The organism is Streptomyces sp. NPDC001970, assembly GCF_053594115.1.
In genome coordinates this window covers 212,338-268,490 of sequence record NZ_JBSFDW010000008.1, presented here as the reverse complement: position 1 = coordinate 268,490, position 56,153 = coordinate 212,338, and the positions used below count along the sequence as shown (strand labels likewise).

The following is a 56,153-nucleotide window of genomic DNA, read 5'->3' as shown; positions in this document are numbered from 1 at the left end:
CATCCTCGTCGCCGGGTGGCCCGCACTCGCCTTCCTCGGCGGCACCCTCCTCGTCCACTCACCCACCGGCCCCGAAGCCCACGATGCCGAGCCTGAGCCGCTGGCGGTTGTCGAGCCGGTGACTGTGCCGGCCGAACCGACGACTGAGCTCGAGCCTGAGCCGGACGCGGTCGAGCCTGCAGACCCCGTTCCGGCCCTGCCCGCTCCTCCGCCGGCGGATGTGCCTCCGGCGCTCGTCGACCACGCCCGCAAGCTCGCCGACGCCCACCGCACTGCGACCGGCACACCGATCGACGCCGCCATCCTGCGCGACCGCCTCGGCCTGCCCGGCCCGATGGCCGACCAACTCGCCGCCCACCTCGCCTGACAAGACCGGAGAACCCCATGCGCAACTCGACCCGCCACGCGCTTGAACGCGCCGCCGAACTCACACGAAAGGGCCGCCTCGTGGAGGCCGTGGCCACGGCGGAAGTCGTGATCAACGCCGCCGACGAGTTCGAGTCGGCCGAGATCCGCCAGTGGCTCACCGACCACGCCGACGACTTCAGCCGAGAGGACTGACCAGCGATGCCTGCCCGCGACTTCTTCCACTCCGTGATGCGGATCGGCCCGGTGCAGATCGGCACGCACCGCGACCGGAACGGACGCCCCAAGCACGCCGCCGTCTGCACCCGCGACGACTGCGGCTGGTCCGCCGACTTCTCCACCCAGACCGCCGCCCATCTCGCCGCCCGCACCCACCGCTGCCGCGCCAACTAACCGCCGAGGGAGCAACCGCCGTGAACGTCGAACTTCCCCTGATCGTCCTGGTCGCCATCTTCGGCTACTTCGGCATCAAGCTCATGCGCCCGCCGACCTGGCTCATCGTCGTGCTCCTTCTCGGCGGCTTCCTCCTCGCCGACACCTTCCTCGCCCCCGCCATCGAATCCGGCACCCGGACCGGCGTCGACGCCGTCAACGGCACCACCAAGTAACCCGCCCAGAAAGGAGAACCCATCATGCTCCGCCCGCGCATCCCGACCATGCCCACCCCAACCGGCATCGTCACCCCGCTCACCCACCCGGCCACGGGCACGGTCGTCGAGCATCAGCACGCCACCGCGTGCGCCTGCCAGCACACCACCCCGGCCCCCGCCCCGGCTCCGGTCCGCTCCTCGGTGCCCGCGATCCGGCTCACCCCGACCGGCCTTCTGGTCGCCGTCGGCGGCGGTGCCGCGGTCGTCCTCGTCGTCGGCGCGGTCCTGGTCTCGCTCGTGCTCGCCGTCGCCATCACCGCGGCCTCGGTCGCCGTCTGCGCCGTCGTCCTGCGCTCCCTGCTCAACGACTCGCGCCAACGCTGACCGGCCCTCCGGGCGGCCCTGAAACCGCCAAGTCTCCGCCGCCCGGACGGGTCCAGCCCCTACCCGACCTCAATCAACCGGAAGGACCCACCATCATGCCCCAGCACCGCCCTGCCCCGGCCCGCATCTGCCCGTCCTGCGACGGCTTCGCCTCCGCCGCCGTCACCCTCGGCGGCCGCGACCGCCACGGCCACCGCCGCACCATCACCGCCCACTGCCGCACCTGCCACGGCACCGGCACCACCCCGCCCCTGCGCCACCTCCTCGACGCCGCCGCCGACGCCGCATTCACCCGCTGATCTCCCGTCGGGGCACCGACCGCCTTCCGCCGGCCGGTGCCCCTTCTTCCTCTCCCCTCTGGAAGGAGGACTCCGCCTTGCCTGCGACCGCGCCGCCCCCGCTGCGTGACCTCGCCTTCCTCGTCTCGCTCGGCACCATGCCCGGACTCATGCGACAGCTCCGGGGCCTCGGCGGCTGCACCACCCCGATCCGCCTCGACGGCCACCGCACCGACATCCACGCCACGACCGGCGAGATCCTGCACCACCTCACCGCCAGCGACCTGCCCGCCGGGAACCTCCTGGTCCGCTGCAACAACCGCCGCACCACCCGCTGCCCGGCCTGCGCCGAGACCTACCGCCGCGACACCTACCAACTCATCACCGCCGGGCTCCGCGGCGGCAAAGGCACCCCCGAGCGCGTGGCCACCCACCCCCGGGTGTTCGCCACCTTCACCGCCCCCAGCTTCGGTCCCGTCCACAACCGCCCCGCCAAGGGCCGCTGCCGCTGCGGCACCCAGCACGCCGAAGACGCCCCGGAACTGGGCACCCCGCTCGACCCCGAGACGTACGACTACGAAGCCGCCGTGCTGTGGAACGCGCACGCCTCCAAGATCTGGGCCCGCTTCTCCATCTACCTGCGCCGCGAAGTCGCCAAGCGCGCCGGACTCACCCAACGCGCCTTCGCCGACCACGCCCGCGTCTCCTTCGCCAAGGTCGCCGAGTACCAGCGCCGCGGCGCCATCCACTTCCACGCCGTGATTCGCCTCGACGGCCCCGACGGCGGCGACACCCCGCCCCCGGCCTGGGCCACCCCGGAACTCCTCACCGACGCCATCCACGCCGCCGCCAAAGCCGTCAACGTGCCCGGCCCGGTCGTCGACGGACGCGCACACACCTTCGCCTTCGGCACCCAGCTCGACATTCGCCCGATCCGCTCCGCCGACTTCGACGGCGGCACCGAACTCACTGAACGCGCCGTCGCCGCCTACATCGCCAAGTACGCCACCAAGGGCGCCGAAACCGCGACCGGCACCCTCGACCGCCCCATCAAGTTCCTCGCCGAACTCGGCCGCAAGTCCATCCCCGAACACGCCCGCCGACTCATCCGCACCGCCTGGACCCTCGGCGCCCGCAAGGACCTGGAAGACCTCCGGCTCCGCGCATGGGCCCACATGCTCGGCTTCCGCGGCCACTTCTCCACCAAAACCCGCCGCTACTCCACCACCCTCGGCGCCCTACGCACCGCCCGCGCCGAATGGCGCCGCCTCCAAGCCGCCCTCGCCCACGGCGACCACGCGGTGCCGGCCGACCAACACGACGAGGACACCACCCTCGTCCTCGCGCACTGGGCCTTCGCCGGAACCGGACTCACCCGCGGCGAGGAATGGCTCGCCGCCTCCCTCGCACCCGACACCACCGAACCGGAAGGAGCCGCAGCATGACCACCGCAACCGCTGAGCTGCTGACCGTGCCCGAGGCCATGGCGCGGCTCAAGGTCGGACGCTCCAAGGTCTACGACCTGATCCGCTCGCGCCGCCTGACCTCGATCAAGATTGACGGCTGCCGTCGGATCCCGGCCGACGCGATCCGTGACTTCGTGCTCGGTCAGATCGAGGAGGCTGCCTGATGGCGACGCAGCGCAAGCGCAACCCCAACGGCGCGGGCACCATCACCAAGCGCAAGGACGGCCGCTATCAGGCCGCTGTCTACGTCCTCCAGCCGGACGGCACCCGCGCCCGCAAGTTCGCCTACGGCAAGACCTGGGCAGAGTGCGACACCAAGCGCCGCGAACTGCTCGACAAGGTGGACCAGGGCGTGCCCGTGCCCACCCGCTCGGCCCGGCTCTCGGAGTGGCTGCCGTACTGGCTGGACAACATCGTCAAGCCTCGGCGCAAGCTGAGCACGTACGACAAGTACGAAGCGCATGTCCGGCTGTACCTCGTGCCCATGCTGGGGTCGAAGCGACTGGAATCCCTCGGCGTCGCCGACGTCCGGCGCTTCATCGTCCAACTGGAGAACAAGACGACTGCGGCCACAGCCAAGGAGTCTCACCGCGTGCTGCGGACGGCTCTCAGCGCCGCCTGCCGCGAGGAACTGGTGACCCGGAACGTGGCTGCCCTCGTAGAGCCGCCGCGTGCCAAGTCCCGGGAGTTGAGCCCCTGGACCCTCGACGAGACCCTGGATTTCCTCGCTGCCGCCCGTAAGGACCCGTTGTACGCGGCCTTCGTGCTTGCCATCGCCATGGGCCTGCGCCGAGGCGAGATCGTCGGTCTCCGCTGGACCGATGTCGACCTGGACAACCGCGTGATCTACGTCCGGCAGCAGACCCAGCGTCGACGTGGCGTGCTCTACGACGACGAGACCAAGAACCGCCGCCGTCGCGCGCTGCCGCTCCCGGCGATGTGCATCCCGCCGCTGCGCTGGCATCGGATGCGCCAGGCGGCCGCGAAGCAGCGTGCGGGGGAGTCCTGGGATGAGAACGGGCACGTCTTCACTATCCGCACCGGTCGCCCGGTCGAGCCGCGCAACGTGTACCGCTCGTTCACCCGAGTTGCCGACTCCGCCGGCCTCCGCGTCGTCCGGCTGCACGATGCCCGGCACGGCTGCGCGACGCTGCTCACCGCGGCCGGTGTGGCGCCCCGCGTCGTGATGGAGATCCTCGGGCACAGCCAGATCAGCATCACCATGGACGTCTACACGCACGTCGTCCACGACACGCAGCGCGAGGCCATCAGCCACATGGACCGGCTGCTCAAGAGGCGCCCCGGCCGTGAGTGACCGCCCTCGTTGATGTCAAAAGCTGATGTCAAAGGCCCCGGACCATGATCGGTCCGGGGCCTTTTGGCTGGTGCCCCCGGCAGGATTCGAACCTGCGACACCCGCTTTAGGAGAGCGGTGCTCTATCCCCTGAGCTACGAAGGCGCGAAGGCGGGACAAGGCGGCGCGCCCCGTGAGCGTTGCGCCACCGCGCACAGTGTAGCGGGTGACGTTCCGGCGGTCGGTGGGTTGATCCAGTTGCGTGGCACCCTCCGAGGTACGTGGCACCCTCCGAGGAGATCTTGACGCGGTCCCGCGCCGCACATAGCGTCGCACGGAACTGAGCGGGCGCTTAGCCCCGCGCGCGACAGTGCGACAGCGCCGACAGCGTCACCGCACGACAGGAGGGCGACCGTGCCGCACCCCCGTTCTGCCTCGGCTGCCCTCGGCGCGCTCACCGCGCCCGGTGCCCCCTTTGCCACCGTCGACGGGGTGTACGCGTCCGGGCCGCGGACGCTGCGGGAGTTCGTCGAGGCCACCTGGGCGTTCGGGGAGCGGCCGTTCCTCGTGGGGGAGAGCGGGACGTACACGTACGGGGAGTTCTTCGCGGCCGCGTCCGCGCTGGCGCGGCGGTTCACCGAGGAGTACGGGCTGCGGCCCGGCGACCGGGCCGTGGTCGGGATGCGCAACCACCCCGAGTGGCAGATCGCCTTCTGGGCCACGCAGCTGGCCGGTCTGGTGGCCGTGCCGCTGAACGCCTGGTGGACCGCGGAGGAGTTCGCGTACGCGCTCGACGACTGCGAGCCCCGCGTCGTGCTCGTCGACGGGGAGCGGCTGGAGAGGGTCGGGGCGTGGGCGCGCGGGCGGGTGCCCGTGGTCGTCTTCCACCATGACGGGCCCGTGGGCGACGGCGTCGTACGGTACGAGGACCTGCCCGAGGCCCACCCGGATCCCGCCGCCGCGCCTCCCGACGTCGACGTACGCCCCGAGGACGACGCCACCATCATCTACACGTCCGGCACCACGGGCCGGCCCAAGGGCGCCGTCGCCACCCAGCTCGCCCAGGCAGGGGCCGCGATGAACCCCCGGTACACCGCCGCCGCCTCCGCACTCGCGCGGGGCGTGATCCCGGGGCAGGGGCCCGCCCCCGTCTGCCTGATGACCTTTCCGTTCTTCCATGTGGCGGCCTTCACGACGGTGTACTCGGTGATGGCCGTCGGCGGGACGCTCGTCCTCATGCGGAAGTGGGACGCGGACAAGGCGCTCGCGCTGATCGAGAAGCACGGAGTGACGCACTACTCCGGGGTGCCCACCACCGCGCTCCAGTTGCTCGGCGCCGCCGAACGGCAGGGGGCGGCCCTGGAGACCCTCACGCATCTCAACACCGGCGGGGCCGCCGCCCCGCCGGATCTCGTCGGGCGGCTCACGGCCCGGTACGGGCAGCGGATCGAGCCCCGCAACGGCTACGGGCTGACCGAGACGAGCGGAGGTGTGACGGCGAACTTCGGCGCCGAGTACCGGGAGTTCCCGGACAGTGTCGGGCGGCCGTCCCCGGCCACCGAGGTCCGGATCGCCGGGCCGACGGGCGAGGCGCTCCCGGAGGGCGAGGTCGGTGAGCTGTGGCTGCGCGGGCAGTCGCTGGTGCGCGGGTACTGGCGCGATCCCGAGGCCACGGCGGCCGCGTTCACGGAGCACGGCTGGTTCAGGACCGGCGACCTCGCGACCGTAGGGGACGGCGGCCGGATCTCGATCGTCGACCGCATCAAGGACGTCGTCATCCGCGGCGGGGAGAACGTGTACTGCGTCGAGGTGGAGGCCGTCCTGCACAGCCATCCGGACGTCGCCGACGCGGCCGTCCTCGGCGTACCGCACCCCGTCCTCGGCGAGGAGGTCGCGACGGTGGTCCAGCTGCGGCCCGGTGCCTCCGTCACCCCCGACGAGCTGCGGGCACATGTCGCGAGGAGCCTCGCGGCCTTCAAGGTGCCGGCCCATGTCGTCGTACGGGACGAGCCGCTGCCCCGCAATCCCACCGGGAAGATCCTCAAGCGGGAGCTCAGGGGCCCGCTGGAGGAGCAGGTCCGGTGCTAGCCGCGGCAGGCCGGGGCCGAGCCGGACCGGGGCTCGGAGGGCTCAGGAACGCGTGACACGCACGCGATAGGTCCCCTCCGGGCTTTCCGACAGCACCGTGATCTGGATCCCGTGGCGCCCGTCCGTGAACGACTCGCCCGGCCGGTACGGCGCGTCCGAGAGCTCGGCGTGCACATTGGGCCGCCGCGTGCAGCCGCCGCTGTCCTCGTCGCTGTCGGAGACGCGCACCGGCCCCTGCCCGGTGTCGATGTCCGTCTCGACGCGGTAGACGAGGACCCCCGGCTCGCAGACCGCCTCGTCGTTTCCCTCCCGGGTGCGGACCTCCACGGCGTAACCGGCGTCCGTGCCGGTCGGCACGACGACGAGCTTGCGGCCGCCCGTGGTGGCGAGCGGCGTGAGGTCGTACTCGGCCACCCCACTGGCGGAGACACAGCCGACCTGGTCGTTGTCGAGCCAGCCGAGCTTCCACTTGTGCCAGCCCAGCAGATCGTTGTTGGCGCCCCAGTCCTCGGACATGATGTCCCAGTGGCCGACGGCGCCGCCGCCCTCCGGCGTGTAGAGGTCGGGCAGGCCGAAGACATGGCCGTTCTCGTGCGGGAGCACCCGGAAGCCGGTCTCGTCGTACGTCCCGGACCCGTCGTCCTGGCGGCTGTAGACGAACGAGGTGTTGGCGAGCGGCACACCGTCCGCGTGCGGCGCCTCGTTGTTCCCGGAGAACGTCACGGACAGGACGGTGTCCAGCGCGGACGGGCCGGCGTTCGGCGTGACGAGGACGTTGACCAGGTCGTACGCGCTGAAGTCCACGTGCGGGTCGGCCATGGTCACCATGTCCTGCACCAGCTGCCGGTAGCCCGGCTCGTACGGCGCGCCTCGCTCTATCCCGTACGCCGCGAAGGGCAGCGGCATCCGCAGCCAGTCCGGCAGCGGGGCCTCGGGGCGGTAGAGGAGGCGCCCGTAGGAGCTGGTCGCGAACCACTGCTGGGTCTGCGGGAAGAACTCCTCGAAACGCTCGCGCGCCGTGCCCTCGCCCTCCGCATCCGGGAAGTCGATCATGATGTTGAGGGCGCGGATCTCGCCCGTGGAGCGCACGTAACCGCTCGGCGTGGGCATGCCCTCGGACATCTGTACGCCGGGGGTGGTCGCGATACGGCACGGGCCGAGCGCCGATTCCTCGGCCGTGGCCACCGGGCCGGCCGAAGCCCGCGAAGGGCCGGGGAGCATGGAGCTCGCCGAGGTCAGGGCGGCAAGGGCAAGAGCGGCGACCGCGCCCAGGAGGCCCTGTCTGCGTATCCGGTGGCGGGTCTCCTGCATGCGGTCGCCTTCGGGTCCGCGGCAGCCGGCCGGTCCTCAGCTGCGCTCCGTTTGATCAGCGTGATTCGGGCGCGGGGCGGGCGCTCGCCGGGTGAGCCGATCGTGGGACACGCCGGGGAAAGGGGAGCCGGCGGGAGGTGAACAGGGCCCCGAGGGCTGTGAGCCAGGTCACACGGAATTTCCGGGGTGAGGCGAAATAACCGGGGACGGACTCCCCGTTTGCAGAAAGGTCCCCCCGAAACGGGGAGTCCGTCCCCGGATCTCGTCCGGCAGGGTCGGAGACCGCAACGTAGACCCACGATCGACGCCATGAGAGGGAGTGGAGCCGTGAGCCCCGCCACCGCCACCGACACCGCAGGGCGGCGCGCCCACCGGCCGCGCGCGGACGCGCTGCGCAACCGGGAGCGGATCGTCTCGGCGGCCCGCGAGATGTTCGTCGAGTTCGGCCCCGACGTGCCGCTCGACGAGGTCGCCCGCCGCGCCGGCGTCGGCAATGCCACCCTCTACCGGAACTTCGCCGACCGGGCCGCCCTCGTCCACGAGGTCGTCCTGGCCGTCCTGAGCGGAACGACGGACCGGGCGGAGGAAGCGGCTGCCGAGGAGGCGGACCCCTTCGCCGCCCTGAGGCGTTTCACCCACGCGGCCGCCGACGAGCGGATCGGCGCGCTGTGCCCATTCCTCTCCGGCGGCTTCGACAAGGACCATCCCGAACTCTGCGCCGAGCGCGAGCGGCTCGAAGAAGCCGTCCAGGGTCTCGTCGACCGGGCCCAGGCAGTGGGGCGGCTCCGCTCCGACATCGCCGTCGGAGACCTGTTGGTCGCGCTGATCCAGCTCACCCGGCCGCTGCCCGGCATCGCATGCCCGGACATCGACCAGTACACCCATCGCCATCTGCAGCTGCTGCTGGACGGACTCGAGGCGCCCGCGCGCTCGGAGCTGCCCGGCACGGCCGCGACCCTGGAGGACCTGCGGCGCCATCCGTGACCAGCACGCCGTCATCCGCATCCCCGACCCGTCATCCGCAGTCCGTGATCCAAAACCCGTAGTCCGCACTTCGTGATCCGTGATCCGTAATCCGGAAGCACTTACGCCCGGTGCCCGACACCGACTCGTCCGCGCGCGCCGGTACTGACGACCGTTTTTCACGCTTACGCACCCCTAGGTGGCCACACCCATGTCAAAAACTGCCCAGACGCAGCTCCCGCTCTCCGCGGGTCCTGACCCGAGCCGCTGGAAAGCCCTGGTCTTCATAGCCCTGGCCCAGCTGATGGTCGTGCTCGACGCGACCATCGTGAACATCGCGCTGCCGTCCGCCCAGCAGGACCTGGGCATCTCGGACGGCAACCGGCAGTGGGTCATCACCGCGTACGCCCTCGCCTTCGGCGGACTGCTGCTCTTCGGTGGACGCATCGCCGACCTGTGGGGCCGCAAGCGCACCTTCGTCGTCGGTCTGCTCGGCTTCGCCGCCGCATCCGCCGTCGGCGGCGCGGCCACGGGTGAGGCCATGCTGCTCGGTTCGCGCGCGCTCCAGGGCGCCTTCGGCGCGCTGCTCGCTCCGGCCGCACTCTCGCTGCTCGCCGTGACGTTCACCGACGCCAAGGAGCGGGCGAAGGCCTTCGGCATCTACGGCGCGATCGCCGGTGGCGGTGGCGCCGTCGGTCTGATCCTCGGTGGTTTCCTCACCGAGTACCTCGACTGGCGCTGGACGTTCTACGTCAACATCCCCTTCGCCGTCGTCGCCGCCGCGGGCGCGTACTTCGTGATCCGCGAGCCGGCCGGCGGCCGCAACCGCTCGCCGCTCGACATCCCCGGCGTCATCCTCTCCACCCTCGGCCTGGTGGCGCTGGTGTACGGCTTCACGCGCGCCGAGGCGGACGGCTGGTCGGACTCCATGACCATCGGTCTCTTCGTCGCCTCGACGGTCCTGCTCGCGGCCTTCGTGTTCACCGAGTCCAAGGTCCGCTCGCCGCTGCTGCCGCTGCGCGTCCTGACCGAGCGCAACCGCGGCGGTGTCTACCTCTCGCTGGGGCTGGCCATTATCGCGATGTTCGGCCTCTTCCTCTTCCTCACGTACTACCTGCAGGTCGTGAAGGGGTACTCGCCGGTCAAGACGGGCTTCGCCTTCCTCCCGATGATCGCGGGCATGATCACGGGCTCCACGCAGATCGGCGCCCGGCTGATGACCCGCGTCCCGCCCCGGCGGCTCATGGGGCCCGGCTTCCTGGTCGCCGCGACGGGCATGCTGCTGCTGACGCAGCTCGAGATCGGCTCGTCGTACGCCGGGCTGATCCTGCCGGCGCAGCTGCTGCTCGGCCTCGGTATGGGTACCGCCTTCATGCCGGCCATGTCGCTGTCCACGCACGGCGTCGAGGCGCGGGACGCGGGCGTCGCCTCCGCGATGGTGAACACCTCGCAGCAGGTCGGCGGCGCGATCGGCACGGCCCTGCTGAACACGATCGCCGCCTCCGCGACCACCTCGTACATCGCCGCGCACGCGGCGGGCGCGACCGGCCCCCAGGCGCAGCAGACGCTGCAGATGCAGGGCCTGGTGCACGGCTACGCCAGCGCCATCTGGTGGGCCGTCGGCATCCTGGTGGCGGCTTCGGCCATCGCGTTCACCTTCATCAACAGCGGGCGGCCGGGAACCGGCGCGGCCGCGTCGTCCGCGGACGGCGCCGGTGAGGGTGCCGAGGACGAGGTGAGGATCCCCGTCGTCGCGCACTGAGCGCGCGACCCGCAGGCCGACGTCCAGGGCCTATGACCAGGGCCGACGTCCAGGTCGAAGGTCGGGCTGACGTCGGGCCGATGCCCGGGCCACTGTGCGGGGGAGCGGGGCTCCGTCCGGATCCGGATTCACCGGACCCCGGGCGGGGCCCCGCTCCATGCGCCGGGAGGGGCGGCGGCTCAGCGCAGCCAGGGAAGGTCCGCGCCCGCGCAGTCCGGCTCGAGGCCCTCGACCATGATGCGGGTGATCTCGCCGAGCTGGCCTACCTGTTCCGGCGTGAGCCGTTCGAAGATCGCCTGTCGTACGGCGGTGACATGGCCCGGTGCCGCCTTCTGCAGGACCTCGTACCCCTCGTCCGTCAGGTACGCGTTCTGGCCCCGCTTGTCGGAGGGGCAGTCCTCCCGGCACACCCAGCCGTTCTTCTCCAGGCGCGCGATCGCGTGTGAGAGCCGGGACCGGGTGATCTTGGCGTCCTTGGCCAGCTCGGTCATGCGCCTACGGCGCCGCGGTGCCTCGGCGAGCTGGACGAGCAGGCCGTAATAGATGTGCGGCATCCCCGCGTCCCGCTGGAGCTGGCGGTCGAGAGTGTCCTCGAGGAGGGTGGTCGCCTGGAGGTACGAACGCCACACGCGCTGCTCCTCCGCGCTGAGCCAGCGGGAGTCGCCCGCGTCGTATGCCGTAGTCATGCGTCTACTGTACGAGCCTGTCCTTGAAAGTTGAACAAGATGCGCCTAACCTGTCTCTCAGCGTGAACTTGAAGGTTCAAGAAGATTCGCTTGAGGCCCGGGAGGCTCCTGTGGGTGCGGATGTGTACGCGGAGCGGATGCCCGCCCTCTATCTCTCGCACGGAGCACCGCCGCTCGCCGACGACCCGGTCTGGACCGGCCAGCTCGCCGCGTGGTCCGCGGATCTGCCGAGGCCCACGGCCATCCTGATGATCTCCGCCCACTGGGAGGAGGCCCCGCTCGCGCTCGGCGCGACCGAGACCGTGCCGCTCGTGTACGACTTCTGGGGCTTCCCCGAGCACTACTACCGGGTGCGGTACGAGGCCCCGGGTGCGCCCGCGCTCGCCGAGTCCGTACGGAAGCTGCTGCGCGGAGCCGGTACGCCTGTCCAGGACATCCCGGACCGCGGTCTCGACCACGGCGCGTACGTCCCGCTCGTCGAGATGTTCCCCGGCGCCGACATCCCCGTGCTGCAGGTCTCCATGCCGACGCTCGACCCGCAGCGGCTGCTGGAGATCGGGCGCAGGCTCGCTCCGCTGCGCGACGAGGGCGTGCTGATCATCGGCAGCGGCTTCTTCACCCACAACCTGGCGGCGCTGCGGCACGCGGGCGCCGGCGTACCCGGCTGGTCCGCCGAGTTCGACGACTGGGGGCAGCGGGCGCTGGCCGCCGGCGACGTGGACGCGCTGCTGGACTTCGAGCACAAGGCGCCGGCGGGCAGGCTGGCCCATCCGCGGACCGAGCACTTCGCTCCGCTGTTCGTGACGCTGGGAGCGGCGGACGCCTCCGGGGAACTGGACCGGGGGCGGAGCGTCATCGACGGGTTCTGGATGGGGCTGGCCAAGCGGTCGGTCCAGTTCGGTTAGGTCCCTGTCCGGCGCTCGGGCGGCGCCGCGCCGGGTCGGCCCAGCTTCTTCTCGTACCAGGCGACGTCCCAGTAGCGGCCGAACTTGCGGCCGACCTCCGCGTACGTGCCGACGTGCCGGAAGCCGAAGCGCTCATGGAGCCCGATCGAGGCCTCGTTCGGAAGGGCGATGCCGGCATAGGCGCGGTGCAGGTCCTCGTCCGCGAGGGCGGCGAAGAGCGCGTCGTAGAGGAGGGTGCCGATGCCACGGCCCACGGCGTCGCCCGCGAGATAGACGCTGACCTCGACGGATGTGGCGTACGCGGGCTTCGGGCGGAACGCGCTGCTGGTCGCGTAACCCAGAATTCGGTCAGAACGGACATCCCGAGCAACCAGAAGACGGTGCGGGCCGTCTTCAGGGTGGGAGTGCAGCCACGGGCGGCGCTGCTCGGGCGTGAACGCGGCGGTGTCGAAGGTGACGGCCGTTTCGCGCACGTAGTGGTTGTAGAGCTCGGTGAGGGCCGGGAGATCGGCCTCCGAGCCAGCTCTGACCTGCACCTCTGTGTGCTTCGGCAGCATCCGTCCTCCCAAGTGGCGGCACAGGGTACTGCAAGATCACAAAAAACCCTGCACGCCTGGGAATTCTGTCCGGATTCCAGTCGTTGTTTCCCTCGGATGCAGGGCACCTGGAAGACCCTGAAGGGTGTCGCGACCTACTCAGCAAGGGAGCACGCATGGCAACCCGTGCCGTCGCCCGTCGTCAGTCTGCCGCCGATGGGGCAAGCAGTGTTCGCGCCGCGAGCGGGGAGATCGCCGACCGCGACCTGGTCGGTATGTATCTCGACGAGATCGCGCGCACGCCGCTGCTCGACGCCGCCAAGGAGGTCGAGCTCTCCCAGACCATCGAGGCCGGGGTCTACGCCAGGCAGATCCTCGAAGGCGAGGTGGAGAGCAAGGCGGGCGGTGCCACGCGCGAGGAGCTGGAGGCGCTGGTCCGCGAGGGCGAGCGCGCCAAGGACATCTTCATCAAGTCGAATCTGCGCCTGGTGGTGGCCGTCGCGCGCCGCTATCCGCGCAGCGGGCTGCCGTTGCTGGACCTGATCCAGGAGGGCAACGCCGGTCTGGTGCGCGCGGTGGAGAAGTTCGACTACGCGAAGGGCTTCAAGTTCTCGACGTACGCCACCTGGTGGATCCGGCAGGCCATCACCCGCTCCATAGCCGATCAGTCGCGCACGATCCGGCTGCCTGTCCACCTGGTGGAGGAGCTGGGCCGGATCCGTCGTGTCCAGCGCGAGTTCAACCGCGAGCACGGGCGCGAGCCCGAGCCGGCCGAGGTGGCCGAGGAGCTGGGCTCGACGCCGGAGCGGATCATCGATGTGCTCGACTGGGCCCGCGACCCGGTCTCGCTGAACATGGCGGTGGACGACGGCGGCGAGACCCAGTTCGGTGATCTGCTGGAGGACACCTCCGCGGTGTCGCCGGAGCAGTCCGTGATGACACTCCTGCGCAGCGAGGAGCTCGACGACCTGATCGACAAGCTCGACCACCGGACCGCCTCCATCATCCGTATGCGGTACGGCATCGAGGACGGCCGCGAGCGCACGCTGACGGAGGTCGGCAAGGAGCACGGTCTGACGCGTGAGCGCATCCGGCAGATCGAGAAGCACGCGCTGCTGGAGCTGAAGCGCATGGCGCGCGACACGGGCTTCGACGCGGCGGCGTAGGATCAGTCCTGGCCAGGTCTGATGAGGTGGGGCTCGCCCCCACCCTCCCAGAGCGGACCCCGGCACCCTCCCCCCCGGTGTCGGGGTCCTTCATGCGTGCGGTGGGCTTGTCGCCTCAGACGTGCTCGGGCTCGCGCCGCAAGACGTGCTGCGCCTTCCGGCCGTGCTCTCCGGGATCCCCGTGCCGGCCGTCCCGGCCGAGCTCTGCGCGCTCGCCGCGCGGGTGAGGCGGACGCCCAGGGCCGCGAGGTGGTCGCGGAGCGACGGCGGCCCGTGGACCGTGAACGCGCAGTCGACCATCGCCAGTCGGAGTGCCAGCCACTCCAGGGAGTCCTGCGAGCGGGTCCGGAGGCGGCAGCTGTCCGGGCCCGTCGGCTCGGGCGTGCCCAGATAGTCGGGGAGGCGGCCGGAGACGGACTCCGCCGACGCCTCGAAGCTCACGTCCAGCGCGAGCTCCGGCTGGTTGCGGGACATGGAGTGCGAGAGGAGCTTCGCGGCGTCCCAGCCCTCAGGGACCTCGCGCGGTGTGAACCGCGCGCCTGTCGGGATCGGCTCGCTGACCCGGTCGACCCGGAAGGTACGCCAGTCGTCGCGCACGAGGTCGTAGGCGACCAGGTACCACCGCCGCCCGGTCGAGACCAGCCGGTACGGCTCGACCTGCCGCTTCGTCTCCGTGCCGTCGCCGGAGCGGTAGTCGAAGCGCAGCCGCTCCCGGCCGGTCACGGTCGCCGCGATGGTGGTGAGGGTGTGCGGGTCGACGGTCGCTCCGTCGCCGCGGGTGAGCGGGATCGTGGCGTTCTGGAGGGAGGAGACACGGTGCCGCAGTCGTGACGGCAGCACCTGCTCCAGCTTGGCCAGGGCCCGCACGGACGCCTCGTCCACGCCCTCGATGGCGTGGCCGGCCCCCGCCCGCAGCCCCACCGCGATCGCGACGGCCTCCTCGTCGTCGAGCAGCAGCGGCGGCATCGCGGCACCCGCGACCAGCCGGTATCCGCCGACCGCGCCTCGCGTCGCCTCGACCGGATAGCCGAGGTCGCGCAGCCGGTCGATGTCCCGGCGGATGGTGCGCGGGCTGACCCGGAGCCGCTCGGCGAGCTCGCTGCCCGGCCACTCGCGCGGTGTCTGGAGCAGGGACAGCAGATTCAGCAGTCGTGCCGGGGTGTCTGTCATACGTTCCATACTGGCCACCTTCTAGGTCATGAGCTGGCCTATATCCCGACTAGCTTCTCGGGCATGAGTTCCCGAGCCGCCGTACTGGATACGGCTTCCGACCCTGCTGCCGCTGCCGACCGGCGGCGCTGGATAGCCCTGGCCATCGTCATGACGGCGGCCTTCATGGACCTGGTCGACGTCACCATCGTCAACATCGCGATCCCGTCGATCGAGCACGATCTCGGCGCGTCGTTCGGCGCGATCCAGTGGATCACCGCTGGTTACGCGCTGGCCTTCGCCGCCGGCCTGATCACGGGTGGCCGGCTCGGTGACATCTTCGGCCGCAAGCGTCTGTTCCTGATCGGCATCACCGGCTTCACGCTCGCCTCCGCGCTGTGCGGCTTCGCGGCGGACGCCGAGATGCTCGTCGCCGCGCGGCTGCTGCAGGGCGCGATGGCCGCGATGATGGTGCCGCAGGTGCTCGCGATCATCCATGTGACGTTCCCGGCGCACGAACGAGGCAAGGTCTTCGGGATGTTCGGCGCGATCGTCGGGCTCGGGGCCGTCTCCGGCCCGCTGCTCGGCGCGCTGCTGACCCAGTGGAATCTGTTCGGCCTCGAGTGGCGGCCGATCTTCCTGATCAATCTGCCGGTCGGCATCGCGGGTGTCGTCCTCGGCCGGAAGTTCATCACCGAGTCCCGTGCCGAGAAGGCCCTCCGCCTCGACCTGGTCGGCGTCGCGCTCGTCACCACCGGTCTGCTGATGCTGATCTACCCGCTCACGCGCGGCCGTGAGCTGGACTGGCCGCTGTGGGGCCATCTGTGCATGGGGGGCAGCCCGTTGGTGTTCGCCGTGTTCGTGGCGTACGAGAGGTGGAAGACGCGCAGGGACGGTTCGCCGCTCGTCGAGCTGTCGCTGTTCAGGGTGAAGAGCTTCGCCGCCGGTATCGCGGTCCAGCTGACCTTCGGTGTGGTCATGGGCATCTTCTTCCTGGTCTGGACGCTGTACATGCAGATCGGCCTGGGCTGGAGCCCGCTCAAGGCGGGGCTCACCGGGGTGCCGTTCTCCATCGCCGTGTCGCTGGCGGCCGGGATGTCCGTCCAGAAGCTGGTGCCGCGCTTCGGCCGGAAGGTGCTGCAGGCGGGAGCGCTGACCATGGGGGCCGGCCTGCTGCTCTACATCTGGGAGGCCGGGCGGTACGGCACGGGGATCCACTCCTGGCAGATGATCGCGCCGCTCGTGATCATGGGGCTCGGCATGGGGCTGATCGTGGCGCCGCTGACGGACGCGGTGCTGTCCGACGTGCCGCGCGAGCACGCCGGCTCGGCGTCCGGGCTGATCAACACGACGGCGCAGATGGGCAACGCGCTCGGACTCGGACTGGTCTCGGTCGTCTTCTTCGGGGCGATGGACGAGCCGCTCGCGCCGGTTGCCGTGGGCCCGGCGTTCGCGGACGCGTTCCAGAGCTCGCTGTGGTGGGTCGTTGCGGTGCTGGCGGCGATCTTCGTGGTGATGTTCGCGCTGCCGGCGCGGCCGAAGCAGCACATGGAGGGGGCCATGGAGTCCATTCCTTCGGAGCCTCGCGCGGGGGAGGAGCGGGAGCCGGTGCTCGCGCACTGAGCGCGCGCGGCGCGGACCGGGGGGAGCGCGGGGGAAATACGGGGGAGTACGAGGGGATGCGGGCGCGAGGCCCGGCGCAGGGACCCGGCACGGGGCATGTTCCCGGCGCCGGGCTTCTGTCTGTTCGTGCCCGTTAATTGCCCGAGTCTGTTTACTTCGCGGAAATCGGGGCGTAGTCTTGCGAGGAAACCACAGGTTCGGGCATGGAACGGACGTAAACCCACATGTACGCACCCGAGCGTCAGCAGCAGATCATTCGCCTCGCCCGCGAGGGCGGACGCGTCGATGTGCTGTCTCTCGCCGACGAGTTCCAGGTCACCGCCGAGACCATCCGGCGCGATCTGAAGGCCCTGGACCGGGCCGGGCTCGTTCGCCGGGTGCACGGCGGGGCCATCCCGGCCGGGCGGCTCGACTTCGAACCGGACCTCGCCGAGCGCGAGTCGACCGCCGCCGACGAGAAGGACCGCATCGCGCGGGCCGCGCTCGCCGAGCTGCCCGAGGACGGAAGCGTCATCCTCGACGCGGGTTCCACGGTGGCGCGACTGGCTGCCTCGTTCCCGCTGGAGTGCTCGCTCACGGTCGTCACCCACGCTCTGCCCGCCGCGGCAAGGCTCGCGGACCACCCCGGAATCGACCTGCATCTGGTGGGCGGCCGGGTCCGGCACCGTACGCGCGCGGCCGTCGACGCGTGGGCACTGCGGGCGTACGGGGAGATCCGCGCCGATGTCGTCTTCCTCGGCGCGAACGGCTTCTCGGCGGGGGCCGGGCTGACCACGCCCGATCTGGCCGAGGCCGCCGTCAAGCGCGCGCTCGTCGCCGCGGCCCGGCGCGTGGTGCTGCTGGCCGACTCCGCCAAGTACGGCGAGGAGCACTTCGCCCGCTTCGCCGACCTCGCCGATGTCGATCTGCTCATCACGGACAGCGGGCTCAGCCCCGAGGACGCCGCGGCGATCGAGGCCGCGGGCACGGAAGTGGTGCGCACATGATTCTCACCGTCACCCCGAACCCGTCGCTGGACCGGACGTACGAGATCCCGGGCCTGGAGCGCGGCGAAGTGCTGCGGGCCACCGGCGAACGCATGGACCCCGGCGGCAAGGGCGTCAATGTGTCACGGGCGGTCGCGGCGGCCGGGCACCGGACGGTCGCGGTGATGCCGCTCGGCGGCGCTCCCGGCGCGCTGGTCGCGGATCTGCTGGCGGGACAGGGGATCGAGGTGGCGCCGGTACCGGTGGCGGGCGCGACGCGGTCGAACGTCGCGCTCGCGGAGCCGGACGGCACACTGACGAAGATCAACGCACCGGGCCCGCGGCTGACGGCCGACGAGTCGACGGCGCTGCTCACGGCCGTCTCCGCCCACTCGCCGTCCGCGTCCTGGATCGCGTGCTGCGGCAGCCTGCCGCGGGGCCTGGAGCCCTCCTGGTACGCGGAGTTGGTGGCCCGGGCGCACGAGTCGGGTGCCCGGATCGCCCTGGACACCTCCGGACCGTCCCTGCTGTCGGCCCTGTCCGGCCGCCCCGACGTGGTCAAGCCGAACACGGACGAACTCGCCGGGGCGGTCGGCAGACCCCTGGCGACGGTGGGCGACGCGGTGAAGGCGGCGGAGGAGCTGCGCTCGCTCGGGGCGGTCGCGGTGCTGGCGAGCCTGGGAGCGGACGGGCAGCTGCTCGTTTCCTCAGCCGGGACCTGGTTCGCGTCCGCCGCCGTCGCCGCCGATCGCATCCGCAGCAACGTCGGCGCCGGCGATGCGTCCCTGGCCGGCTTCCTGGCGGCGGGCGGCGAGGGGCCGGACGCCCTGGCCGCCGCGGTGGCGCACGGCGCGGCCGCCGTCCAACTCCCGGGCAGCGTGATGCCCACTCCGTCCGACCTCGATCCCGCCGCGGTCCTGGTGACCGCGGACGTCCCCCTCGACCGCGTACTCACGGAGCAAGGGAGCCCGCGATGAGCGACATGATCACCGTGGACCTGGTCGACCTCGACCTGGCCGCCGCAACGAAGGACGAGGCGGCCCGTTCGCTGGCCGAGCGCATGCGCGCACTCGGCCGCGTCACCGACCTCGACGGCTTCCTCGCCGACGTGGCCGCGCGCGAGGCCCAGATGCCGACGGGCCTCGACGGAGGCATCGGCATCCCGCACTGCCGCAGCACCCACGTCACCGACCCCACCCTGGCCTTCGGCCGCGCGCCCTCCGGAATCGACTTCGGCGCCCCGGACGGCCCGGCCGACCTGATCTTCCTCATAGCCGCCCCTGCGGGCGCCGACGACGCCCACCTCACCATCCTCTCCTCCCTCGCCCGCCGTCTCATGAACGAGGACTTCACCTCCGCCCTCCGCGCCACCCCCTCGCCGGCCACGGCCGCGGCCCTGATCAGCGGCGACATCGAGCCGGCTGATGCGGCCGTGGGGGACGCGGAGACTGCGGGGGCCGCGACGGCCGACGCCACTGATGCCCCCGCCGGACAGGAGCCCGACGTGGAGCCCGCGCTTGAGCCCGACGTGGAGCCCGCGCTTGAGCCCGACGTGGAGCCCGCGCTTGAGCCCGACGTGGAACCCGCGCTCGAGCCTGCGGCCGCGCGGGGCGCCGGAGGTCCGGCCGCACCGGCAGGCCCCGGTGCGGAGCCGGGCGACGCAGCTGTCGGCGGGCCGGGGGTGTCTCCCGGTTCACGGGACGGCGGGCAGCGTGAGGGAGAGAGGCCCTTCCGCGTCGTCGCCGTCACCTCCTGCCCCACCGGCATCGCCCACACCTACATGGCCGCCGAGTCCCTCGAAAAGGCCGGCCATGCCGCGGGCGTCGACGTCGCCGTCGAGACGCAGGGTTCCGCCGGGTTCACCCGGCTCGACCCGGCGGTCGTCGAGGCCGCGGACGGCGTGATCTTCGCGCACGACGTCCCCGTACGGGACAAGGAACGGTTCGCCGGGAAGCCCACCGTCGACGTGGGCGTGAAGGCCGGCATCAACCGCCCCGCCGAACTCATCGCCGAGGTGCGCGAGAAGGCCGCCCGCGGCGAGGTGACCGACACCGCCCGGGCCACCCCCGTCGAGCGCGGTGGCGAGGCCGACGAGGGGTACGGCACGAAGCTCCGCAAGTGGCTGATGTCCGGCGTCAGTTACATGATCCCGTTCGTCGCCGCAGGCGGCCTCCTCATCGCCCTCGGGTTCGCCATCGGCGGTTACGAGATCACCGGCGCCAAGTCCGTCGCCGAGGTCTTCGCCTGGGGCGACCACACCAGCTGGGCCGCGCTCCTCTTCCAGATCGGCGGGCTCGCGTTCAGCTTCCTGATCCCCGTACTCGCCGGGTACATCGCCTACGGAATGGCCGACCGCCCGGGCCTCGTGCCGGGCTTCGTCGGCGGGGCGATCGCCATCACGATCAAGGCGGGCTTCCTCGGTGGCCTGGTCGCCGGACTCCTCGCGGGCGCCGTCGTCCTCGCGATCCAGAAGGTCAGGGTGCCCGCCGTTCTGCGCGGCATCATGCCCGTCGTCGTGATCCCGCTGATCTCCTCGGTGATCGTCGGATTCCTGATGTTCCTGGTGATCGGCGAGCCGCTCGCCAGGCTTCAGCAGGGTCTCACCGACTGGCTGAACGGTCTCACCGGTGCCAATGCCGTCATCCTCGGCGTCATCCTGGGCCTGATGATGTGCTTCGACCTGGGCGGCCCGCTCAACAAGGTCGCGTACACCTTCGCCGTCGGCGGTCTCGCCAACGCCACCGACGGCTCCCTCAAGGTGATGGCCGCGGTGATGGCCGCGGGCATGGTGCCGCCGCTGGCGATGGCGCTGGCCACGACGGTGCGCGGCAAGCTGTTCACGAAGGCCGAGCGGGAGAACGGCAAGGCGGCCTGGGTGCTGGGCGCTTCCTTCATCACGGAGGGTGCGATTCCGTTCGCCGCGGCGGACCCGCTGCGGGTCATCCCCTCGGTGATGGTGGGCGGCGCGGTCACCGGCGCGCTGTCGATGGCCTTCGAGTGCACTCTGCGCGCACCGCACGGCGGCATCTTCGTGGTCCCGCTGATCGGCAACCCGTTCCTCTACCTGGTCGCCATCCTTGCGGGCACCGTCGTCAGCGCGGGCCTGGTCATCCTGCTGAAGGGCATGCGGAAGACGTCAGTGGTGAGCCCTGCGGCGCAGGAAGCCGCGGCCGAGAAGCCCACGGTGGTCGCGGCCGTCTGAGCCTCGCCCGACGGTCCGTCGGTCAGCGCACCCGCGCGCGGAGCTCCATCGCCCCGCGCGCGGTGCGCTCGTCGGCGTAGACCTCGCACATGTGGCGGCCGTCGGGCGTCGCCGTGTGCTCCACCTCCCACAGGCTCAGCTCCGTGCCGTCGAGCAGCAGGAACGCGTGCTCGTAAAGCGTGAAACCCGAGCCCCGGTCGTCGATCAGGCACTGACGGCCGAACGCCTGGCCGATGTGGTGCGCGAACGCCGACCGCAGCAGCCGGGCCGTGTCCTCGCCCGGCCGGTCCGGGTTCTCGGCACGGCGCAGGAGACGGCGGGCGTGGTCCGGGGAGTTGTCGGGGACGTACGTGCGTGCGGGGGCGGCCGGGGGAGTGGCCAGCAGCCGGCCGAGCAGCTCCAGATCGGCCTCGAGGTCGGGCTCGGGCTCGAGGCCGGGATCCGAGCCCGGCTCGGCGTCGAACAATGCGGCGAGACCGTCCGTCCGTGCACGATCCGCCCGCTCCGGATGCCGTGCCCGCAGCCGGGACGCGGCGAGCCGTGCCTCCCCCTCCTCCGCATACAGCTCGTGTTGCTCGGCACCGTCCCGGCCGGAGTTGTGCACCAGCTCCCAGAGGGTGACGGCGGAGCCGTCGGCCAGCAGGTACGTATGCCGGTAAGTGGTGCGGTGCAGGTCCGCGCTGTGGTGCGAGGAGTGCAGCGAGCCGGCGTGCGCCAGCGCGGATTCGAGCCGCTCGACCGTGGTGTCGGGCAGGTCGAAGGAGTTGAGTGCCCGACCCAGGAGCCGCTCGAGGTGCGTCTCGGTTGTCTCGTACGGATCGTTCAAGGTGGATCTCCGGATCTCCAGGCCGTTGCCACACGTCACTTGATGACTGCTTAACGTAGTCCCTGGGTCTGACATCTCGTCCAGGGTTCGGGAAAACGAACGGGGCGTGCACAAAGTTTCCCCGCACCTCCGCGCTCCCCCAACTCCCGTGCGTGGTAAGGACGTCGGGCCGCCGGGCAGGTGTCTCGTGTCAGCCGACGGAGGGCCCGTAAAGCTCCCGGTACGAGGGGAAGTCGCCGCCCGGGCCGGTCACGGTGCGCGCCGCCCGCACGGCGCGCACGATCGCCCGTGTCACGACGTCCGCGCCCGCCGCGAGCACGGCGTTGAGGGCGAGCGGGTGAGGACCGAGCGGGTGTACGCCGGTCGCCAGGGTGAAGACCGTGTCGCCGTCGTTGAGGAGATGGACGGGGCGCACGGCGCGTGCGATGCCGTCATGCGCGGTGCCGGCGAGCTTCTGCGCCTGGGCGCGGGTCAGTTCGGCGTCGGTGGCGACGACGGCCAGGGTGGTGTTGAGCGGCGGCACGTCGTCCGTCTCGGCCGCCTGGGCGAGGCGGCGCAGGGCCGCCGCGTGCACCTCGGGGGAGGGGAACGCGGGCCGCTCGCCGGTGAAGTACTGCCCGTACAGCGCACCCGTGTCCGGATCGACCGCCGAGCCCGCGCCGTTGGCCACGACCAGCGCCGCGACCGTGGCCCCGCCGGGCAGCACGGTGCTCGCCGTGCCGACTCCGCCCTTGATGCGCCCCACCACCGCGCCCGTACCGGCGCCGACGTTGCCCTCCTCCACCGGTGCGCCCGGCTCCGTGCGCGCCGCCGCCTCCACCGCCGCGCGACCGGTGGCCACGTCCGGCCTGGCCCGCCAGTCGCCGCCGCGGCCCAGGTCGAAGACGCAGGCGGCCGGGACGACCGGCACGACCTGCCCGGGCTCGCGGCTGACCGGAAACCCGCGCCCCTGCTCCTCCAGCCAGGCCATCACCCCGGACGCGGAGTCCAGCCCGTACGCGCTGCCGCCGGTCAGGACGACCGCATCGATGCGCTGGACCAGATTGCGCGCGTCGAGCGCATCGGTCTCCCGGGTGCCGGGCCCGCCGCCGCGCACGTCGACGGCGGCGATCGCCCCGCCCTTGGGCGCGAGGACGACGGTGGTGCCGCTGAGAGCGCCCGGTCCGGAGAGCCGGGCGTGCCCGACCCGCAGACCGGCCACGTCGGTCAGGGCGTCGTTCCGTGCGTCGCTCGATCCATGAGCAGATGCCGTGTCTGTCATGGACCTTGCCTATCACGCCGGTCGACGGGGCCGGCCGCGATGGGTCAGCGTCTCGCCCACCGCCACCGCCGCGGCCGCCACCAGCCCTGCTGCGAGCACCGCCCACTTGCCCGCGAAGGTGCAGGCAAGGATTGCCAGCGCCGAGAGGGGCAGCGGCAGCTGCTGCGCGAAGCCATGCTTGAAGTGGCGTGAGTGCAACAGCCATACCGTCAGCAGGAACGCCGCCGTGGGTACGGTGACCGCGGCCGCCGCGGCCGCTGTCGTGATATGGGACTTGTGGATGGCCGTCTCCACCGCCACCTCCAGGCCCGCCCCGATGGCCGCGGCGGACGCGAAGATCACATAGTGACCGTAACCCCACAGGAACGACTCCCTGTTGGACCTCAGCCGGGCGTGGACGGGCACCGCGAAGTAGATCCACCAGGCCGCGAACACGATCAGCAGCCCGCCGGCGGCGATCGGCAACAGGTCCCCCAGCTCGGGGCTCATGTCCAGCGCCGACTGCACCCCCACCGTGGCGGCGAGGATCGTCTCGCCCAGCACGATGATGGTGAACAGGCCATAGCGCTCGGCGATGTGGTGGGCGTGCCAGCTGGTGGCCAGGGAACGCTCGGCGAGCAGCGGTACCGCCATCTCCGCGAGCGCCATCACGAGGAACACCCAGGGAAGTGCGCCCTGGGGCGTGAACACCAGCGCTGTCCAGCCGACCTGACAGAGGGCGATCCCGCCCGCGTACCGAAGCGCAGTCCTCCGCTCGGCGCCCCGCGTCGATGCCGCCGCCCTCAGCCACTGCGTGATGAGCGCCAGCCGCATCACCACATAGCCGAGGAAGACCATGAGGAAGTCCTGGTGGAGGAAGGCCCGGGCCACCCCGGCGGCGAGGATCAGCACTCCCGCGATCTGGATGAGCGTCACCACCCGGTACGGGATGTCGTCGGTGTCGTACGCGGAGGCGAACCAGGTGAAGTTCATCCAGGCCCACCAGATCGCGAAGAACACCATCGCGTAGTTGCGCAGCCCGTCCCCGGCATGGCCCTCGGCCACAGCGTGGACCAGCTGCGCCCCGGCCTGCGACACGGCGACCACGAAGCAGAGGTCGAAGAAGAGCTCCAGCGGGGTCGCCGTGCGGTGCGCCTCGTCGCGGCTGCGGGCGCGCATCCGGCGCACGGCCCCGGAGCCGCCGCCGGCGGCTGATGCGGATGTGGACGTCATGCCATCAGCACATCAGAGCGGAAGCGGTCCGGTGCGGGAGACGCGCTATCCCGGTCTCCTGCCGTGTCCCGCCGCACCGAGTCCCGCGTCGTTGCCGGACACCGGTGACACCGGTGACACCGGTGACACCGGTGACACCGGGGCCCCGTCGCCCCCGGCGTACCCTTGACGTATGAGCACCGCCCCCGCCCCCGGACCGCGCGATGCGGAGGAAGCCCGGCCGCAGCCCCTTCCGACGCCGGCGCTGATCTTCGAAGATCCGCTGGACCAGCAGTCCTCGGACGATACGGACCGCGGGTGGGGCGAGCGGCCTCCGACGAGCGGCGACACCGCCTCGGACCTTGCCCGCTTCCTCGACGAGAAGCCCCCGCACCACATCTGATCCCCGCTCGGGTGCCGTGTCAGCACAGCGTCACCGCCAGCCGTGCCCCCGTGCCCGCGCCGGCGAGCGCCGCAGCGACAGGACGCGGGACGGACAGGACGATCAGCGCTCCCCCTTCCGGGAAGGTCTCCCGCCCCCGCGGAACCTCGGCCACCCGGGCGCCGGTCGCGACGACACGGGCCTCGGACGCCCCGCCCGCCGTTGAGTCGGCAGCCGCGATGACGTCGACCCGGTCGCCCGGCTCCAGCAGCCGCACCGTCTCTGCGTCCGCGATGCGTACCGGTGCGGAGACGAGGTCCACGGGCGGCGGCCGGTGCTGCCGCAGGGCAACAGGGTCGCCGTGCGGCTCCGCAGACTCCGCACCGACCGGCGCGCGCGGCCCCCATGCAGCCAGAGCGGCCGCCGTCACCGCAAGCCCGGCCGCCAACGCACGCCTCCTCCGCCGCAAGGCCCGCCGCAGCCGCAACCGCTGCCACCCGGACCGCACATGCAGCGGCGCGAACGCCGGCACCCCGCACGGCTCCGGCGCGGCAGCGGGCGGCAAGCCCGTCGGCCGGCCGGACGCCACGGAGTGCCCGCGCGGCTGGTGCGGCCCGGTACCGGGCCGCCCGTCCGGCCCCTGCAGCCTCGCCGCCCATGCCCGGTGCGGCTCGTGCGCCCCAGGATCCTGCAGCCCACGCCGACGGGAGCCTCCGCCCGGCCCGCCTCGCCCGCCCGGCGGCCCGCCGTGCGCGTAAGGCGCGTCCGCGGTCCCATGCCCACGGGGAGAAAACGCAGGAGGCACAGGAGGCACAGGAAGTGCAGCAGACGTGGGAGACGCGGGAGACGGAGAAACAGGAAGCACGGGAGTCGGAGAAAGAGGAGTGAGCGGAGCAAGCGAATGAAGCGAGGGAAGCTGCGACATCGTCGTGACCACCGTTCGTGAGGGTCGTGAGGTGCTGTGCCGAACGCACCTCACGATCCCCGCTTCCCCGCCACCTCGCCCGCGCCTGTGGATCAAGCCCCGACTGTGGACAACTCGCTCACTCCACAGGGTGATTACGGCAGGTGATCGGGCACGTGACTACGGCAGCTCCATCCCCGTCTCCAGCCCGTTCAGCGCCGTCGTGCACAGGCAGTTGCGGTCCTCCGTCGCCTGCAGCCCGGCCACCGAGTCGAAGAGGACCCCCCGCAGCCGGTCCACGTTCGCGGCGAAGACCTTCAGCACCTCCTCGTGGGAGACGCCTTCGCCGGCCTCCGCCCCCGCATCGAGGTCCGTGACGAGCGCCATCGACGTGTAGCAGAGCTCCAGCTCGCGAGCGAGCGCCGCCTCGGGGTGCCCGGTCATGCCGACCACGGACCAGCCCATCGCAGCGTGCCAGCGCGACTCGGCGCGCGTCCCGAAGCGAGGCCCCTCGACGACCACCAGCGTCCCGCCGTCGACCGGCTCCCAGTCCCGTCCGCGCGCGGCGGCCAGGGCGACGGAGCGCCCCGCCGGGCAGTACGGGTCGGCCAGCGACACGTGGACCACCTTCGGCACCGTGCCCTCCGGCAGCGGCTCACCGTCGAAGTACGTGTCCGTGCGCGACTTCGTACGGTCCACCAGCTGGTCCGGGACGAGCAGTGTCCCCGGCCCGTACTCCGGTCGCAGTCCGCCGACCGCGCACGGCGCCAGCACCTGGCGTACGCCCACGGAGCGCAGGGCCCACAGATTGGCGCGGTAGTTGATGCGGTGCGGCGGGAGGTTGTGGCCGCGGCCGTGCCGGGGGAGGAAGGCGACCCGGCGGCCGGCGATCTCGCCGAAGAAGAGGGAGTCGCTGGGACTGCCGTACGGGGTCGGGACCTCGACTTCGGTCACGTTCTCCAGGAAGGAGTAGAAACCCGAGCCGCCGATCACGCCGATCTCGGCGCGCTGGGCGGTCCCTCGCTGCGCACTCTCCGCACTTCCCGCGTTCCCCGCGTTCCCCGCGTTCCCCGCGTTCCCCGCGTTCCCCGCGTTCCCCGCGTTCCCCGCGTTCCCCGCACTCCCCGTGCGGTCCGAACTCTCCGCGCTCTCTGCACTCGCTGCACTCTCTGCGTTCGCCATGGCGATCACAGTAGCCGCGCCCGAATACGCCAAGGGCCCCACCGTTCGAGAACATTCGATAACGGGTGAGGCCCCAGAGGCTACGAGTGCCCTAAGAAGGGCTTGCGGGAGGCTGTCGCCCCTCGCCAAGGCTCAGGCAGCCGTGGATCCGCTGCTGGACGTGCCGGAGCCGCTGGACGACGAGCTCGACGCCGCCGGCTTCGCGTCCGGCGAGGACTTGGCGGTCGAAGTCGACGAGGAGGGCGAGGAGGACGCAGACGCAGGCGAGCTGCTCGACGACGCACCGCGGCTGTCGTTCCGGTAGAAGCCGGAGCCCTTGAAGACAATGCCGACGGCCGAGAACACCTTCTTGAGGCGTCCCTGGCAGCTCGGGCACTCGGTCAGGGCGTCGTCGGTGAACTTCTGGACCGCCTCGAGGCCCTCGCCGCACTTGGTGCACTGGTACTGGTAGGTCGGCACTTGTCTTCCTCCTGGCACTCTCACTCGATGAGTGCTAACGACGGTCCATAGTGACGTATTCCGCGGGATCAGTCCACCGTCACCGGCGCTCGGTGACCGATCCCACGTGCGACGGTACGGCTGTGCCCCCTCGGTGCGAGGCGGGACCGCAGCGCCGCCAGACTGGCGAGAGCGAGCGCGGTGCCCACCAGCGGGACCACGAATCCGGCGCTCGAGCCGTGGGCGTCGGCCAGCTGTCCGGCGACCGTCACCGCGGCCGCCTGGCCCAGCGCCACGGCGCCCGTCAGCCAGGTGAACGCCTCCGTCCGGGCCGATGCCGGCACCAGCGTCTCGACCAGCGTGAATCCGCTGATCAGCGCGGGCGCGATGAACATGCCGACGACCAGGCCCAGCACGCCGAGCAGCACCACGGAGTCTGCGGCCCACAGGAGCGACGCCGCGGCCGTCAGGCCCGCGTAGCCGAGCACCAGGCGGCGCCGCGGCCCGGACTTCCAGGCGATGGCGCCGACGGCGATGCCCGCCAGCATGTTGCCGGCCGCGAAGAGCCCGTAGAGCAGACCGTTCGTGCCGGGCCGGCCGATCTCCTCGGCGAACGCGGTCAGCGAGACCTGCATACCGCCGAAGACCGAGCCGATGCCGAGGAAGGCCACGGCCAGGACCCGCACGCCCGGCACGGACAGCGCCGATGTGTGCCGGGCATGGGCCTCCCCGCCGGCACGACGGCCGAAGGCGGGCTGCGTGCGGCTCTGAGCGGCGAAGAGCAGGCCGCCGGCCAGCGTCAGCGCGGCCTCGGCGACCAGACCGGCGGCCGGGTGGACCCCGGTGCACAGCGCGGTGGCCAGGACCGGTCCGACGACGAAGGTGAACTCGTCCGTGACGGACTCGAAGGCGGCGGCCGTCGGCATCAGCGGGGAGCCTCCCACCTTCGCCGCCCAGCGGGCCCGCACCATGGGGCCGACCTGCGGCACAGAGGCACCGGTGGGCACGGCCGCCGCGAACAGCGCCCACAGGGGCGCGTCCGCGAGCGCCAGCGCGGTCAGCGTGACGACGGACGCGGTGTGCACGAGGACGCCGGGCACGAGCACGGCGCGCTGGCCGAAGCGGTCGGCGAGCTTGCCGCTCTGCGGCGCGAAGAGCGCCATGGAGACACCGGTGACTGCGGCGACGGCGCCGGCGCTGCCGTACGAGCCGGTGGTGTGCTGGATCAGCAGGACGATGCCGATGGTGAGCATCGCGAAGGGCTGCCGGGCCGCGAACCCGGGGAGCAGGAATGTCCACGCCCCAGGGGTACGGAGCAGCTGTCCGTAGCCGGGGCGCTTGCCAGAAGTGACCGTGGACGCCACGGTCCTTGCCTTTCTGCCGCCTGGTAGCGCTCCCCGGGGTGCCGGGAGCAGCCGAGAGCTGTCCTCTTGCGCGGAACTGCGGTAGATACCGGTGCCCACTGCGGGGAGACTCGGCCGCCATACGGTCGCGCCAGCTCTGCGTCAGACAGAGTTGGTCGATCAGTGTGCCTTCATGCTACAGGGGCCAACAGCCTTCAGGCCTGTGAAATTGCCGACCCGGACCGATCCGCACCTGCGATTAACCGACCGTTCAAATGGAGGCCTTGGCTCCACTCGAGTCGGCGGCCCTCCGGCGGCCTTCCGGCGACCGTCCGCATGGTCCGCGAGCCCTGGCGGTAGCCCCGGTAGCCCCGGTAGCCCCGGTAGCCCCGCGGCCTTCCGGCGACCCTCCGCCCGGTCCGCGCGGCCTTCGGCCGTCCGCCTCAGCCCCCGCCGGTCCCCAGCCAGCCGGCCAGCTTTCCGCCCTGCCCGACCGCCCGCAGCCGTGCTTCCGCCGCGTCCCGCACCGGATCCGTCGCCACCACCAGCAGCTCGTCCCCGCGCCGCAGCACGGTCGACGGGAGCGGTACGAAGCTCTTGCTCTCCCGCACGACGAGGGTGACCGCGGCGCCCTTCGGCAGCCGCAGCTCCGAGACCTCGACGCCGTGCATCCGGGACTTCGCCGGGATCGCCACGGACAGCAGATGCCCGCGCAGCCGCTCGAGCGGCGCCGACTCGATGCCCAGGTCGGCAGCGGCCTCGCCCCCGTCGCCGAGCCGTAGTGCCCTCGCCAGCCAGGGCAGCGTCGGCCCCTGTACCAGCGTGTAGACGACCACCAGCACGAAGACGATGTTGAAGATCCGTCTGCTGCCCTCGACCTCGTACACCATCGGAATCGTCGCCAGGATGATCGGGACGGCGCCGCGCAGACCCGCCCAGGACATCAGTGCCTTCTCCTGCCAGGGCATCCCGAACGGCAGCAGGCTGAGGACGACCGACAAGGGCCGCGCCACCATGGTCAGCACGAGTCCGATGACGACGGCCTTCCAGAAGTCGTGCACCAGCTCGTGCGGGGTCACCAGCAGGCCGAGCAGGACGAACATGCCGATCTGGGCGATCCAGCCGAGCCCGTCCGCGAAGCCCCGGGTGGCGGGCGAGTGCGGCAGTCTGGAGTTCCCGAGCACCATGGCCGCGAGATAGACGGCGATGAAGCCGCTGCCATGGGCGATGGCTCCGGCCGCGTACGCCGTCACGGCGATCGCCATGACGGCGATCGGGTACAGGCCCGACGCGGGCAGCGCCACATGGCGCAGGCCGAACGCGCCGACGAAGCCCACCGCGAGACCGATCGCCGCGCCGATCGCCAGCTCCAGGACGATCGTCCCGATGAGGACGTACCAGTTGTCCGTCGGCCAGGTTGTCGAAAAGGCCACGACCAGGATGACCACAGGGGCGTCGTTGAAGCCCGACTCCGCTTCCAGTACGCCCGTGATGCGCGACGGCAGCGGCACCCTCCGCAGTACGGAGAAGACCGCGGCTGCGTCCGTCGAGGAGACCACCGCGCCGATGATGAGCGCCTGGCGCCACTCCAGTCCGACCAGGTAGTGGGCACCGGCAGCCGTGACCCACACGCTCGCCGCGATGCCGACGAGCGACAGCGACGCCGCCGCGGGCAGCGCCGGCTTGATCTCCTTCCACTTGGTGCCCAGGCCACCCTCGGCCAGGATCACCACGAGTGCGGCGTAGCCGATCACCTGCGTCAGTTCGGCGTTGTCGAACGCGATGTTGAAAATGCCGTCCTGCCCGATGGCGATCCCGATGCCCATGTAGAGCAGCAGGCTGGGGAGCCCGCTCCGGGAGGAGATGCGCACCGCGGCGACGGCGATGAGCAGGACGAGCGAGCAGATGAGCAGGAGCTCGTTGAGGTCGTGGACAGACAGTGGCCGATCCTTCCCCTTGCGCCCGGATTGCCGGATCGTTCCTCCAGCACGCAATCCGGAGGCGACACTTCGTTACCTTACCTAATCTTTAACGTTTCCTTGATGTCAGTGATCAGTTGACCGCTCGCCGCTCGATCGCCAGTTCGATGAATTCCGGCCAGTGGCATTGTTCGTATGGCGTTACTGATACCGCGTCCGGGCAAGATTCGCGCTGCGCCTATGGTTGCTCCAGCACTCCCTGGTCCACCCTGCCCCTCGAAGGACAGCGATGCCCGCCAACACCACCGCCCCTGCGGCCGAGAAGCCCGCCAAGAGGAAGGGGCGACGCGCCCGTCTGATCGTGATCCTCCTGGTGCTGTCGCTGGTCGGGGGCGTCGGCTACGGCTCGTACTGGGGCGTGAGCGCCGTACGTGCCTCCTTCCCGCAGACCACCGGCACGATCAAGCTCAAGGGCCTGTCGAGCCCCGTCGACGTCAAGCGTGACGCCAACGGCATTCCGCAGATCTACGCGAGCAGCGACGAGGACCTGTTCAAGGCCCAGGGCTATGTCCACGCCCAGGACCGCTTCTGGGAGATGGACGTACGGCGCCATGTGACCGCCGGCCGGCTCTCCGAGATGTTCGGCTCCGGGTCGGTCGAGACGGACGCCTTCCTGCGCACGCTCGGCTGGCGCAAGGTGGCGGAGCGGGAGTTCGAATCCGAACTGTCGCCCGAGACCAAGAAGCACCTCCAGGCGTACGCGGACGGCGTGAACGCCTACCTGGAGGGGCGGAACAACAAGGACATCTCCGTCGAGTACGCCGCTCTCGGCTTCACCAACGACTACAAGCCCGAGAAGTGGACGCCGGTCGACTCGGTGGCCTGGCTCAAGGCCATGGCCTGGGATCTGCGCGGCAACATGCAGGACGAGATCGACCGTTCGCTGATGACCAGCAGGCTGAGCGCGCAGCAGATCAAGGAGCTGTACCCGGCCTATCCGTACGAGTCGAACAAGCCGGTCGTCCAGCGCGGCGCCGTCGACCCCGACACCGAGAAGTGGGACCCGGAGGCCGAGCCGTCCTCGGACTCGGACTCCGGCTCCGGCTCCGGCTCCGGCTCGGCGGACAGTGGATCGAACGCGTCCGTGCAGGGCACTCAGGGGACCCAGGCCGACCAGGACGCACAGGGCATGCAGTCCCAGCTCTCCGCGCTCTCCGACTCCCTCGACGGCATCCCGGCTCTGCTCGGCCCGAACGGCAACGGCATCGGCTCCAACTCCTGGGTCGTCTCGGGCGCGTACACGACCACCGGCAAGCCGCTGCTGGCCAACGACCCGCACCTGGCGCCGCAGCTGCCCTCCCTCTGGTCGCAGATGGGCCTGCACTGCCGCGCGGTCTCCGACAAGTGCACCTTCGACGTCGCCGGATACACCTTCTCCGGCATGCCGGGCGTGATCATCGGTCACAACCAGGACATCGCCTGGGGCTTCACCAACCTCGGTGCCGACGTCACAGACCTCTACCTGGAGAAGATCTCCGAGACCGGCTACCTGTCCGGCAGCACGATCAAGCCGTTCACGACCCGCGAGGAGATCATCAAGGTCGCCGGCGGCGAGAGCCACACCATCCTGGTCCGCGAAACCCAGCACGGCCCGCTGGTCTCCGACCGCAGCGATGAGCTGGAGGGCGTCGGCAAGCGCGCACCGGTCAAGACCTCCGCCCCGGACCGGGCCGCGGGCTACGGCGTGGCGCTGAGGTGGACCGCGCTGGACCCGGGCAAGTCCATGGACGCGGTCTTCAAGCTCAACCGCGCCAAGGACTGGGACAGCTTCCGTGCCGCCGCCAAGGACTTCGAGGTCCCGTCCCAGAACCTGATCTACGCCGACACCAAGGGCCACATCGGCTACCAGGCACCCGGCAGGATCCCGATCCGCGCCGAAGGCCTGGACGGTTCCATGCCGGCGCCCGGCTGGGACCCGAAGTCCGACTGGAAGAAGTACATCCCCTTCGACGAGCTGCCGTACGAGTTCGACCCGAAGCGCGGCTACATCGTGACGGCCAACCAGGCCGTCGTGGACGCGAAGAAGTACCCGTACCTGATCACCACGGACTACGGCTACGGCTCCCGCAGCCAGCGGATCAACGACCTCATCGACTTGAAGACCAAGGACGGCGGGAAGATCTCCACGGACGACATGCGCACCATGCAGATGGACAACAGCAGCGAGATCGCCAAGGAGCTGACGCCGCATCTGCTGAAGATCGACATCTCCGACCCGTACGTGCGGGAGGCGCAGAAGCTGCTGGAGGGCTGGGACTACACCCAGGAGCCGGACTCCGGGGCCGCGGCCTACTTCAACGCCGTGTGGCGCAACGTCCTCAAGCTCGCCTTCGGCAACAAGCTGCCCAAGGAGCTGCGCGTCGAGGGAGAGTGCCTCAACGTGCGTCCCGCCGACAACACGGGACCGGTCGACGATCTGCACCGGCTCGTGCGCGAGTGCGGCCAGCGCGACGCCGAGTCGGCCCAGCCGGACGGCGGCGACCGCTGGTACGAGGTGGTGAGCGGGCTGCTGAAGAACGAGACCAGCGAGTGGTGGCAGACCCCGCCGAACCGCAAGGAGATCGGCACCGCGACCCGTGACGACCTGCTCAAGCGGGCCATGGACGACGCCCGCTGGGAGCTCACCGCCAAGCTCGGGAAGGACGCCTCCACCTGGAGCTGGGGGCGGCTGCACCAGCTGACGCTGAAGAACCAGACGCTCGGCACCGAGGGTCCCGGCGCCCTGCAGTGGATGCTCAACCGCGGCCCGTGGAACCTGGGCGGCGGCGAGGCCACCGTGAACGCGACCGGCTGGAACGCGGCGGGCGGCTACGAGGTGATCTGGGTGCCGTCGATGCGGATGGTCGTCAACGTGGGCGACTGGGACAAGTCCCGCTGGATCAATCTGACCGGCGCCTCCGGGCACGCCTACAACGCGCACTACACCGACCAGACCGACAAGTGGGCCAAGGGCGAGCTGCTGGACTGGGCGTACGGGGACAAGGCGGTCGAGGCGGCGACGCAGGACACGCTGGTGCTCAGGCCGGTGGCGGCCGGGCCGTGATCGTGCGCAGGGCGGTGCTCAGGCCGTGATCTCCGGCCGCTCAGGGCGTGATCCCCGGGCGTGATCCCCGGGCCTGGGCCCCGGGGCGCGGGCCTCGGGCCGCTCAGGCCGTGAAACGGCGGACGCCTTCGGGCGTCACCACCGCGTGCACGGGGTGGTCGTGCGGTTCCTCCGGGACCAGCGCGACCACCTCGTTCGCGTACAGGAGCACCACGAGCCGCGGCTGCACACCCGCCCGGGAGAGCCGGGCGAGCACGCGGTCGTACGAGCCGCCGCCGCGGCCGAGCCGCATCCCGCGCTCGTCCACCGCGAGCCCGGGCAGCAGTACGGTCTCCGCGTTCAGTACGGCCTTGTGGCCGAGCCGCGGCCCGTCCGGCTCCATCAGTCCGCGCCGGGCGGGCACGAGATGGTCCGGGCCCTCGTACTCCGCCCAGTCGAGATCGTTGTCGTCGAGGAGCACCGGGAGAAGCACGCGTACGCCCCGCGTGCGCAGCGCGTCGATCAGCGCACGCGTGCCCGGTTCGCGCCCCACCGACACATAGGCGGCCACGGTGCGTACGGCGGCAAGTTCGGGGAGTTCGAGCGCGTGCCGAGCGAGAACCAGGGAAGCCTCACGGACGTCTTCAGGGGACAGCAGGCGTCGTGCGTCGAGCAGTTCACGCCGTACTGCGCTCTTTCCGGACATGTCCGCATCCACGAAAACCTCACAAACCATGGCCAATATGTCTGTATGAGGAGAAAGTTAACCGGAGGCTAATCTTCCGCCCATACGCAGCAGATATGGTGCTGCGCATGACTCAGTCCCACACCAGGATCAGCAAGGCTGTCATCCCGGCCGCGGGCCTCGGAACCCGGTTCCTGCCCGCTACGAAGGCCACTCCCAAAGAGATGCTGCCTGTCGTCGACAAGCCGGCCATCCAGTACGTCGTCGAAGAAGCGGTGGGCGCTGGTCTCACGGACGTCCTCATGGTCACAGGCCGCAACAAGCGCCCCCTCGAGGACCACTTCGACCGCAACTACGAGCTGGAGGAGGCCCTGAGGCGCAAGGGCGACGGCCAGCGTCTCGCCAAGGTCCAGGAGTCCAGCGACCTCGCCACTATGCACTATGTGCGCCAGGGCGATCCCAAGGGCCTCGGCCACGCCGTCCTGTGTGCCGCTCCGCACGTGGGCGACCAGCCCTTCGCGGTCCTCCTCGGCGACGACCTGATCGACCCGCGCGACCCGCTGCTGTCCCGGATGGTCGACATACAGGAGCGGGAGGGCGGCAGCGTCATCGCCCTGATGGAGGTGGATCCGGCCCAGATCCACATGTACGGCTGCGCCGCCGTCGAGCCCACCGGTGACGACGACGTCGTCAGGGTGACGGACCTGGTCGAGAAGCCCGAGCCGGCCGACGCGCCGAGCAACTACGCGATCATCGGCCGTTACGTCCTCGACCCCGCCGTCTTCGGGATACTCCGCGAGACCGAGCCGGGCCGTGGTGGCGAGATCCAGATCACCGACGCCCTGCACAAACTTGCCGCCGACGAGAAGATCGGCGGCCCGGTCCACGGCGTCGTCTTCAAGGGCCGCCGCTATGACACCGGCGATCGAGGCGACTACCTCCGTGCCATTGTCAGACTCGCGTGCGAACGTGAAGACCTGGGCCCGGATTTCCGGACCTGGCTTCGCCGTTACGTCACCGAGGAGATGTAGCACTTTGAGCAGTACGGCAACACCGTCCACCGGCCCGGGCGCGGGCACCGCCGGGAGTGCCGCCGCGGGCACTGCCGGGAGTGCCGCGGCGCTGTGGTCCGTGGACGAGCACCTGGAGGACATCCTCGGCGCGATCCGCCCGCTCGACCCCATCGAGCTGCCGCTGGCCGACGCGCAGGGCTGTGTCCTGGTCGAGGACGTGACCGTCCCGGTAGCCCTGCCGCCCTTCGACAACAGCTCGATGGACGGGTACGCGGTCCGGGTCGCCGACGTCGCGGGCGCGAGCGAGGAGTTCCCCGCGGTCCTCACGGTCATCGGCGATGTGGCAGCCGGCAGCGGAGAGCCGCCCACCGTCGGCCCCGGGCAGGCCGCCCGCATCATGACCGGAGCGCCTCTGCCGCCCGGCGCCGAGACGGTCGTCCCCGTCGAGTGGACCGACGGCGGCGCGGGCTCCGGAGCGGCGACGACCATGCGCCCGGCCGGCGCCGCGCCCGAGGGCGCGAGCGGCGAGGTCAGGGTCCACCGGCCCGCGGAGGCCCGCGCGCACGTCCGCGCGCGCGGCAGCGACGTCCAGGCAGGCGATCTCGCCCTGACCGAGGGCACCGTCATCGGCCCGCCGCAGATCGGTCTGCTCGCGGCCATCGGCCGCGGCACCGTGCGGGTACGGCCCCGTCCGCGCGTCGTCGTGCTCTCGACCGGCAGCGAACTGGTCCAGCCCGGCGAGGAGCTGCCCAAGGGCAAGATCTACGACTCGAACAGCTACGCGCTCACCGCAGCGGCCCGCGACGCCGGTGCCATCGCCTACCGCGTCGGGGCGGTGACCGACGACGCCGACGAGCTGCGCGCCACCATCGAGGACCAGTTCATCCGCGCCGATCTGCTGGTCACCACGGGCGGCGTCAGCGTCGGCGCGTACGACGTCGTCAAGGAGGCGCTCTCCTCGGTCGCCGACGAGGACGAGCCGGGCAGCGGGATCGACTTCCGCAAGCTCGCCATGCAGCCGGGCAAGCCGCAGGGCTTCGGCTCGATCGGCCCCGACCACACCCCGCTGCTCGCGCTCCCGGGCAACCCCGTCTCGTCGTACGTGTCGTTCGAGCTGTTCGTCCGCCCGGCCATCCGTGCACTGATGGGTCTGAAGGACGTCCACCGCCCGCGCGTGCACGCCGAGGTCCAGGCCGACAAGGCGCTGCCGTCGCCGGCCGGGAAGCGTCAGTTCCTGCGCGGTGCCTACGATGCGGAGAAGGGCACCGTCACCCCGGTCGGTGGCAGCGGGTCCCACCTGATCGCGGCCCTCGCCCAGGCCGACGCGCTCATCGTGGTCCCCGAGGACGTCACGTCCCTGGAGCCGGGCACCGAGACGGAGGTGGTCCTGCTCGGCTGACAGGATGTGGTCCTGCTCGGCTGAGCGCTCCGCCGTGGCGGTACGGTGTCTGACCACACAGTGACCAGGAGCCACAGCAATGAGCGCGCAGCAAGGACTCACACACATCGACGAGGCGGGCGCGGCCCGTATGGTCGACGTCTCCGAAAAGAGCGTCACCGCGCGCACGGCCCGCGCGAGCGGCCGGGTCCTCGTCTCGCCGCGCGTCGTCGAGCTCCTGCGCGGCGAGGGAGTCCCCAAGGGCGACGCCCTCGCCACCGCCCGGATCGCGGGCATCATGGGCGCCAAGCGCACGCCCGACCTGATCCCTCTGTGTCACCCGCTGGCGGTCTCGGGCGTGAAGCTTGACCTGACCGTGGCCGACGACGCCGTCGAGATCCTCGCGACGGTGAAGACGACGGACCGCACCGGCGTCGAGATGGAGGCCCTGACGGCGGTGTCCGTGGCCGCGCTGACCGTCGTCGACATGATCAAGGCGGTCGACAAGGCGGCCGTCATCTCCGACATCCGGGTGGAGGAGAAGACGGGCGGAAAGTCGGGCGACTGGTCGCGCGAAGGAGTGACACGGTGACCCCGCGCGCCGGTGAGGTCCACAGCCATGCGCACGGGACCGCGCCCCAGCACGACGAGGCCGCCCGCCCGCCGCGCCGCGCCCTGGTCGTGACCGCCTCCAACCGTGCTTCGGCCGGTGTGTACGAGGACAAGGGCGGCCCGATCCTCGCCGAAGGGCTCGCGGACATGGGCTTCGAGGTCGACGGCCCCAGGGTCGTCCCCGACGGCGACCCGGTCGAGGCGGCCCTGCGCGAGGGCGTCGCCGCGGCGTACGACGTCATCCTCACCACCGGCGGCACCGGCATCTCGCCCACCGACCGCACCCCCGACGCCACCCGCCGGGTCATCGACTACGAGGTTCCCGGCATCCCGGAGGCGATCCGGGCGTACGGCCTGGCGAAGGTCCCCACGGCCGCGTTGTCCCGTGGCCTGGCCGGTGTCGCGGGCGGCCGCACCCTGATCGTCAATCTGCCGGGTTCGACGGGCGGGGTACGGGACGGGCTCGCCGTCCTCGGCCGGATCCTGCCGCACGCCGTCGACCAGATCCGTGGCGGTGACCATCCCGGACCCGCCGACGCCTCCGGACCCACCGGGAGTCCAAGCTGAACGCCCCGTCCTGGCCCGTGGTCCTGACGGACGGTGATGTCACCCTCCGCCCGATAAAGCTGCGCGACCAGCGCGCATGGCGCGAGGTGAACCGGCGCAACCGCGACTGGCTGCGCCCCTGGGAGGCGACCGTCCCGCCGCCCGCCCCCGGCGGCCCGATCACTCAGCGCCCCACCTACCGCCAGATGGTCCGCCATCTGCGTGCCGAGGCCAACGCAGGCCGGATGCTCCCGTTCGTGGTCGAGTACAAGGGCGAACTCGTCGGCCAGCTCACCGTCGCGGGGATCACCTGGGGCTCGATGTGCTCGGGCCATGTCGGCTACTGGGTCGACCGCGACGTCGCGGGCCGCGGGGTGATGCCGACCGCCGTCGCGCTCGCCGTCGACCACTGCTTCCGTACGGTCGGACTGCACCGCATCGAAGTCTGTATTCGCCCCGAGAACGGGCCGAGCCGCAGGGTCGTCGAGAAACTCGGATTCCGCGAAGAGGGACTCCGGCCCCGCTATCTGCACATCGACGGTGCGTGGCGGGACCATCTGGTCTTCGCACTGACGGCCGAGGAGGTGCCGGAAGGGCTGTTGCGCCGCTGGCACCAGGCACGACCCGCGCGTCACGAGAAATAAAATAATTGTTCGAATTCGATCGTCATCCGGCCGCATCGTGATCGCCGGTCGATCTGAAGAATCACAAAAAAAGTCAGTGATATCAGCCAGATCGTGCGACACACCGGGCCAATTGGCCGATGCCCTCGTGCGAACCCCTCTACGGTGTGATGCGTGAGCAGCAGCGGCCTCATCTATGCAGTCATCGTCGGGGCCTGGGCCGCCTACTTGGTGCCGATGTGGCTCCGCAGGCAGGACGAGCTCAACGAAGCCCGTCCGACGGAACGCTTCAGCACCGCCATCCGGCTGCTGTCCGGACGGGCGGGAATGGAGCGCCGGTACGCCAAGGAGCTGCGTGAGCGCATCGCCGAGGAGGAGACGCCCGCCGCCGACGCCGACCCGGATGCCGAGACGGACCGATTGAGTTCCGTCGACGTCCGGGCCTTCGCCGCGCCTCCGGCCCGTACGGAGGCCCGCATCCGACCTCCGGCGCGCGCCCCGCGCGGGAACGGGTCCGCGGCCGCCGGTGCGGCCGCCGCGCGTGCCCGGCGCTCGAAGGTCCTCGCGCGCCGACGGCGCACCACGGTGGTCCTCTTCCTCGCCTTCACGCTCGGCGCGATCGTCGCCGCGGTCGGCGGCCTCGGCTTCCTCTGGGCACCCGCGGCCCCGGCCGTCCTGCTCACCGCGTACATCGCGCATCTGCGTGCGCAGGAACGCCGCCGCTTCGTGTACGTCATGGACCGGCGCCGCGCGGAGGCCGCGGCGAAGCGCCTCCGCGAGCGCCGCCGGCCGGCCGCACCCGCACCCGCAGCCGCGGCCGCGGAGCCGGACGAGGAGCCCGAGTCCTGCCCGGAGCCCGAATCCTCCCCCAGACTTCGTCCGGGGGGACCCCCACCCGCGGTCTCACCGCAGGAGGCGGGCCGCCGCGCCCTGGTCGAGCAGACCGACCACGCCGAGTGGGTCGACCAGCAGCGCGACCCGGGCCCGCCGGCCCGCGGCGACAGCTGGGACCCGGTCCCGGTTCCCCTCCCGACGTACGTCACGGCCCCGGTCGCCCCGCGCGCCACCAGCGGCATCGATGTCACGGACCCGGAAACCTGGAGCTCGGCCCGCTCCTCCCCGGCCGAACCCTCCGCACCGGCCCCCCCGCGCCAGCGCACCACCTCACCCCGCCGCACCCGCGACCACGGTCGCACCCCCCTCTTCGACCAGTACGCCGACGAGGACCGCCCCCGCGCGGCCAACGAGTGACACCTGGGAAACCCTGCTCCTCTGACCAGCGAGGAACGGATTTCCAAGCACCCCGATCGGGATGCTAAGGTTTCACTCGTTGCAAGGGCCTGTGGCGCAGACTGGTAGCGCACCTCGTTCGCATCGAGGGGGTCAGGGGTTCAAATCCCCTCAGGTCCACAACAGGTCAAAGCCCCTGTCGGAGAGATCCGGCAGGGGCTTTGTCGTGCCGTACAGCAGCGAAGTACAGCAAGTGCTTCCGATCCCGCCCGTCCAGGTGCTTGCCGAACTTCCGCAGCGCCTTGCGCGTCGCCTCGGACGGGATGTGCGTGTAGACCTCCATCGTCACCGCGGTCTTGCTGTGCCGAAGGATCTGCATCGCGATGCGCGGGTGCACGTCGAGGGCGACGAGCAGTGACCCGCAGGTGTGCCGGGTGTCATGGAGACGGAAGCGGCGGGTCGGTGCGACGGCGCGGGACATGCTGCTCAGGCATGCGCGCACGCGCCGCCCCGAGCACCTCGCGGTGCTGGAGCGGCGCGTGCTGCAGACGGCCGAGGACCGGATCAGGCGGTGAGGATGCCCGGGTCGGACAGGCCCGGGGCGCCGGTTTCGACGTGGCCCGCGAAGCGGCGGAGGAAGTCGGACGAGGTGGTGGAGGTGACCGTCACGTCGTACCAGTTGCGGCAGGTGCTCAGGTCGACCGAGTGCGTGACCGTCGCACCCTTGCGGACCGTGAAGGTCCGCGGAGTGCCCGTGTAGGCGTTGGTGACGGTGAGCCGCGCGTCTGTCGTACCTGCATGGGTGAAGGTCAGGTCGAGGTTGCCGGTGGCCGCGTTGTGGCGGGCGGTGACCTCGGGACCCGCGGTCTTCCCCGGGTTGCGGAAGCGGCGCAGGAAGCCGTTCGGGCCGTGGACGGTCAGGTCCGTGACGCCCTTCGAGTACTTCGTGTTCCAGCTGTCCGCGATCGACTTGCCCGCCTCGGTCGTGTACGTCCAGGGCGCGTCGGTGCGGTTCGCCGAGGTGACGTAGAACGGGGCGCCGGCGTCGTGCCCGCCGCTGAAGGTGAGCCGGTACTTGCCGGTGGTGATGTCCGCGGAACCGTCCACGTACGGCGCGTACGCGAGCGGGCGGGTGGGCTTGGTGCCCGGCTCCTGCCGGGGCATCGCGCCGACGGCCGGGGCGGGGGCCAGGAAGTCGGGGTGACGGTCGTTGTCCGGCGGGTAGTAGCCGGCGGTCGGCGGCAGTTCGGCCGGCACCGTCTCCGTACGCGCGAAGTCGAAGGCGGAGGTCAGGTCGCCGCATACGGCGCGCCGCCACGGCGAGATGTTCGGTTCCTGAACCCCGAAGCGGCGTTCCATGAAGCGGACGATCGAGGTGTGGTCGAAGGTCTCGGAGCAGGTGTAGCCGCCGGTGCTCCAGGGGGAGACGACGAGCATGGGTACGCGGGGACCGAGGCCGTACGGTCCGGCGACATAGCCGGACGCACCCGGGAACCAGTCCAGCGCCGTCGGGGTCGTGGACAGGCCCTGGGCCGCGGACGCCGGCACGTACGGCGGCACGACGTGGTCGAAGAAGCCGTCGTTCTCGTCGTAGGTGATGAACAGGGCGGTACGGGCCCACACGTCGGGGTCCGACGTCAGGGCGTCGAGGACCTGTGCGATGTACCAGGCGCCGTAGTTGGAGGGCCAGTTGGAGTGCTCCGAGAACGCCTCGGGAGCGGCGATCCAGGAGACCCCCGGGAGCCGGCCCGCCTGGACGTCGGCGCGGAGGACGTCGAAGAAGCCGTCGCCCTTCGACGCGTCGGTGCCCGAGCGGGCCTTCTCGTACAGCGGGTTGCCGGGCTGGGCGTTCCGGTACTGGTTGAAGTACAGCAGGGAGTTGTCGCCGTAGTTGCCGCGATAGGCGTCGTCGATCCAGCCCCAGTGGCCGGCGGCGTCGAGGCCGTCGCCGATGTCCTGGTAGATCTTCCAGGAGATCCCGGCCGCTTCGAGACGCTCGGGGTACGTGGTCCAGTCGTACCCGGCCTCGGCGTTGTTGAGAACCGGGCCGCCGCCCTTGCCGTCGTTGCCGGTGTGGCCCGTCCACATGTAGTAGCGGTTCGGGTCGGTGGAGCCGATGAAGGAGCAATGGTACGCGTCGCAGATGGTGAAGGCGTCGGCGAGCGCGTAGTGGAACGGGATGTCCTCGCGCGTCAGGTACGCCATGGTGGTGGCGGTCTTCGCCGGCACCCACTGGTCGTACTTGCCGTGGTTGAACGCCTTCTGGCCACCCGCCCAGTCGTGGTTGAGGCCCTGGAGGAACTCCATGCCGAGGTCGTCGCTCGGGGGCCGGAACGGCAGCGTCACCTTCTTGCCGTCCGCCTGGTTCCACACGGACTTGCCGCTGGGCAGGGTGACGGGGCGCGGGTCGCCGAAGCCGCGTACGCCCTTCATCGCACCGAAGTAGTGGTCGAAGGAGCGATTCTCCTGCATCAGGACGACGATGTGCTCGACGTCCTGGAGGGTCCCGGTGCTGCCCTGGGCGGGGATGGCGGCAGCCCTGGCGATGCTGTCGGACAGAAGGGTGAGCGCGGTGGCGCCACCCGCCAACTGCAGGAAGCGACGGCGGTTGAGTTCTGCCATGGGTGAGGTGACCTCTGCTAGTAGGGAACTGGCGAGAAGCGCCCCAAGGACAGCGCGCGCGGGGTACCTCCCGGCGGACGCCCCATGACCGCCCGGGATACGGACGGCGAACGCCCCGGGCCGCAGTTCTCCAATGGCCCTCGTCCTCCGCCGCCCTCTGCCGGTGGCCGGTGGCCGGTGACCGGTGACCCGTGGCCGCGAACGGCAGCGGCCGCCGGTGCCTCGAGCCGGCGGCCGCCGGAGCGGCGGGCTACGCCACGACGTCCCGCAGCGGTTTGCCGTCCATGTGGCCGATCACGTTCTGGACGGCCGCCAGGGCGATGCGGACCAGCGTCTCGCGGGTGACCCCGGCGACGTGCGGGGACAGGACGACGTTCGGGGAGCTGAGCAGGCGGAGGGCCGCGGTCGGGGGTTCGGGGTCGAAGACGTCGATGCCCGCGCCCGCCAGGGTGCCCGAGGCCAGGGCGTCGGCCAGGGCGTCCTGGTCGACGAGCGCGCCGCGGGCGGTGTTGACGAGGAAGGCCGTCGGCTTGAGGAGGGCGAGGCGAGCGCCGTCGATGAGGTGACGGGTGTCGTCGGTCAGCGGGGCGTGGAGGGTGACGTAGTCGGACGCGCGCAGGAGGTCGTCGAGGGGGACGTGACGGGCGCCGCCGAGGCGGGCCTCGGTCTGCTGCGGCACACGGTTGCGGCCGGAGTAGAGGATCTTCATGTCGAACGCGACCGCGCGGCGGGCGACTTCCTCGCCGATGTGACCGAGCCCGACGATGCCCAGTGTCTTGCCCGACAGTTCGGTGAGGGACTGCTGGAGGCGCGGAAGTGCCCAGTCGGCGTCGACGAGGGCGGTGTGGGCGGGGATCAGCTGTTTGGCGAGGGCGAGCATGAGGGCGAAGGTCTGCTCGGCCACGCATCGGCTCTCCGCGTCGCTGGAGCCGATGGTGCAGACGGCCACGGAACGGGCGCGGGCGGCGTCCAGGTCGACGTAGTCGTAACCGTGGCTCGCGCACTGGACGAGTTCCAGCGCGGGGGCGGCGGCGATGTGGCCGGCGGTCACCGGGCCGAGCCCGGTGATGACGACGTGCGCGTCCCGCAGGGCGGCGGGGTCCTCGTCCGTCGTCTCGACGACCGTCACCCGGGCGCCGGGCAGCAGACCGGCGAGGGCCGCCCCGGCGGTACGGCCCCCGACGTGGGGGGAGATGACGGCGAGGACGTTCTTGGGGCCGGCGCCGCCGGAGGCGAGGTTGCCCGTGCTCGTGCTCGTGCCCGTGCCCGTGCTCATGCGGACTCCCTGACGAGGTCGTCGGCGGTCAGCGAACCCGGACCTGCGTGGCCCGACAGCGCCAGCGTCAGGTCGAACTCGGCCAGCAGACAGCGGATGACGTGGTCGACGCCCGCCTGCCCGTCGAGGCCGAGGCCGTACGCGTACGGGCGGCCCAGCAGCACCGCGCGGGCGCCCAGCGCGAGGGCCTTGAAGATGTCGTCGCCCGTGCGTATGCCGCTGTCGAAGAGTACGGTCAGGCGGTCGCCGACCGCCTCGACGACCCGCGGCAGCGCGTCCGCCGCGGCCACGGAACCCGCCACCTGGCGCCCGCCGTGGTTCGAGACCACCACCCCGTCCATGCCCGCGTCGGCCGCGCGGCGCGCGTCGTCCGGGTGCAGGATGCCCTTCAGCACGATCGGGCCGTCCCAGTGCTCGCGCAGGAAGCCGAGGTCCGGCCAGGTCTTGGCCGGGTCGGCGAACATGCCCACGAAGTGCATCACGGCCGCGTTCGGATCCTCGTGCACGGGCTTGGCGAGACCGGCCTGGAAGGCGGGGTCGGAGAAGTAGTTCGCCGTGCCGACGCCGTGGAGGAACGGCAGATACGCCTGGTCCAGGTCGCGGGGCCGCCAGGCCAGCAGCGGAGTGTCCAGGGTGACGATCAGCGCCGTGAACCCGGCCGCCTTCGCCCGCGCCAGGAAACTCGCCGTCACCTCGCGGTCCTTGGCCCAGTACAGCTGGAACCACCGCTCCCCGCCGCCCATCGCCTCGGCGACCTGCTCCATCGGCGTGCTCGACGCCGAGGACAGGATGTACGGCACTCCGCGTGCGGCGGCCGCACGCGCGGCGGCCGGCTCCGCGTCCGGGTGCATGATCGACAGTACGCCGACGGGCGCGAGGGCCACCGGGGCCGGGATCGTCCGCCCCAGCATCTCCACCGCGAGGTCCCGCTCGTGCACGTCGCGCAACATGCGCGGCACGATTCGCCAGCGGTCGAGGGCGGCTCGATTGGCGCGCGCGGTGCTGCCGCTGCCCGCGCTGCCCGCCACGTAGCCGAACGGGCCGGGGCCGAGGCGGTGCTCGGCCAGTTCCTCGAGCCGGGTCAGATCGGTGGGCAGCCGTGGAACGGCGCCCGTCATGCCGTTCAGATAGATCTCGTACTGGAAGTCCGCCCAGTGCGGTGTCGTCGCCATGCGGGAGATCCTCGCGGTGCGGGACGAGTCGCGTCCATGGTCGTGCGGGCGTTCGGTCCCCTCCGGGCCCGTCGAGGGACCCGCCGCCTTCCGGCTGCCTTCCCGCCACCGCGCCGGTGCGGGGCGCCGGGTGCGGCCGGCGAGGGGTGCGCCCCGCCGGCCACACCGGGGTTCAGGACACCTGCGCCTTGTCGTACAGCGCCTTCGCCTCATTGCCGAAGTACGGGCCGAACATCCGGTTCGGCAGGAAGGTGTAGCCGAAGCTGTTCACCGAGACCTGCAGACCGGTGCCCGCCGTCTCGCTGAAGCCGGTGAACCAGGGACCGCCGCTGGAGCCGCCCGTCATGTTGCACCCCAGGCTGTGGTCCTGCGAGAAAAGGAAGTCGCGTGAGCTGTTCCCGCTGCAGTGGATCAGCTTCGTGCCGTCGTACGGGGACGCGGCCGGGAAGCCGAAGGCGTACATCTGCTTGTTGTAGCCGCCGTTGAACCGGATGCCCTGCGCGCCGGTGACCGAGGTGAGCTTCTGGCCGTTCAGCGGGGCGACGACCGCTGCGCCGATGTCGTGGTTGATGTCCTCGCCCGCCTCCCACTGCGGGGTGGTGAGCGTCTTCGATGCGGCCCACTGGCCGTACGGGGCCTGGCCGTTGTCGTACGCGGGCACGAAGACCCAGTTGGTGTGCCAGCTGCCCTGGTACTTGACGCAGTGCCCGGCCGTGATGACCGTGCTGGCGTTCTGGCTGGTCACGGCGTTCCCGGAGCAGGATGCCGTACGGCCCTGGAAGGTGAAGAACACCCGGCCGGAGGTCTTCACGACGGCGCCGCCACCCGTCCAGGGGCCGCCCGCCTGCGGGAAGGCGGTGGGGGCGACGGCGGCGAGAGTGGGCCCGACGCCGACGGGAGTGGGCGCGACGGTTGTCGTGGCACCGCCGGGCTTCGGGGCCTTGAGGGCCTTGAGCGCGCTCGTGCCGAGGTGCAGGTCGAGCGGGGTGGCGCTCCGCATCCGGTCCGCGGTCCAGAAGGCGGCCGCCGTTTGCTGTGCGGCGGCCGGGACGCTGTGGGCCGAAACCGGTGCGGGGGTGGCCGCGTTGGCGGTCGTCAGGCCGCCCGTGAGCAGGGCTCCGACGGCTGACAGAATGCCTGCGGCTGTGCGATGGCGTCTCACGCATGTCTCCTTCTGCCGTGGCAGGTGTGGGGATGAGAACGGTGCGGATCGGCGTGCGTGAGGCAGGGTGCCACGGAGGCACAGGTTCTGTCAGGAGCGCGTCAGGTCATTGCGAGGTCATTGCCAGGTCGTCGTCGGGCCCTGGTCGGGTCATGGCGTGAGCGATTTCGCGAAGCAGCGGCTGTTCTCGTACTCCCGGTAGTGGCCGAACTTCGCGCTCAGTTCGTAGCCGCTCGACGTGTACAGCCCGATCGCCTCGGGCTGGGCCGTGCCGGTCTCCAGCACCATCCGGGTCCGGCCGGCGGCGCGGGCGTCCTCCTCCAGTGCCGCCAGGATGTGCCGGGCGAGGCCCAGGCCGCGCGCCTCCGGGACGACGTACATCCGCTTCAGCTCGGCGTCGCCGTCCTCGTACCCTTCGTCGTTCCTGTCCTGAGAGCGCCAGCCGCCGGTGGCGACGGGGCGGCCCAGCTCGTCGTACGCGAGCAGGTAGAGTCCGCGCGGCGGGCGGAACATCGACGCGTCGAGCGGTGTGACATCGCCCCCGTCGCCGTAGCGCGCGACGTATTCGAGCTGCACCTGGTCGTTGAGTTTGACGGCGTCGGGGTGGTCGAAAGCGGTCGGCCGGATATCCATGCGCCACATCGTACATGTATGCAGGTCGTGACTCTCGGATATTGTGCCGGGATGCTCACCGTGACCACCGTGAATGTCAACGGTCTGCGTGCCGCCGCGAAGAAGGGCTTCGTCGAGTGGCTGGCGCAGACGTCCGCCGATGTGGTGTGCCTGCAGGAGGTTCGGGCCGAGGCGCACCAACTCCCCGAGGAGGTCCGCGCCCCCGACGGCTGGCACGTGGTCCACGTGCCCGCCGCCGTGAAGGGCCGTGCGGGCGTCGCCGTCTACTCGCGGCGCGAGCCGGACGCCGTGCGGACCGGGTTCGACAGCGAGGAGTTCGACGGCAGCGGCCGCTACGTCGAGGTCGACCTGCCCGGTGTCACGGTGGCGAGCCTCTATCTGCCCTCGGGCGAGGTCGGCACCGAGCGGCAGGACGAGAAGTTCCGATTCATGGACGCGTACCTGCCGTACCTCAAGGCCCTGAGGGAGCGGGCGGCGGCCGGGGGTCGTGACGTGCTGGTGTGCGGCGACTGGAACATCGCGCACCGGGAGGCCGACCTCAGGAACTGGAAGGGCAACAGGAAGAACTCCGGATTCCTGCCGGAGGAGCGCGAGTGGCTCGGCCGCGTGTACGACGACGGCGAGGGCGGCGCGGGGTACGTGGACGTCGTGCGGGCGATGCATCCCGAGCAGGAGGGGCCGTACTCGTGGTGGTCGTACCGCGGCCGGGCCTTCGACAACGACACGGGGTGGCGGATCGACCTGCTGGTCGGGACGCCGCGGCTGGCCGGGAAGTGCGTGAAGGCGTACGTGGAGCGGGCGGCGAGTCATGGTGAGCGGTGGAGCGACCATGCGCCGGTGACGGCGGTCTTCGAGGTCTAGGCCCGGACTTCGCAGGTCACCTGTTAGTGACGGCTCGACGCGTGATCGTTGCCCGTTCCCGGCCGCTGTCGAGCGGACAGGGATACGTGCGCACCCAAGTCGACCGCTGCTTGACCGGCTGCGACCGCTCGATCTTCACGAACGAGGGACCTGCGAACTACGGACCTGGGCGGTCCGGTCGCCGGGTCCGCGTCCGGGGCGGCCTGCGGCGGGCGCCACGCGGCGGAGCCGCCACGCATCGACGCAGCCTCGCCCCTTCCCGACCTGGGGGCAAGCCCTCGGACCCTCGAGGAGGACCGGGCCGTCCGTTCGGTCCGGGTGTCCGTCATCGGGCGCCCGGCGGGCACGTGCGGGCCCGCGTTCGGCCGCACGTGCCGGGCGGGTCATGGCTCGTGGCGCAGGCGGCGGTCGAGGGCCATGGAGAGTTCCGCGTCCACCACGCTCTTCGCCAGAGGGCGGAGGCGTTCGATGTCGTCTGCGGCGGTGTGGGCGTGCAGGAGGTCGGTGAAGAGGGAGGCCAGGGCCTCCGCGTGCACCCGGACCTCGCGGCCGGCGGCCAGGACGGCGGCGAGCGGGACGCCCTCCCTGACCAGGGCGGCGGAGACGTCGAGCAGGCGGCGGCTGATGTGGACGATCTCTTCGCCGTCGGTGGCGAGATAGCCGAGGTCGAGGGCCGCGGCGAGGTTCTCGGGGGTGACCTCGCCCTCGAAGTGGTCGGCGAGCTCCTCGGGGGTGAGGCGGACCGGGGTCTCCTCGGTGGGTTCACCGAGGCCCAGGACCTCGCCCACGTCGCGGCCGCTCTCGAACGCGGCGGCGAGGTCGGCGATTCCGCTGAGGGTGTGGCCGCGTTCCAGCAGGGCGGCGATGGTGCGCAGGCGGGCCAGGTGGTGGTCGTCGTACCAGGCGATACGGCCCTCCCTGCGCGGTGGCGGGATCAGTCCGCGCTCGCGGTAGAAGCGCAGGGTGCGCACCGTGATGCCGGCCGCCTCGGCCAGCTCCTCCATGCGGTACTCGCGTACTTCTGCCACAGCCGAAGCCTATGTTGTCCGGCGGTACCCGCGGCCGGAGGTCGCTGATGGGAACAGCTTTGGTTCGACCCCTACCGCTCGGTATGCAGAGGCTCTACCCTCCCCACCATGCCAGTGATTGCTGGCAAGGTTCAGCGGAGTCACGGGAATTCTGCGGGAGGCGGCGTCATGGGCCAGCAGTACGAGCACGTACGAGTGGCGGTGATCGGATCCGGTTTCGGTGGCCTCGGCGCGGCCGTCCGGCTGCGCCGCGAGGGGATCACCGACTTCGTCGTCCTCGAGCGGGCGGACTCGGTCGGCGGGACCTGGCGGGACAACAGCTATCCCGGGTGCGCCTGCGACGTACCGTCCCACCTCTACTCGTTCTCGTTCGCGCCCAACCCCGACTGGCCGCGCACCTTCTCCGGCCAGGAGCACATCCGGGCGTACCTGGAGCACGTCACCGACACCTTCCGGCTCCGCCCGCACATCCGCTTCGGTCACGAAGTGACGATGATGCGCTGGGACGGCGACGAGCTGCGCTGGGAGATCGAGACCTCCGGCGGGACCCTGACCGCGGATGTCGTGGTCTCGGCGACCGGGCCGCTGTCCGACCCGAAGGTCCCCGAGATCCCGGGACTGGCCGAATTCCCCGGCAAGGTCTTCCACTCGGCCCGCTGGGACCACGACTACGACCTGCGCGGCAAGCGGGTCGCGATGATCGGGACCGGCGCGTCCGCGATCCAGATCGTGCCCTCGATCCAGCCGGAGGTCGGGAAGCTGACGCTGTTCCAGCGCACCCCGCCGTGGGTGATGCCGCGCATGGACCGCCGGGTCACCGGAGTCGAGCGCTGGCTGCACAGGCAGTTGCCGCTCACCGGGACCGCGCGCCGCGGACTGCTCTGGGGCATCAGGGAGTTGCAGGTCAGCGCGTTCACCAAGCGGCCGAACCAGCTCGGGCTGATCGAGTCCCTCGCCAAGGCCAACATGGCGAAGTCCGTCAAGGACCCGGCGCTGCGGGCGAAGCTGACCCCCTCGTACCGCATCGGCTGCAAGCGGATCCTGCTCTCCAGCGACTACTACCCGGCGCTGGCCAGGCCCAATGTCGACGTGGTCGCGTCGGGGCTGACCGAGGTGCGCGGCTCGACGGTCGTGGCCGCCGACGGGACGGAGACCGAGGTCGACGCGATCATCTTCGGCACCGGATTCCATGTCACCGACATGCCGATCGCCGAGCGGGTCGTGGGCGCCGACGGGATCACGCTCGCGGAGGCGTGGAAGGGCGGCATGGAGTCACTGCGGGGCGCGACCGCCGCCGGGTTCCCCAACTGGATGACGATCATCGGGCCCAACACCGGCCTCGGGAACAGCTCGATGATCCTGATGATCGAGTCCCAGCTGAACTACATGGCCGACTATGTGCGGCAGTTGGGCGTCCTCGGGGGCCGGGTCGCGCTCGGCGCACGGCAGTCCGCCGTCGGGGCGTGGAACCGGCGCGTGCAGGAGCGGATGAAGCGCACCGTGTGGAACACGGGCGGCTGCACCAGCTGGTACCTGGACGCGAGCGGCCGCAACACCACCATCTGGCCGGGGACGACAGGGGAGTTCCGGCGCGAGACACGGGAGGTGGACCTCGCGGAGTACGAGGTGATCCGCCCGCCCCGGCCCCGTGAGGCGACCGGGACCGTCGCCGCGACCGTGGGGGAGGAGAGCGCGTGAGCCGGCTCATGAAGAGGTCCGTGGGAGCGGCACCCGCCCCGCCCGTCGCCGCAGGCGAACTGACGGCCGTCTCCGCCGACGGCGCCCGTATCCATGTGGAAATGCACGGCCCCGAGGACGCGCCCGCCGTGGTGCTCTCCCACGGCTGGACCTGCTCCACCCACTTCTGGGCGGCGCAGATACGGGACCTGGCCGCCGATCATCGCGTGATCGCGTACGACCAGCGGGGACACGGCCGTACGCCCGCCGTCCCGAAGGGCGGACACAGCACGAAGGCCCTCGCCGACGATCTGGAGGCCGTGCTCGCCGCCGCGCTCGAACCCGGCACGAAGGCGGTGCTGGCCGGCCACTCCATGGGCGGGATGACGCTCATGGCGGCGGCAGGTCGGCCGAAGTTCGCGGAGCACGCCGCCGCCGTGCTGCTGTGCAGCACCGGCGCATCCCGGCTGGTCGCCGAGTCGCTGGTGGTCCCGATGCGGCCGGGCCGGGCACGCACCCGGATCACCCGCGCGATCCTCGGCTCGCGCGCCCCGCTGGGCCCGGTCACTCCGCTCTCCCAGCGGATCCTGCGGTACGGGACGATGGGGCCCGGCGCGGCACCGGACAGGATCGCCGAGTGCGCCCGGATCGTGCACGCCTGCCCGCGCCCGACCCGGGTGGCCTGGGCGCACGTACTGGCCGAGCTCGACCTCGACGCGGACGTACGGGAGTTGACCGTGCCCACGGCCGTCGTGGCGGGAACCGCCGACCGGCTCACCCCGATCGTCCACGCCCGCGCGCTGGTGGCCGCCCTGCCCGAGTGCGTCGGCCTCGTCGAGCTCGCCGGTATGGGGCACATGACGCCGGTGGAGGCTCCGGAGGCGGTCAGCGCCCAGATCCGGACGTTGGTGGACGTGTACCTGAAGCAGAAGGAGACAGCCGTATGAGCAGGGTCAGCCTGGACGGACAGGTCGCCGTCGTCACGGGTGCGGCGCGCGGCATCGGTGAGCTCCTGGCCCGCAAGCTGTCCGCGCGCGGGGCGAAGGTCGCGCTCGTGGGTCTGGAGCCGGAGGAGCTGAAGGCGGTCGCCGGGCGGCTGCACACCGACTGCGACCACTGGCATGCCGATGTCACCGACCACGAGGCGATGGCCCGGGTCGCGCAGGAGGTCAAGGAGCGCTTCGGCAAGGTCGACATCGTCGTCGCCAATGCGGGAGTGGCGGCGGGCGGGCCCTTCGCGGAGTCCGATCCGCAGGCGTGGCGGCGCGTCGTCGAGGTCAATCTCGTCGGCGGCGCGGTCACCGCGCGTGCCTTCCTGCCGGTGCTGATGGAGAGCCGGGGGTACTTCCTGCAGATCGCCTCGCTCGCCGCGATCACCCCGGCCCCGATGATGACGGCGTACTGCGCGTCCAAGTCGGGCGCGGAGGCGTTCGCGCACTCCCTGCGGGCCGAAGTCGCGTACAGGGGCGTCAAGGTGGGGGTCGGCTATCTGTCCTGGACGGACACGGACATGGTCCGCGGCGCCGACCAGGACTCCGTGATGCGGGAGTTGCGGCAGCGGCTGCCGTGGCCGGCGAACCGTACGTATCCGCTCGGGCCGGCCGTGGACCGGATCGTCGCGGGGATCGAGCGCCGCTCGGCGCATGTGTACGCGCAGTGGTGGCTGCGCGGGATGCAGTCGGTGCGCGGATATCTGCCGAGTCTGATCGCGACCGTCGGACAGCGCGAGATGCGGCGCTTCGAGCCCCGGCTGTCGGGGGTGAGCAAGGGGCTGGTGGGCGCCGGCGGCGCGGCCGACGAGCAGGAACACAGCGGGCGTACGCAGCGTAACTGATCGAAATGCGAGCCATGTCCGTGCATGCCAGGCTGGTCGAGGCCCGGGGGGCCTGCAAAGGCCCCTCACCTCTCACACCCTTCTAGGAGTGAACCAGATGGGCATCCAGGAGCAGTTCAAGGACAAGGCGGGTCGTCTCGCGGAGCAGGGCAAGCAGACGGGCAACGCGAAGGACGAAGCGTCGCAGCGCTCTCAGCAGCGTTCGCAGAAGCAGCACGCGCCGCAGGGCAGGACCCCGCAGAAGTCGCCGCAGGAGCGTGCTCAGCAGCGCTCGCAGCAGCAGGGTTCGAAGCAGCGTGAGGCGAACGACGAGACGCGCCGGCTCCAGCGGGAGGCCGATGACCGCTTCGACCAGGACTACGACGCCTGACGTCCGAGGCTGAGGAAGGGGCACACCCCGTGCACGGGGTGTGCCCCTTCCGCGTGCCGTGTTGCAGAGGTTCAGGCCCGCAAGTCGGGCCCGCGGAGTCAGGGTGCCGTGTTCTGCAGAGGTTCAGGCCCGCGGCGGGAGCTTCGGCCGACGGCGGTCCGGGACCTTGTCGTAGCCGGGCGGGGTCGCCGCCGGATGCTGTTCGAGGCGGTCGAGGGCGACCTGGACCGCGGTCTCCAGGTCCGTGCGCTTGCCCTCGGCCCAGTGCAGCGGCGGCCGCTCGGCGAAGATGTCCGGGTCCACGCCGTGGTTCTCGACGGACCAGCCGTACGCGTCGAACCACGCCGCGTTCATCGGCACCGTGATCACCGTGCCGTCACCGAGCCGGTGCCGCCCGGTCATGCCGACGACCCCGCCCCAGGTGCGCTGGCCGACCACCGGGCCGAGGCCCAGCAGCCGGAACGCCGCAGTGATCATGTCGCCGTCCGACGAGGTGGCCTCGTCGGCGAGCGCGACGACCGGGCCGCGCGGTGCGTTCGACGTGTACGAGACGGGCTGGGCGTTGCGCGTCAGGTCCCAGCCCAGGATCGGGCGGATCAGCTTCTCGATGACCAACTCGCTGATGTGGCCGCCCGCGTTGCCGCGTACGTCCACGATCAGCGCCGGGCGGGACATTTCCTTCCGCAGATCACGGTTGAACTGGGCCCAGCCCGAGCCGCCCATGTCCGGGATGTGCAGATACCCGCACTTGCCGCCGCTGATCTCCCGTACGACCTCACGGCGCTTCGCGATCCAGTCCTGGTAGCGCAGCGGACGCTCGTCCACCAGCGGCACGATCGCGACCCGGCGCGGCGGGCCCTCGCCGTCGGCCGGCTGGAAGGTGAGCTCCACGGTCGTGCCGCCCGCCGCCGCCAGCAGCGGATACGGACCGGCGACCGGATCCACGGGCAGCCCGTCCACATGCGTCAGCACGGCACAGTCGCGGATGCCCGTTCCGGCGAGCGGGGAACGCGCCTTGGAGTCGGACGAGTCACCGGGCAGGATCCGTCTGACGACCCAGCCCTCCTCCCGGTGCGCGAGGTTGGCGCCCAGCAGCCCGATCGCCCGCTGGTAGTGCGGCGGCCCCTCGTTGCGGCGCGCGGGGGTGACGTACGCGTGCGACGTGCCCAGCTCGCCGAGCACTTCGCGCAGGAGATCGGCGAACTCGTCGGGGGACGCGACCCGTTCGACCAGCGGACGGTACTGCGCCAGCACGCCGTCCCAGTCGATGCCGCACATGTCCGGTTCCCAGAAGTACGCGCGGATGAGCCGCCCCGCCTCCTCGTACGCACCCCGCCACTCCGCCGCCGGATCCACTTCGTGCATGATCCGGCGCAGGTCGATGTAGACGGTGGAGTCGCTGTCGCCGGATTCGGTCGCGGGCACCGCCCGCAGGTCCCCTTCGTCGACGACCACCAGCCGCGTACCGTCGCCGCTCACCGCGAACGAGTCGAGATGCTGGACGAGTTCGGTCTTACGGGCCTTCGTGATGTCGAAGTACTCCAGCGTCGGCCGGGGCGAGGGATCGGCGGGGTTGGCGAACGTCTCGCCCAGCGCGCCCGAGATCGGCCAGCGCAGCCAGACCAGACCGCCGCCGTGGACGGGGTACAGCGCCGAGTACTTGGACGCGGACACCGGGAAGGGCGTGACCCGGTTCTCCAGGCCCTCCACCTCCACCATGGCCGCGCCTTCGCCGATCTCGGCCTCCACCGGATCGAGGCCGCCGGCCGCGGGACGCCCGTCGGGCAGCAGCGCGAACGGCGACGGGGTCGCGGAAGACAGCGGCACCAGATAGGGCCGGCAGCCCAGCGGGAACGACAGGTCCCCGGTGTGCACGTCGTACACCGGGTCGAAGCCGCGCCACGACAGGAAGGCCAGATAGCGGCCGTCGCGGGTGAAGACGGGATTCTCGTCCTCGAAGCGGCCGTTGGTGACATCGACGATCGTGCGGGGGCCCGGCCCGTCGAGCCGCGCCATCTTGATCAGCCGCAGCGAGCGTCCGATGCCCGGATGCGACCAGGTCAGCCAATTTCCGAGGGGCGAGAAGGCGAGGTCGCGCACCGGCCCGTTGTCGGACCGGATCAGCTCCGTCACTTCGCCGTCGGACTCCTCGGCCGCGTCGATGAGCAGCAGCCGCCCGTCGTGCGAGGCGATCGCGAGGCGCTCCCCTGCCGGGTCCGACTTCAGCTCGAGCACCCGGCCGACCTTTCCGGGGGCCAGCCGACGCGGTGCCCGGTCGCCGCTCGCCCGCGGCAGATACGCGATCTCGATCGCGTCCTCGCCCTCGGCATCGGTGACGTACGCGACCTGGCCGCCGCTGCCCAGCATCTCGGGGAGCCGCACCCGCACGCCCGGGGTGTCGGTCATCGTCCGGGCCGGGCCGTCGCGGTGGGTGAGCCAGTACAGGCTGCCGCGTACGGAGACGGCGCTGGCGCGGCCGGTCGTGTCGACCGACAGCCCGTCGACGTGGTGGGCGGCCGGCACCTGGTACCGCCGTCGTCCGGCGCGGGGACCCTCGAGCCGTACGTCCAGCTTGCGCGGCTCCGCGTCCGGTCCCAGGTCGTCGACTATCCACAGGTCGCCCGCGCACTGGTAGACGATCCGGCGCCCGTCGCTGGAGGCGTGCCGGGCGTAGAAGGCGTCGTGGTCGGTGTGGCGCCGCAGGTCCGTGCCGTCGGGGAGGCAGGAGTAGAGGTTGCCGACGCCCTCGTGGTCGGAGAGGAAGGCGATGCGGCCGTCCACGAACATCGGGCAGTCCAGATGGCCGCCGATGTCCGGCAGCAGCCGCTCCCCGTGCAGATACAGCCGCCCCATCGCCCCGCCCCGGTACCGCTTCCACGCCGCCGGCTCGTGCGGCGGCTTGCCGGTGAGCAGGAGCGTGCGGTGGCAGCCGTCGATGTCGGCGACGGAGATGTCCGCGACCGGGCCCCAGGGGAGGCGCTTGCCGGGGTCGCCGTCCGTGGACACCTTGTAGGCCCAGGAGAAGTACGAGAACGGCTGGCCGTGCGAGGAGACGGCGAGGATGTTGCCGTCCGGGTCCCAGCCGCAGACCCGGGTGTCGGTCGACCCCCAGTAGCTGAGCCGCCGCGCGGGGCCACCGTCGACCGGCGCGAGATGGATCTCGGGGTCGAGGCTGCGCCAGGTGGTGAAGGCGATGTGGCGGCCGTCCGGCGAGAAGCGGGGGTGGCCGACCCGGGTCCGGTCGACGGTGACCCGCCACGCGCGGCCCGGGATCTCGCCTTCGGGGACGAGGGGGGCGATCCACAGATCGTCCTCGGCCGCGAAGCACAGCAAGTCGTCGTGCAGATGCGGGAAGCGGAGATACGCGACGTCTTCTCTCACCCCCCAATGCTTTCCGTGTGCGCAGGGCCCGGCAACTTGTGGAGGGGACTTCCGCCGGTGGATGTCGCTGTGGCCCAGGACACGTACGAAACGGTTTCGTTTCGCTGAAGCCCGGGGTATCTTCATACTGTACGAAACCGTTTCGTTCGGAAGGTCGGTCATGGCACGCAGCAGACTCACGCCGGAGCGCGAGGCCGAGCTGTACGAAGCCGTGCTCGACCTGCTGCGCGAGGTCGGCTACGACGCCCTCACCATGGACGCCGTCGCCGCCCGCACCCGCTCCAGCAAGGCCACCCTCTACCGCCAGTGGGGGAGCAAGCCGGAGCTGGTGGCCATGTCGCTGCGGCACAGCAAGCCGGTGGACGTCTCGCAGATCGACACCGGCAGCCTGCGCGGCGACTTCCTCGAGATGGTGTCGCAGACCGACGACTGCCGGATGGAGCGGGACACCGCGCTGATGCGGGGCCTCGCACGGGCGGTCCACGAGAACGACGATCTGCTCCAGGCACTGCGTGAGCTGTTCATCGAACCCGAGATGACCGGTCTCGACGCGATGCTGCAGCGGGCGATCGGCCGCGGCGAGATCTCCGCGGACAACCCCGCACTGAAGTTCATGTCGCACATGCTGGTCGGCGCCTTCGTGGCCCACCCGCTGATCAAGGACCAGCCCATGAGTCAGGGCTTCCTGCGCGACTACATCGATGCGGTGGTGCTCCCCGCGCTGGGTGTCCGGTGACCGCGGCCGGCTGTCCCGGCCGGGGGTCCGGGGGTTGTTCCCCGGGCAGGCG

General features: G+C 71.3%; 53 protein-coding genes and 2 tRNA genes (1 of these 55 running past the window's edge). 33 read left to right on the top strand and 22 right to left on the bottom strand.

All coding sequences use genetic code 11. From position 1 onward, the window contains the following. The 9 genes from ACWCP0_RS13600 to ACWCP0_RS13560 form a co-directional block, all read left to right on the top strand. Positions 1–367 carry the 3' portion of a DUF2637 domain-containing protein gene (locus tag ACWCP0_RS13600; protein ID WP_451078997.1) on the top strand. The gene continues 302 nt to the left of window position 1, outside the view, so only the last 367 of its 669 coding nucleotides appear in the window; its start codon lies beyond the left edge, outside the window; the stop codon is at positions 365–367. A 17-nt stretch (positions 368–384) separates the two neighbouring features. Next, positions 385–561 carry a hypothetical protein gene (locus tag ACWCP0_RS13595; protein WP_451078976.1) on the top strand — a complete coding sequence of 59 codons (177 nt, stop codon included), beginning with the start codon at positions 385–387 and terminating at the stop codon, positions 559–561. A 6-nt stretch (positions 562–567) separates the two neighbouring features. After that, the gene (locus ACWCP0_RS13590; protein WP_451078975.1) at positions 568–759 is read left to right on the top strand and encodes a mobile element transfer protein; all 192 of its coding nucleotides are present in this window, start codon (positions 568–570) and stop codon (positions 757–759) included. Positions 760–779: 20 nt separating this feature from the next. Further along, complete coding sequence (locus ACWCP0_RS13585) at positions 780–974, top strand: hypothetical protein (protein ID WP_266374132.1); 195 nt, start codon at positions 780–782, stop codon at positions 972–974. A 24-nt stretch (positions 975–998) separates the two neighbouring features. Next, on the top strand, positions 999–1,340 hold the full coding sequence (locus ACWCP0_RS13580; RefSeq protein ID WP_451078974.1) for a SpdD-like protein: 342 nt from the start codon (positions 999–1,001) through the stop codon (positions 1,338–1,340). 95 nt (positions 1,341–1,435) lie between these two features. Next, positions 1,436–1,639, top strand: coding sequence for a hypothetical protein (locus ACWCP0_RS13575; protein WP_351233599.1), 204 nt, complete (start codon positions 1,436–1,438; stop codon positions 1,637–1,639). Between the two features lie 137 nt (positions 1,640–1,776). Continuing rightward, positions 1,777–3,063, top strand: a complete 1,287-nt coding sequence (locus ACWCP0_RS13570; RefSeq protein WP_451078996.1) for a replication initiator — start codon at positions 1,777–1,779, stop codon at positions 3,061–3,063. Beyond that, positions 3,060–3,248 (top strand): helix-turn-helix domain-containing protein, encoded by a 189-nt coding sequence (locus ACWCP0_RS13565; protein ID WP_451078973.1) that lies wholly within the window; start codon positions 3,060–3,062, stop codon positions 3,246–3,248. The genes ACWCP0_RS13570 and ACWCP0_RS13565 overlap by 4 nt, the downstream gene beginning before the upstream one ends. Further along, positions 3,248–4,399: a tyrosine-type recombinase/integrase gene (locus tag ACWCP0_RS13560; RefSeq protein ID WP_451078972.1), complete on the top strand. Its 1,152-nt coding sequence runs from the start codon at positions 3,248–3,250 to the stop codon at positions 4,397–4,399. The genes ACWCP0_RS13565 and ACWCP0_RS13560 overlap by 1 nt, the downstream gene beginning before the upstream one ends. A 68-nt stretch (positions 4,400–4,467) precedes the next feature. On the opposite strand, the gene ACWCP0_RS13555 is transcribed toward ACWCP0_RS13560, so the two are convergent. Further along, positions 4,468–4,543, bottom strand: a tRNA-Arg gene (locus ACWCP0_RS13555). A 249-nt stretch (positions 4,544–4,792) separates the two neighbouring features. Between ACWCP0_RS13555 and ACWCP0_RS13550 the strand changes: the two genes are divergently transcribed. Then, positions 4,793–6,466, top strand: a complete 1,674-nt coding sequence (locus ACWCP0_RS13550; RefSeq protein ID WP_451078971.1) for a class I adenylate-forming enzyme family protein — start codon at positions 4,793–4,795, stop codon at positions 6,464–6,466. A gap of 42 nt (positions 6,467–6,508) precedes the next feature. Here the strand turns inward: ACWCP0_RS13550 and ACWCP0_RS13545 are convergent, their stop codons facing one another. After that, positions 6,509–7,777, bottom strand: coding sequence for a M6 family metalloprotease domain-containing protein (locus ACWCP0_RS13545; protein WP_451078970.1), 1,269 nt, complete (start codon positions 7,775–7,777; stop codon positions 6,509–6,511). A 327-nt stretch (positions 7,778–8,104) separates the two neighbouring features. On the opposite strand from ACWCP0_RS13545, the gene ACWCP0_RS13540 reads away from it, so the two are divergent. Together ACWCP0_RS13540 and ACWCP0_RS13535 are read left to right on the top strand one after the other, a co-directional pair. Beyond that, a complete protein-coding gene (locus ACWCP0_RS13540) occupies positions 8,105–8,761 on the top strand; it encodes a TetR/AcrR family transcriptional regulator (protein WP_451078969.1) in 657 nt (218 codons plus the stop codon). A gap of 190 nt (positions 8,762–8,951) precedes the next feature. Further along, a complete protein-coding gene (locus tag ACWCP0_RS13535) occupies positions 8,952–10,502 on the top strand; it encodes an MFS transporter (protein WP_451078968.1) in 1,551 nt (516 codons plus the stop codon). A gap of 179 nt (positions 10,503–10,681) precedes the next feature. On the opposite strand, the gene ACWCP0_RS13530 is transcribed toward ACWCP0_RS13535, so the two are convergent. Beyond that, positions 10,682–11,188 carry a MarR family winged helix-turn-helix transcriptional regulator gene (locus ACWCP0_RS13530; protein ID WP_451078967.1) on the bottom strand — a complete coding sequence of 169 codons (507 nt, stop codon included), beginning with the start codon at positions 11,186–11,188 and terminating at the stop codon, positions 10,682–10,684. Between the two features lie 137 nt (positions 11,189–11,325). Here ACWCP0_RS13530 and ACWCP0_RS13525 point away from each other — a divergent pair, with 137 nt between their 5' ends. Next, positions 11,326–12,093: a dioxygenase family protein gene (locus ACWCP0_RS13525; RefSeq protein ID WP_451078995.1), complete on the top strand. Its 768-nt coding sequence runs from the start codon at positions 11,326–11,328 to the stop codon at positions 12,091–12,093. Here ACWCP0_RS13525 and ACWCP0_RS13520 read toward each other — a convergent pair. Next, complete coding sequence (locus ACWCP0_RS13520; protein ID WP_451078966.1) at positions 12,090–12,650, bottom strand: N-acetyltransferase family protein; 561 nt, start codon at positions 12,648–12,650, stop codon at positions 12,090–12,092. The genes ACWCP0_RS13525 and ACWCP0_RS13520 overlap by 4 nt on opposite strands. A 155-nt stretch (positions 12,651–12,805) precedes the next feature. On the opposite strand from ACWCP0_RS13520, the gene ACWCP0_RS13515 reads away from it, so the two are divergent. Further along, complete coding sequence (locus ACWCP0_RS13515) at positions 12,806–13,795, top strand: sigma-70 family RNA polymerase sigma factor (RefSeq protein WP_451078965.1); 990 nt, start codon at positions 12,806–12,808, stop codon at positions 13,793–13,795. A 90-nt stretch (positions 13,796–13,885) separates the two neighbouring features. On the opposite strand, the gene ACWCP0_RS13510 is transcribed toward ACWCP0_RS13515, so the two are convergent. Further along, complete coding sequence (locus tag ACWCP0_RS13510; protein ID WP_451078994.1) at positions 13,886–14,965, bottom strand: helix-turn-helix transcriptional regulator; 1,080 nt, start codon at positions 14,963–14,965, stop codon at positions 13,886–13,888. A 63-nt stretch (positions 14,966–15,028) separates the two neighbouring features. Between ACWCP0_RS13510 and ACWCP0_RS13505 the strand changes: the two genes are divergently transcribed. From ACWCP0_RS13505 to ACWCP0_RS13490, 4 genes are all read left to right on the top strand, one after another. Further along, on the top strand, positions 15,029–16,567 hold the full coding sequence (locus tag ACWCP0_RS13505) for an MFS transporter (RefSeq protein ID WP_451078964.1): 1,539 nt from the start codon (positions 15,029–15,031) through the stop codon (positions 16,565–16,567). Between the two features lie 224 nt (positions 16,568–16,791). Further along, positions 16,792–17,553, top strand: a complete 762-nt coding sequence (locus ACWCP0_RS13500; protein WP_451078963.1) for a DeoR/GlpR family DNA-binding transcription regulator — start codon at positions 16,792–16,794, stop codon at positions 17,551–17,553. After that, entirely contained in the window at positions 17,550–18,509 is a 960-nt protein-coding gene (pfkB, locus tag ACWCP0_RS13495; RefSeq protein ID WP_451078962.1) for a 1-phosphofructokinase, read from the top strand. The genes ACWCP0_RS13500 and pfkB overlap by 4 nt, the downstream gene beginning before the upstream one ends. Next, a complete protein-coding gene (locus ACWCP0_RS13490) occupies positions 18,506–20,734 on the top strand; it encodes a PTS fructose transporter subunit IIABC (RefSeq protein WP_451078961.1) in 2,229 nt (742 codons plus the stop codon). Before pfkB ends, ACWCP0_RS13490 begins: the two co-directional genes overlap by 4 nt. 22 nt (positions 20,735–20,756) lie before the next feature. On the opposite strand, the gene ACWCP0_RS13485 is transcribed toward ACWCP0_RS13490, so the two are convergent. The 3 genes from ACWCP0_RS13485 to ACWCP0_RS13475 all read right to left on the bottom strand — a co-directional run bounded on the left by ACWCP0_RS13485 (position 20,757) and on the right by ACWCP0_RS13475 (position 24,033). Next, positions 20,757–21,560: a DUF6227 family protein gene (locus tag ACWCP0_RS13485; RefSeq protein ID WP_451078960.1), complete on the bottom strand. Its 804-nt coding sequence runs from the start codon at positions 21,558–21,560 to the stop codon at positions 20,757–20,759. A gap of 190 nt (positions 21,561–21,750) precedes the next feature. Then, entirely contained in the window at positions 21,751–22,821 is a 1,071-nt protein-coding gene (locus ACWCP0_RS13480) for a P1 family peptidase (RefSeq protein WP_451078959.1), read from the bottom strand. 12 nt (positions 22,822–22,833) lie between these two features. Further along, positions 22,834–24,033 carry a low temperature requirement protein A gene (locus ACWCP0_RS13475; RefSeq protein WP_451078958.1) on the bottom strand — a complete coding sequence of 400 codons (1,200 nt, stop codon included), beginning with the start codon at positions 24,031–24,033 and terminating at the stop codon, positions 22,834–22,836. Positions 24,034–24,205: 172 nt separating this feature from the next. Here ACWCP0_RS13475 and ACWCP0_RS13470 point away from each other — a divergent pair, with 172 nt between their 5' ends. Beyond that, positions 24,206–24,415 carry a hypothetical protein gene (locus ACWCP0_RS13470; protein WP_451078957.1) on the top strand — a complete coding sequence of 70 codons (210 nt, stop codon included), beginning with the start codon at positions 24,206–24,208 and terminating at the stop codon, positions 24,413–24,415. A gap of 19 nt (positions 24,416–24,434) precedes the next feature. Here the strand turns inward: ACWCP0_RS13470 and ACWCP0_RS13465 are convergent, their stop codons facing one another. From ACWCP0_RS13465 to ACWCP0_RS13445, 5 genes are all read right to left on the bottom strand, one after another. Beyond that, positions 24,435–24,842, bottom strand: coding sequence for a hypothetical protein (locus ACWCP0_RS13465; protein WP_451078956.1), 408 nt, complete (start codon positions 24,840–24,842; stop codon positions 24,435–24,437). Positions 24,843–25,478: 636 nt separating this feature from the next. Next, positions 25,479–26,480, bottom strand: coding sequence for an S-methyl-5'-thioadenosine phosphorylase (locus tag ACWCP0_RS13460; RefSeq protein ID WP_451078955.1), 1,002 nt, complete (start codon positions 26,478–26,480; stop codon positions 25,479–25,481). A 132-nt stretch (positions 26,481–26,612) separates the two neighbouring features. Next, complete coding sequence (locus tag ACWCP0_RS13455; protein ID WP_451078954.1) at positions 26,613–26,939, bottom strand: FmdB family zinc ribbon protein; 327 nt, start codon at positions 26,937–26,939, stop codon at positions 26,613–26,615. 68 nt (positions 26,940–27,007) lie between these two features. Then, positions 27,008–28,282 carry an MFS transporter gene (locus ACWCP0_RS13450; protein WP_451078953.1) on the bottom strand — a complete coding sequence of 425 codons (1,275 nt, stop codon included), beginning with the start codon at positions 28,280–28,282 and terminating at the stop codon, positions 27,008–27,010. A 422-nt stretch (positions 28,283–28,704) separates the two neighbouring features. Next, complete coding sequence (locus ACWCP0_RS13445; RefSeq protein ID WP_451078952.1) at positions 28,705–30,255, bottom strand: potassium/proton antiporter; 1,551 nt, start codon at positions 30,253–30,255, stop codon at positions 28,705–28,707. A 214-nt stretch (positions 30,256–30,469) separates the two neighbouring features. Here ACWCP0_RS13445 and ACWCP0_RS13440 point away from each other — a divergent pair, with 214 nt between their 5' ends. Beyond that, a complete protein-coding gene (locus ACWCP0_RS13440; RefSeq protein WP_451078951.1) occupies positions 30,470–33,283 on the top strand; it encodes a penicillin acylase family protein in 2,814 nt (937 codons plus the stop codon). A gap of 103 nt (positions 33,284–33,386) precedes the next feature. On the opposite strand, the gene ACWCP0_RS13435 is transcribed toward ACWCP0_RS13440, so the two are convergent. Next, a complete protein-coding gene (locus ACWCP0_RS13435; RefSeq protein ID WP_451078950.1) occupies positions 33,387–33,968 on the bottom strand; it encodes a 5-formyltetrahydrofolate cyclo-ligase in 582 nt (193 codons plus the stop codon). 107 nt (positions 33,969–34,075) lie between these two features. Here ACWCP0_RS13435 and galU point away from each other — a divergent pair, with 107 nt between their 5' ends. The 7 genes from galU (at position 34,076) to ACWCP0_RS13400 (ending at position 39,529) form a co-directional block, all read left to right on the top strand. Next, on the top strand, positions 34,076–34,978 hold the full coding sequence (gene galU, locus ACWCP0_RS13430; protein WP_451078949.1) for a UTP--glucose-1-phosphate uridylyltransferase GalU: 903 nt from the start codon (positions 34,076–34,078) through the stop codon (positions 34,976–34,978). Positions 34,979–34,982: 4 nt separating this feature from the next. Further along, positions 34,983–36,359 carry a molybdotransferase-like divisome protein Glp gene (glp, locus tag ACWCP0_RS13425; RefSeq protein ID WP_451078948.1) on the top strand — a complete coding sequence of 459 codons (1,377 nt, stop codon included), beginning with the start codon at positions 34,983–34,985 and terminating at the stop codon, positions 36,357–36,359. Positions 36,360–36,438: 79 nt separating this feature from the next. Beyond that, entirely contained in the window at positions 36,439–36,930 is a 492-nt protein-coding gene (moaC, locus tag ACWCP0_RS13420) for a cyclic pyranopterin monophosphate synthase MoaC (protein WP_451078947.1), read from the top strand. Between the two features lie 83 nt (positions 36,931–37,013). After that, positions 37,014–37,517, top strand: coding sequence for a MogA/MoaB family molybdenum cofactor biosynthesis protein (locus ACWCP0_RS13415; protein WP_451078993.1), 504 nt, complete (start codon positions 37,014–37,016; stop codon positions 37,515–37,517). Positions 37,518–37,534: 17 nt separating this feature from the next. Next, positions 37,535–38,140 carry a GNAT family N-acetyltransferase gene (locus ACWCP0_RS13410; protein ID WP_451078946.1) on the top strand — a complete coding sequence of 202 codons (606 nt, stop codon included), beginning with the start codon at positions 37,535–37,537 and terminating at the stop codon, positions 38,138–38,140. Between the two features lie 153 nt (positions 38,141–38,293). Next, positions 38,294–39,370 (top strand): divisome protein SepX/GlpR, encoded by a 1,077-nt coding sequence (gene sepX / locus ACWCP0_RS13405; RefSeq protein WP_451078945.1) that lies wholly within the window; start codon positions 38,294–38,296, stop codon positions 39,368–39,370. 85 nt (positions 39,371–39,455) lie between these two features. Further along, positions 39,456–39,529: transfer RNA gene (locus tag ACWCP0_RS13400), tRNA-Ala, on the top strand. A gap of 7 nt (positions 39,530–39,536) precedes the next feature. On the opposite strand, the gene ACWCP0_RS13395 is transcribed toward ACWCP0_RS13400, so the two are convergent. The 6 genes from ACWCP0_RS13395 to ACWCP0_RS13370 all read right to left on the bottom strand — a co-directional run bounded on the left by ACWCP0_RS13395 (position 39,537) and on the right by ACWCP0_RS13370 (position 46,214). Continuing rightward, entirely contained in the window at positions 39,537–39,830 is a 294-nt protein-coding gene (locus ACWCP0_RS13395; protein WP_451078944.1) for a hypothetical protein, read from the bottom strand. An 83-nt stretch (positions 39,831–39,913) separates the two neighbouring features. After that, positions 39,914–41,971, bottom strand: coding sequence for a phosphocholine-specific phospholipase C (locus tag ACWCP0_RS13390; protein WP_451078943.1), 2,058 nt, complete (start codon positions 41,969–41,971; stop codon positions 39,914–39,916). A gap of 250 nt (positions 41,972–42,221) precedes the next feature. Continuing rightward, entirely contained in the window at positions 42,222–43,247 is a 1,026-nt protein-coding gene (locus ACWCP0_RS13385) for a 2-hydroxyacid dehydrogenase (protein WP_451078942.1), read from the bottom strand. Further along, positions 43,244–44,419 (bottom strand): lactate 2-monooxygenase, encoded by a 1,176-nt coding sequence (locus ACWCP0_RS13380; RefSeq protein WP_451078941.1) that lies wholly within the window; start codon positions 44,417–44,419, stop codon positions 43,244–43,246. Before ACWCP0_RS13380 ends, ACWCP0_RS13385 begins: the two co-directional genes overlap by 4 nt. 172 nt (positions 44,420–44,591) lie before the next feature. Next, on the bottom strand, positions 44,592–45,581 hold the full coding sequence (locus ACWCP0_RS13375) for a trypsin-like serine peptidase (protein ID WP_451078940.1): 990 nt from the start codon (positions 45,579–45,581) through the stop codon (positions 44,592–44,594). A 150-nt stretch (positions 45,582–45,731) separates the two neighbouring features. Continuing rightward, positions 45,732–46,214 (bottom strand): GNAT family N-acetyltransferase, encoded by a 483-nt coding sequence (locus ACWCP0_RS13370; protein WP_451078939.1) that lies wholly within the window; start codon positions 46,212–46,214, stop codon positions 45,732–45,734. Positions 46,215–46,265: 51 nt separating this feature from the next. Between ACWCP0_RS13370 and ACWCP0_RS13365 the strand changes: the two genes are divergently transcribed. Continuing rightward, complete coding sequence (locus ACWCP0_RS13365) at positions 46,266–47,075, top strand: exodeoxyribonuclease III (protein WP_451078938.1); 810 nt, start codon at positions 46,266–46,268, stop codon at positions 47,073–47,075. 383 nt (positions 47,076–47,458) lie between these two features. Here ACWCP0_RS13365 and ACWCP0_RS13360 read toward each other — a convergent pair whose 3' ends face one another. Then, the gene (locus tag ACWCP0_RS13360; RefSeq protein ID WP_451078992.1) at positions 47,459–48,079 is read right to left on the bottom strand and encodes a MerR family transcriptional regulator; all 621 of its coding nucleotides are present in this window, start codon (positions 48,077–48,079) and stop codon (positions 47,459–47,461) included. A 192-nt stretch (positions 48,080–48,271) separates the two neighbouring features. Between ACWCP0_RS13360 and ACWCP0_RS13355 the strand changes: the two genes are divergently transcribed. From ACWCP0_RS13355 to ACWCP0_RS13340, 4 genes are all read left to right on the top strand, one after another. Then, positions 48,272–49,801, top strand: a complete 1,530-nt coding sequence (locus ACWCP0_RS13355; protein WP_451078937.1) for a flavin-containing monooxygenase — start codon at positions 48,272–48,274, stop codon at positions 49,799–49,801. An 8-nt stretch (positions 49,802–49,809) separates the two neighbouring features. Continuing rightward, positions 49,810–50,727, top strand: coding sequence for an alpha/beta fold hydrolase (locus tag ACWCP0_RS13350; protein ID WP_451078991.1), 918 nt, complete (start codon positions 49,810–49,812; stop codon positions 50,725–50,727). Then, positions 50,724–51,614: an SDR family oxidoreductase gene (locus ACWCP0_RS13345; RefSeq protein WP_451078936.1), complete on the top strand. Its 891-nt coding sequence runs from the start codon at positions 50,724–50,726 to the stop codon at positions 51,612–51,614. The genes ACWCP0_RS13350 and ACWCP0_RS13345 overlap by 4 nt, the downstream gene beginning before the upstream one ends. Positions 51,615–51,711: 97 nt before the next feature. Then, entirely contained in the window at positions 51,712–51,984 is a 273-nt protein-coding gene (locus tag ACWCP0_RS13340) for a hypothetical protein (RefSeq protein WP_451078990.1), read from the top strand. 123 nt (positions 51,985–52,107) lie between these two features. Here the strand turns inward: ACWCP0_RS13340 and ACWCP0_RS13335 are convergent, their stop codons facing one another. Further along, positions 52,108–55,365 carry a S41 family peptidase gene (locus ACWCP0_RS13335; RefSeq protein ID WP_451078935.1) on the bottom strand — a complete coding sequence of 1,086 codons (3,258 nt, stop codon included), beginning with the start codon at positions 55,363–55,365 and terminating at the stop codon, positions 52,108–52,110. Between the two features lie 160 nt (positions 55,366–55,525). Here ACWCP0_RS13335 and ACWCP0_RS13330 point away from each other — a divergent pair, with 160 nt between their 5' ends. After that, positions 55,526–56,101 carry a TetR/AcrR family transcriptional regulator gene (locus ACWCP0_RS13330; protein WP_451078934.1) on the top strand — a complete coding sequence of 192 codons (576 nt, stop codon included), beginning with the start codon at positions 55,526–55,528 and terminating at the stop codon, positions 56,099–56,101. Positions 56,102–56,153: the final 52 nt, after the last annotated feature.

Coding starts and splice junctions, on each gene's coding strand:
- ACWCP0_RS13355 (WP_451078937.1), top strand. CDS start 48,272: ATGGGCCAGCAGTACGAGCACGTACGAGTGGCGGTGATCGGATCCGGT.
- ACWCP0_RS13350 (WP_451078991.1), top strand. CDS start 49,810: ATGAAGAGGTCCGTGGGAGCGGCACCCGCCCCGCCCGTCGCCGCAGGC.
- ACWCP0_RS13580 (WP_451078974.1), top strand. CDS start 999: ATGCTCCGCCCGCGCATCCCGACCATGCCCACCCCAACCGGCATCGTC.
- ACWCP0_RS13525 (WP_451078995.1), top strand. CDS start 11,326: ATGCCCGCCCTCTATCTCTCGCACGGAGCACCGCCGCTCGCCGACGAC.
- ACWCP0_RS13480 (WP_451078959.1), bottom strand. CDS start 22,821: ATGACAGACACGGCATCTGCTCATGGATCGAGCGACGCACGGAACGAC.
- ACWCP0_RS13570 (WP_451078996.1), top strand. CDS start 1,777: ATGCCCGGACTCATGCGACAGCTCCGGGGCCTCGGCGGCTGCACCACC.
- ACWCP0_RS13475 (WP_451078958.1), bottom strand. CDS start 24,033: ATGACGTCCACATCCGCATCAGCCGCCGGCGGCGGCTCCGGGGCCGTG.
- galU (WP_451078949.1), top strand. CDS start 34,076: ATGACTCAGTCCCACACCAGGATCAGCAAGGCTGTCATCCCGGCCGCG.
- ACWCP0_RS13515 (WP_451078965.1), top strand. CDS start 12,806: ATGGCAACCCGTGCCGTCGCCCGTCGTCAGTCTGCCGCCGATGGGGCA.
- ACWCP0_RS13560 (WP_451078972.1), top strand. CDS start 3,248: ATGGCGACGCAGCGCAAGCGCAACCCCAACGGCGCGGGCACCATCACC.
- pfkB (WP_451078962.1), top strand. CDS start 17,550: ATGATTCTCACCGTCACCCCGAACCCGTCGCTGGACCGGACGTACGAG.
- ACWCP0_RS13590 (WP_451078975.1), top strand. CDS start 568: ATGCCTGCCCGCGACTTCTTCCACTCCGTGATGCGGATCGGCCCGGTG.
- ACWCP0_RS13510 (WP_451078994.1), bottom strand. CDS start 14,965: ATGACAGACACCCCGGCACGACTGCTGAATCTGCTGTCCCTGCTCCAG.
- ACWCP0_RS13575 (WP_351233599.1), top strand. CDS start 1,436: ATGCCCCAGCACCGCCCTGCCCCGGCCCGCATCTGCCCGTCCTGCGAC.
- ACWCP0_RS13535 (WP_451078968.1), top strand. CDS start 8,952: ATGTCAAAAACTGCCCAGACGCAGCTCCCGCTCTCCGCGGGTCCTGAC.
- ACWCP0_RS13390 (WP_451078943.1), bottom strand. CDS start 41,971: ATGGCAGAACTCAACCGCCGTCGCTTCCTGCAGTTGGCGGGTGGCGCC.
- ACWCP0_RS13345 (WP_451078936.1), top strand. CDS start 50,724: ATGAGCAGGGTCAGCCTGGACGGACAGGTCGCCGTCGTCACGGGTGCG.
- moaC (WP_451078947.1), top strand. CDS start 36,439: ATGAGCGCGCAGCAAGGACTCACACACATCGACGAGGCGGGCGCGGCC.
- ACWCP0_RS13500 (WP_451078963.1), top strand. CDS start 16,792: ATGTACGCACCCGAGCGTCAGCAGCAGATCATTCGCCTCGCCCGCGAG.
- ACWCP0_RS13370 (WP_451078939.1), bottom strand. CDS start 46,214: ATGGATATCCGGCCGACCGCTTTCGACCACCCCGACGCCGTCAAACTC.
- ACWCP0_RS13520 (WP_451078966.1), bottom strand. CDS start 12,650: ATGCTGCCGAAGCACACAGAGGTGCAGGTCAGAGCTGGCTCGGAGGCC.
- ACWCP0_RS13435 (WP_451078950.1), bottom strand. CDS start 33,968: ATGTCCGGAAAGAGCGCAGTACGGCGTGAACTGCTCGACGCACGACGC.
- ACWCP0_RS13565 (WP_451078973.1), top strand. CDS start 3,060: ATGACCACCGCAACCGCTGAGCTGCTGACCGTGCCCGAGGCCATGGCG.
- ACWCP0_RS13340 (WP_451078990.1), top strand. CDS start 51,712: ATGGGCATCCAGGAGCAGTTCAAGGACAAGGCGGGTCGTCTCGCGGAG.
- ACWCP0_RS13385 (WP_451078942.1), bottom strand. CDS start 43,247: ATGAGCACGGGCACGGGCACGAGCACGAGCACGGGCAACCTCGCCTCC.
- ACWCP0_RS13330 (WP_451078934.1), top strand. CDS start 55,526: ATGGCACGCAGCAGACTCACGCCGGAGCGCGAGGCCGAGCTGTACGAA.
- ACWCP0_RS13595 (WP_451078976.1), top strand. CDS start 385: ATGCGCAACTCGACCCGCCACGCGCTTGAACGCGCCGCCGAACTCACA.
- ACWCP0_RS13380 (WP_451078941.1), bottom strand. CDS start 44,419: ATGGCGACGACACCGCACTGGGCGGACTTCCAGTACGAGATCTATCTG.
- ACWCP0_RS13395 (WP_451078944.1), bottom strand. CDS start 39,830: ATGTCCCGCGCCGTCGCACCGACCCGCCGCTTCCGTCTCCATGACACC.
- ACWCP0_RS13530 (WP_451078967.1), bottom strand. CDS start 11,188: ATGACTACGGCATACGACGCGGGCGACTCCCGCTGGCTCAGCGCGGAG.
- ACWCP0_RS13545 (WP_451078970.1), bottom strand. CDS start 7,777: ATGCAGGAGACCCGCCACCGGATACGCAGACAGGGCCTCCTGGGCGCG.
- ACWCP0_RS13440 (WP_451078951.1), top strand. CDS start 30,470: ATGCCCGCCAACACCACCGCCCCTGCGGCCGAGAAGCCCGCCAAGAGG.
- ACWCP0_RS13365 (WP_451078938.1), top strand. CDS start 46,266: ATGCTCACCGTGACCACCGTGAATGTCAACGGTCTGCGTGCCGCCGCG.
- ACWCP0_RS13505 (WP_451078964.1), top strand. CDS start 15,029: ATGAGTTCCCGAGCCGCCGTACTGGATACGGCTTCCGACCCTGCTGCC.
- ACWCP0_RS13360 (WP_451078992.1), bottom strand. CDS start 48,079: ATGGAGGAGCTGGCCGAGGCGGCCGGCATCACGGTGCGCACCCTGCGC.
- ACWCP0_RS13490 (WP_451078961.1), top strand. CDS start 18,506: ATGAGCGACATGATCACCGTGGACCTGGTCGACCTCGACCTGGCCGCC.
- ACWCP0_RS13460 (WP_451078955.1), bottom strand. CDS start 26,480: ATGGCGAACGCAGAGAGTGCAGCGAGTGCAGAGAGCGCGGAGAGTTCG.
- ACWCP0_RS13470 (WP_451078957.1), top strand. CDS start 24,206: ATGAGCACCGCCCCCGCCCCCGGACCGCGCGATGCGGAGGAAGCCCGG.